At 50.7% G+C, this 56885-nt stretch carries 60 protein-coding genes and 2 pseudogenes (1 of these 62 running past the window's edge); 30 read left to right on the forward strand and 32 right to left on the reverse strand.

Going from position 1 to position 56885, the window contains the following annotated elements; translation table 11 throughout:
* The 11 genes from HZB62_01970 to HZB62_02020 all read left to right on the forward strand — a co-directional run.
* On the forward strand, positions 1 to 848 hold an 848-nt coding region (locus HZB62_01970), incomplete at its 5' end, for a hypothetical protein (GenBank protein MBI5073928.1).
* Between the two features lie 301 nt (positions 849 to 1149).
* Positions 1150 to 1335 carry a Rho termination factor N-terminal domain-containing protein gene (locus HZB62_01975; protein ID MBI5073929.1) on the forward strand — a complete coding sequence of 62 codons (186 nt, stop codon included), beginning with the start codon at positions 1150 to 1152 and terminating at the stop codon, positions 1333 to 1335.
* Positions 1336 to 1639: 304 nt separating this feature from the next.
* Complete coding sequence (gene galT, locus HZB62_01980) at positions 1640 to 2635, forward strand: galactose-1-phosphate uridylyltransferase (protein ID MBI5073930.1); 996 nt, start codon at positions 1640 to 1642, stop codon at positions 2633 to 2635.
* Positions 2632 to 4083: a glycogen synthase GlgA gene (glgA, locus tag HZB62_01985; protein ID MBI5073931.1), complete on the forward strand. Its 1452-nt coding sequence runs from the start codon at positions 2632 to 2634 to the stop codon at positions 4081 to 4083. Before galT ends, glgA begins: the two co-directional genes overlap by 4 nt.
* A complete protein-coding gene (locus HZB62_01990) occupies positions 4080 to 8270 on the forward strand; it encodes a PAS domain S-box protein (protein MBI5073932.1) in 4191 nt (1396 codons plus the stop codon). The genes glgA and HZB62_01990 overlap by 4 nt, the downstream gene beginning before the upstream one ends.
* Positions 8267 to 8617, forward strand: coding sequence for a response regulator (locus HZB62_01995; protein MBI5073933.1), 351 nt, complete (start codon positions 8267 to 8269; stop codon positions 8615 to 8617). The genes HZB62_01990 and HZB62_01995 overlap by 4 nt, the downstream gene beginning before the upstream one ends.
* A 5-nt stretch (positions 8618 to 8622) precedes the next feature.
* Positions 8623 to 9819, forward strand: a complete 1197-nt coding sequence (locus tag HZB62_02000; GenBank protein MBI5073934.1) for a class I SAM-dependent RNA methyltransferase — start codon at positions 8623 to 8625, stop codon at positions 9817 to 9819.
* A gap of 53 nt (positions 9820 to 9872) precedes the next feature.
* A complete protein-coding gene (locus HZB62_02005) occupies positions 9873 to 10355 on the forward strand; it encodes a hypothetical protein (GenBank protein ID MBI5073935.1) in 483 nt (160 codons plus the stop codon).
* A gap of 90 nt (positions 10356 to 10445) precedes the next feature.
* Entirely contained in the window at positions 10446 to 11402 is a 957-nt protein-coding gene (locus HZB62_02010; protein ID MBI5073936.1) for a diguanylate cyclase, read from the forward strand.
* A 240-nt stretch (positions 11403 to 11642) separates the two neighbouring features.
* The gene (locus tag HZB62_02015; protein ID MBI5073937.1) at positions 11643 to 13574 is read left to right on the forward strand and encodes a molybdopterin biosynthesis protein; all 1932 of its coding nucleotides are present in this window, start codon (positions 11643 to 11645) and stop codon (positions 13572 to 13574) included.
* Positions 13564 to 15060 (forward strand): DUF4445 domain-containing protein, encoded by a 1497-nt coding sequence (locus tag HZB62_02020; protein ID MBI5073938.1) that lies wholly within the window; start codon positions 13564 to 13566, stop codon positions 15058 to 15060. The genes HZB62_02015 and HZB62_02020 overlap by 11 nt, the downstream gene beginning before the upstream one ends.
* 4 nt (positions 15061 to 15064) lie before the next feature.
* On the opposite strand, the gene HZB62_02025 is transcribed toward HZB62_02020, so the two are convergent.
* Together HZB62_02025 and HZB62_02030 are read right to left on the reverse strand one after the other, a co-directional pair.
* The gene (locus HZB62_02025; GenBank protein ID MBI5073939.1) at positions 15065 to 15580 is read right to left on the reverse strand and encodes an NUDIX domain-containing protein; all 516 of its coding nucleotides are present in this window, start codon (positions 15578 to 15580) and stop codon (positions 15065 to 15067) included.
* Between the two features lies 1 nt (position 15581).
* Positions 15582 to 16265 (reverse strand): response regulator, encoded by a 684-nt coding sequence (locus HZB62_02030; protein MBI5073940.1) that lies wholly within the window; start codon positions 16263 to 16265, stop codon positions 15582 to 15584.
* Between the two features lie 135 nt (positions 16266 to 16400).
* Between HZB62_02030 and HZB62_02035 the strand changes: the two genes are divergently transcribed.
* The 3 genes from HZB62_02035 to HZB62_02045 all read left to right on the forward strand — a co-directional run bounded on the left by HZB62_02035 (position 16401) and on the right by HZB62_02045 (position 19357).
* A complete protein-coding gene (locus tag HZB62_02035) occupies positions 16401 to 17126 on the forward strand; it encodes a lytic transglycosylase domain-containing protein (protein ID MBI5073941.1) in 726 nt (241 codons plus the stop codon).
* A complete protein-coding gene (nadA, locus tag HZB62_02040; GenBank protein MBI5073942.1) occupies positions 17127 to 18113 on the forward strand; it encodes a quinolinate synthase in 987 nt (328 codons plus the stop codon).
* A gap of 98 nt (positions 18114 to 18211) precedes the next feature.
* Positions 18212 to 19357: an SAM-dependent methyltransferase gene (locus HZB62_02045; protein ID MBI5073943.1), complete on the forward strand. Its 1146-nt coding sequence runs from the start codon at positions 18212 to 18214 to the stop codon at positions 19355 to 19357.
* Here HZB62_02045 and HZB62_02050 read toward each other — a convergent pair.
* Together HZB62_02050 and HZB62_02055 are read right to left on the reverse strand one after the other, a co-directional pair.
* Positions 19329 to 20105, reverse strand: a complete 777-nt coding sequence (locus HZB62_02050) for a sugar phosphate isomerase/epimerase (protein ID MBI5073944.1) — start codon at positions 20103 to 20105, stop codon at positions 19329 to 19331. The two genes, HZB62_02045 and HZB62_02050, sit on opposite strands and share 29 nt — an antisense overlap.
* Positions 20102 to 20443, reverse strand: coding sequence for a zinc ribbon domain-containing protein (locus tag HZB62_02055; protein ID MBI5073945.1), 342 nt, complete (start codon positions 20441 to 20443; stop codon positions 20102 to 20104). Before HZB62_02055 ends, HZB62_02050 begins: the two co-directional genes overlap by 4 nt.
* A gap of 105 nt (positions 20444 to 20548) precedes the next feature.
* On the opposite strand from HZB62_02055, the gene HZB62_02060 reads away from it, so the two are divergent.
* Positions 20549 to 21145 carry a dephospho-CoA kinase gene (locus HZB62_02060; protein MBI5073946.1) on the forward strand — a complete coding sequence of 199 codons (597 nt, stop codon included), beginning with the start codon at positions 20549 to 20551 and terminating at the stop codon, positions 21143 to 21145.
* Positions 21146 to 21203: 58 nt separating this feature from the next.
* On the opposite strand, the gene HZB62_02065 is transcribed toward HZB62_02060, so the two are convergent.
* The 3 genes from HZB62_02065 to HZB62_02075 form a co-directional block, all read right to left on the reverse strand.
* Positions 21204 to 22697: an AAA family ATPase gene (locus tag HZB62_02065; protein ID MBI5073947.1), complete on the reverse strand. Its 1494-nt coding sequence runs from the start codon at positions 22695 to 22697 to the stop codon at positions 21204 to 21206.
* Positions 22698 to 22831: 134 nt separating this feature from the next.
* On the reverse strand, positions 22832 to 24736 hold the full coding sequence (priA, locus tag HZB62_02070; GenBank protein ID MBI5073948.1) for a primosomal protein N': 1905 nt from the start codon (positions 24734 to 24736) through the stop codon (positions 22832 to 22834).
* 36 nt (positions 24737 to 24772) lie between these two features.
* On the reverse strand, positions 24773 to 25090 hold the full coding sequence (locus tag HZB62_02075; protein MBI5073949.1) for a pyrimidine/purine nucleoside phosphorylase: 318 nt from the start codon (positions 25088 to 25090) through the stop codon (positions 24773 to 24775).
* A 361-nt stretch (positions 25091 to 25451) separates the two neighbouring features.
* Here HZB62_02075 and HZB62_02080 point away from each other — a divergent pair, with 361 nt between their 5' ends.
* From HZB62_02080 to HZB62_02095, 4 genes are read left to right on the forward strand one after another with little or no spacing between them, the layout of a single operon-like run.
* Positions 25452 to 25700, forward strand: coding sequence for a hypothetical protein (locus HZB62_02080; GenBank protein MBI5073950.1), 249 nt, complete (start codon positions 25452 to 25454; stop codon positions 25698 to 25700).
* Positions 25701 to 25709: 9 nt separating this feature from the next.
* A complete protein-coding gene (locus HZB62_02085) occupies positions 25710 to 26276 on the forward strand; it encodes a LemA family protein (GenBank protein MBI5073951.1) in 567 nt (188 codons plus the stop codon).
* A gap of 3 nt (positions 26277 to 26279) precedes the next feature.
* Complete coding sequence (locus HZB62_02090) at positions 26280 to 27746, forward strand: M48 family metalloprotease (protein MBI5073952.1); 1467 nt, start codon at positions 26280 to 26282, stop codon at positions 27744 to 27746.
* Positions 27739 to 28050: a GIY-YIG nuclease family protein gene (locus HZB62_02095; protein MBI5073953.1), complete on the forward strand. Its 312-nt coding sequence runs from the start codon at positions 27739 to 27741 to the stop codon at positions 28048 to 28050. The genes HZB62_02090 and HZB62_02095 overlap by 8 nt, the downstream gene beginning before the upstream one ends.
* A 24-nt stretch (positions 28051 to 28074) precedes the next feature.
* On the opposite strand, the gene HZB62_02100 is transcribed toward HZB62_02095, so the two are convergent.
* From HZB62_02100 to scpB, 4 genes are all read right to left on the reverse strand, one after another.
* Complete coding sequence (locus HZB62_02100; GenBank protein MBI5073954.1) at positions 28075 to 28401, reverse strand: DUF190 domain-containing protein; 327 nt, start codon at positions 28399 to 28401, stop codon at positions 28075 to 28077.
* A gap of 10 nt (positions 28402 to 28411) precedes the next feature.
* Complete coding sequence (gene crcB / locus HZB62_02105) at positions 28412 to 28786, reverse strand: fluoride efflux transporter CrcB (protein MBI5073955.1); 375 nt, start codon at positions 28784 to 28786, stop codon at positions 28412 to 28414.
* Between the two features lie 96 nt (positions 28787 to 28882).
* Complete coding sequence (locus HZB62_02110) at positions 28883 to 30073, reverse strand: LysM peptidoglycan-binding domain-containing protein (GenBank protein ID MBI5073956.1); 1191 nt, start codon at positions 30071 to 30073, stop codon at positions 28883 to 28885.
* Positions 30073 to 30603 carry an SMC-Scp complex subunit ScpB gene (gene scpB, locus HZB62_02115; protein ID MBI5073957.1) on the reverse strand — a complete coding sequence of 177 codons (531 nt, stop codon included), beginning with the start codon at positions 30601 to 30603 and terminating at the stop codon, positions 30073 to 30075. The genes HZB62_02110 and scpB overlap by 1 nt, the downstream gene beginning before the upstream one ends.
* 147 nt (positions 30604 to 30750) lie before the next feature.
* Between scpB and HZB62_02120 the strand changes: the two genes are divergently transcribed.
* Complete coding sequence (locus HZB62_02120) at positions 30751 to 30909, forward strand: rubredoxin (protein MBI5073958.1); 159 nt, start codon at positions 30751 to 30753, stop codon at positions 30907 to 30909.
* Positions 30910 to 31024: 115 nt separating this feature from the next.
* On the opposite strand, the gene dapB is transcribed toward HZB62_02120, so the two are convergent.
* The 6 genes from dapB to uvrA are packed head-to-tail and all read right to left on the reverse strand — an operon-like array spanning position 31025 to position 36469.
* Positions 31025 to 31828, reverse strand: a complete 804-nt coding sequence (gene dapB / locus HZB62_02125; protein MBI5073959.1) for a 4-hydroxy-tetrahydrodipicolinate reductase — start codon at positions 31826 to 31828, stop codon at positions 31025 to 31027.
* 12 nt (positions 31829 to 31840) lie between these two features.
* Positions 31841 to 32014 carry a DNA gyrase inhibitor YacG gene (locus HZB62_02130; GenBank protein MBI5073960.1) on the reverse strand — a complete coding sequence of 58 codons (174 nt, stop codon included), beginning with the start codon at positions 32012 to 32014 and terminating at the stop codon, positions 31841 to 31843.
* A gap of 1 nt (position 32015) precedes the next feature.
* Positions 32016 to 32549, reverse strand: a complete 534-nt coding sequence (locus tag HZB62_02135; protein MBI5073961.1) for a Gx transporter family protein — start codon at positions 32547 to 32549, stop codon at positions 32016 to 32018.
* The gene (locus HZB62_02140) at positions 32533 to 32910 is read right to left on the reverse strand and encodes a NusG domain II-containing protein (protein MBI5073962.1); all 378 of its coding nucleotides are present in this window, start codon (positions 32908 to 32910) and stop codon (positions 32533 to 32535) included. Before HZB62_02140 ends, HZB62_02135 begins: the two co-directional genes overlap by 17 nt.
* Entirely contained in the window at positions 32894 to 33916 is a 1023-nt protein-coding gene (locus HZB62_02145) for an FAD:protein FMN transferase (GenBank protein ID MBI5073963.1), read from the reverse strand. Before HZB62_02145 ends, HZB62_02140 begins: the two co-directional genes overlap by 17 nt.
* 42 nt (positions 33917 to 33958) lie before the next feature.
* Positions 33959 to 36469 carry an excinuclease ABC subunit UvrA gene (gene uvrA / locus HZB62_02150; protein MBI5073964.1) on the reverse strand — a complete coding sequence of 837 codons (2511 nt, stop codon included), beginning with the start codon at positions 36467 to 36469 and terminating at the stop codon, positions 33959 to 33961.
* A gap of 243 nt (positions 36470 to 36712) precedes the next feature.
* Between uvrA and HZB62_02155 the strand changes: the two are divergent.
* Positions 36713 to 37472, forward strand: a pseudogene (locus tag HZB62_02155) (UbiA family prenyltransferase).
* On the forward strand, positions 37469 to 38032 hold the full coding sequence (locus HZB62_02160; GenBank protein ID MBI5073965.1) for a UbiX family flavin prenyltransferase: 564 nt from the start codon (positions 37469 to 37471) through the stop codon (positions 38030 to 38032). Before HZB62_02155 ends, HZB62_02160 begins: the two are co-directional and overlap by 4 nt.
* 92 nt (positions 38033 to 38124) lie before the next feature.
* On the opposite strand, the gene rapZ is transcribed toward HZB62_02160, so the two are convergent.
* The 15 genes from rapZ to HZB62_02235 are packed head-to-tail and all read right to left on the reverse strand — an operon-like array spanning position 38125 to position 51080.
* Positions 38125 to 38997, reverse strand: a complete 873-nt coding sequence (gene rapZ / locus HZB62_02165; protein ID MBI5073966.1) for an RNase adapter RapZ — start codon at positions 38995 to 38997, stop codon at positions 38125 to 38127.
* Between the two features lie 34 nt (positions 38998 to 39031).
* Complete coding sequence (gene raiA / locus HZB62_02170; protein ID MBI5073967.1) at positions 39032 to 39553, reverse strand: ribosome-associated translation inhibitor RaiA; 522 nt, start codon at positions 39551 to 39553, stop codon at positions 39032 to 39034.
* A 36-nt stretch (positions 39554 to 39589) separates the two neighbouring features.
* Positions 39590 to 41026 carry an RNA polymerase factor sigma-54 gene (rpoN, locus tag HZB62_02175; protein MBI5073968.1) on the reverse strand — a complete coding sequence of 479 codons (1437 nt, stop codon included), beginning with the start codon at positions 41024 to 41026 and terminating at the stop codon, positions 39590 to 39592.
* The gene (gene lptB / locus HZB62_02180) at positions 41026 to 41748 is read right to left on the reverse strand and encodes an LPS export ABC transporter ATP-binding protein (GenBank protein MBI5073969.1); all 723 of its coding nucleotides are present in this window, start codon (positions 41746 to 41748) and stop codon (positions 41026 to 41028) included. Before lptB ends, rpoN begins: the two co-directional genes overlap by 1 nt.
* Positions 41748 to 42278 (reverse strand): hypothetical protein, encoded by a 531-nt coding sequence (locus HZB62_02185; GenBank protein MBI5073970.1) that lies wholly within the window; start codon positions 42276 to 42278, stop codon positions 41748 to 41750. Before HZB62_02185 ends, lptB begins: the two co-directional genes overlap by 1 nt.
* Positions 42253 to 42765, reverse strand: a complete 513-nt coding sequence (gene lptC / locus HZB62_02190; protein MBI5073971.1) for an LPS export ABC transporter periplasmic protein LptC — start codon at positions 42763 to 42765, stop codon at positions 42253 to 42255. The genes HZB62_02185 and lptC overlap by 26 nt, the downstream gene beginning before the upstream one ends.
* Positions 42766 to 42821: 56 nt before the next feature.
* Entirely contained in the window at positions 42822 to 43652 is an 831-nt protein-coding gene (locus tag HZB62_02195; GenBank protein ID MBI5073972.1) for a shikimate dehydrogenase, read from the reverse strand.
* Positions 43649 to 44947 carry a DUF512 domain-containing protein gene (locus HZB62_02200; protein MBI5073973.1) on the reverse strand — a complete coding sequence of 433 codons (1299 nt, stop codon included), beginning with the start codon at positions 44945 to 44947 and terminating at the stop codon, positions 43649 to 43651. The genes HZB62_02195 and HZB62_02200 overlap by 4 nt, the downstream gene beginning before the upstream one ends.
* A complete protein-coding gene (locus tag HZB62_02205) occupies positions 44937 to 45476 on the reverse strand; it encodes a CDP-alcohol phosphatidyltransferase family protein (protein ID MBI5073974.1) in 540 nt (179 codons plus the stop codon). Before HZB62_02205 ends, HZB62_02200 begins: the two co-directional genes overlap by 11 nt.
* 51 nt (positions 45477 to 45527) lie before the next feature.
* Positions 45528 to 46613, reverse strand: coding sequence for a tetratricopeptide repeat protein (locus HZB62_02210; protein ID MBI5073975.1), 1086 nt, complete (start codon positions 46611 to 46613; stop codon positions 45528 to 45530).
* A complete protein-coding gene (locus tag HZB62_02215) occupies positions 46591 to 47250 on the reverse strand; it encodes a ribulose-phosphate 3-epimerase (protein ID MBI5073976.1) in 660 nt (219 codons plus the stop codon). The genes HZB62_02210 and HZB62_02215 overlap by 23 nt, the downstream gene beginning before the upstream one ends.
* A complete protein-coding gene (locus tag HZB62_02220) occupies positions 47247 to 47942 on the reverse strand; it encodes a PASTA domain-containing protein (protein ID MBI5073977.1) in 696 nt (231 codons plus the stop codon). Before HZB62_02220 ends, HZB62_02215 begins: the two co-directional genes overlap by 4 nt.
* Positions 47939 to 49243: a 16S rRNA (cytosine(967)-C(5))-methyltransferase RsmB gene (rsmB, locus tag HZB62_02225; GenBank protein MBI5073978.1), complete on the reverse strand. Its 1305-nt coding sequence runs from the start codon at positions 49241 to 49243 to the stop codon at positions 47939 to 47941. The genes HZB62_02220 and rsmB overlap by 4 nt, the downstream gene beginning before the upstream one ends.
* A gap of 8 nt (positions 49244 to 49251) precedes the next feature.
* Entirely contained in the window at positions 49252 to 50352 is a 1101-nt protein-coding gene (locus tag HZB62_02230) for a hypothetical protein (GenBank protein ID MBI5073979.1), read from the reverse strand.
* Entirely contained in the window at positions 50349 to 51080 is a 732-nt protein-coding gene (locus tag HZB62_02235) for a hypothetical protein (GenBank protein ID MBI5073980.1), read from the reverse strand. Before HZB62_02235 ends, HZB62_02230 begins: the two co-directional genes overlap by 4 nt.
* Before the next feature lie 109 nt (positions 51081 to 51189).
* Between HZB62_02235 and def the strand changes: the two genes are divergently transcribed.
* From def to HZB62_02275, 8 genes and pseudogenes are all read left to right on the forward strand, one after another.
* Positions 51190 to 51699, forward strand: coding sequence for a peptide deformylase (def, locus tag HZB62_02240; protein ID MBI5073981.1), 510 nt, complete (start codon positions 51190 to 51192; stop codon positions 51697 to 51699).
* Positions 51700 to 51705: 6 nt separating this feature from the next.
* Entirely contained in the window at positions 51706 to 52638 is a 933-nt protein-coding gene (locus HZB62_02245; protein MBI5073982.1) for a methionyl-tRNA formyltransferase, read from the forward strand.
* Positions 52625 to 53152, forward strand: coding sequence for a DUF116 domain-containing protein (locus tag HZB62_02250; GenBank protein ID MBI5073983.1), 528 nt, complete (start codon positions 52625 to 52627; stop codon positions 53150 to 53152). Before HZB62_02245 ends, HZB62_02250 begins: the two co-directional genes overlap by 14 nt.
* Positions 53153 to 53185: 33 nt before the next feature.
* Complete coding sequence (locus tag HZB62_02255) at positions 53186 to 53737, forward strand: nucleotidyltransferase family protein (protein ID MBI5073984.1); 552 nt, start codon at positions 53186 to 53188, stop codon at positions 53735 to 53737.
* Positions 53721 to 53948: a hypothetical protein gene (locus tag HZB62_02260; protein ID MBI5073985.1), complete on the forward strand. Its 228-nt coding sequence runs from the start codon at positions 53721 to 53723 to the stop codon at positions 53946 to 53948. The genes HZB62_02255 and HZB62_02260 overlap by 17 nt, the downstream gene beginning before the upstream one ends.
* 142 nt (positions 53949 to 54090) lie before the next feature.
* Positions 54091 to 55194, forward strand: a complete 1104-nt coding sequence (locus HZB62_02265) for a helix-turn-helix domain-containing protein (GenBank protein ID MBI5073986.1) — start codon at positions 54091 to 54093, stop codon at positions 55192 to 55194.
* Positions 55195 to 55262: 68 nt separating this feature from the next.
* Positions 55263 to 55787 (forward strand): hypothetical protein, encoded by a 525-nt coding sequence (locus HZB62_02270; GenBank protein ID MBI5073987.1) that lies wholly within the window; start codon positions 55263 to 55265, stop codon positions 55785 to 55787.
* A 111-nt stretch (positions 55788 to 55898) separates the two neighbouring features.
* A pseudogene (locus tag HZB62_02275) lies at positions 55899 to 56885 on the forward strand (site-specific DNA-methyltransferase) (it continues 1735 nt past the right edge of the window).

The following is a 56885-nucleotide window of genomic DNA, read 5'->3' on the forward strand; positions in this document are numbered from 1 at the left end:
TGACATCAGTATCCGGGCCAGTCAGTGGAGGTTCAGGCCAGACGATCACGATTAATAGTGTGGTAAAAAACCAGGGGATTGGAATGTCGCAGGGGTTCAGTGGCGGGTATTATTTGTCGACTGACGCAAACATAACGACCAGCGATATATACGTGGGGGGATATTCACGAAGCGGACTGCTTGCCGGTGAGGAGTGGACAGACACGCGCAGTGTACAATTACCGACGAACCTGGCCTCGGGCGTGTATTACATTGGAGCGATAGCAGACTCTGCAGGAGTAGTGCAGGAGTCAAACGAGACGAACAATTCTCTTGCGGGCAACCAGATAACGATTGCAATGCCAGCAACAGCAGGGCCGAACAGTCCGACAGTTGCTGCCAATAATGCAACCTTAGGCACGGTAGCCTGGACCAATCCTGCAAATGTATATACCTCGAATAATGTGTATGCAACAGCCGTCTTGGGCAATAACATAAAATCCCAGTATCTTCTTGTGTCAGGGTTTAATTTTGCGATACCTGCTGGCTCAACCATTAGTGGCATTGTCGTTTCAGTAGAGCGTAAAGAGGGAATGGCAGCATTTATTGGAATAAAGGACAACAGCCTCAGGATCGTGAAGGGCGGGGTAATAACCGGAACAGAGCATGCTGTTACAACACTCTGGGGCAGCACAGAGACTATGGTAATGTATGGTTCATCTACGGATCTTTGGGATACTGCCTGGACAGAGGCAGACATCAACAATCCCAACTTCGGTGTTGCCATATCAGCAAAAGGTAGTGGCACACAGGGAACGGATACAGCATCCATAGACAATGTGATGATCACTGTGTACTATACGCATTGAAAGTGGTAAATGTAACTATACCGGAGGGAACGACGGCGAAGCACAACGCAGCCGGAAGCTATGCGAGTTCCACTGCAGTGTCTTGGAGCGGAACAACCAGTTCCCGGTCCGGTTTGGTGGTCGTTTCCCTGCAGCCGTAGAATCGATAGCCGAGCAGGAAGGTGGCGCAAAGAGGAAAGGGGGGCGATTGGCCCCCCTTCTTTTCTTCAGATTTTTTCTTCTTGCTTTCCTGTTCATTTTGCTCTAAGGTCTAATCATAGATTCCCTTATAAATGTGACTAACAGGAAAGGTGGTAAAAGTATGACACTTAAAGATGTTAAGGAAAAAGCCCAAGATCATGGCATAAAGACCGGCAGGATGAAGAAGGACGAGATCATCCGGGCCATCCAGAGAGCAGAGGGTAACTTCGACTGTTTCGGTTCAGCCGGAGCAGGGCACTGCACTCAGCAGGAATGCCTCTGGCGGAAGGACTGCCTGAACTGCTGAAGGTCTGCAGGCCGCTTTGATTCCAAGTTCCTTCGCACGTTCTTCTATCAGCAGTTGCAGAGTATCCTTGCAGTTCTGGGAGAAATGCATGCCCGCCGGCCCCTTCATTTTTGCAGCTTGCAGCTGTTGATGCTGCAGTGCTTTCCGTCAGCCGAACGAGCCTGTTCCTATGGGGTCATTGAGCAGCCTTTGACGGAATGTCGCTTTCATTTGTTCACGTGATATAATACCCGAAATCAAAAAGCATGAAATGGGGCTGGATTGTCATTTTTCTGCTCCTTTCTTTGCAATATTGGGAGGATATATGCCTGAACTGAGAAAAGATCCCATTGTAGGCAGGTGGGTTATCATATCGATCGAGCGGGGGAAAAGACCGACGGATTTCCTTTCTGCTTCGCAGAGAAAAAAAGGCGGGTTCTGTCCTTTCTGTCCGGGCAATGAATATACGACACCGCCTGAGATCATGGCCTTCAGACCGCCCGGTTCTCCTGCCAATAGTCCTGACTGGACACTGCGGGTAATGCCTAACAAATTTCCTGCGCTCCAGATCTATGGCGACCTGAACAAATCAGGCGAAGGCATATTCGACAAGATGAACGGTGTCGGCGCCCATGAGGTCATTGTTGAATCTCCTGATCACAGCCACTCCCTTGCGACCATGTCGCAGAAGGCCGTGGAGGACGTTCTCTGGGCGGCATTTCTCAGATTATCTGACCTGAAAAAGGACCAACGGTTCAAATACGGACTGGTCTTCAAGAATGAGGGAGAGGTTGCCGGAGCATCGCTTGAACATACCCATACACAGCTCATCGCCCTTCCGATCGTGCCGAAGCTGGTCAAGGAAGAGCTTGACGCTGCACGTCAGCACTACGAGTTCAAGGAGCGTTGCATTTTCTGCGACGTTATCAGTCAGGAGCTGTCAGACGGAAAACGCGTTATCTACGAAAATGCCAAATATGTGGCGCTTGCGCCCTTTGCGCCCAGAGCGCCCTTTGAAACATGGATCCTGCCGAAGCGGCATGAGTCCACATTCAGCCCGGCTGACAAGAACTATGGCGATCTTGCCGAGATCCTCCAGCGGATCCTGCGCCAGATGGACAGGATTCTGGATGCGCCTCCGTACAATTTCGTTATCCACACGTCACCGTTCTATGATGAGGTGAATGACTATTACCACTGGCATATCGAGCTGGTGCCGAAGCTCACCAAAATCGCAGGCTTTGAATGGGGGTCGGGTTTTTATATCAATCCGACACCTCCTGAGGAATCGGCCAAGTTCATGCGTGAGGCCAGGATTTGAATATTCTCATTGCCTGTTCTGAGGCTGTGCCCTATGCAAAGACAGGGGGGCTTGCTGATGTAACAGGTGCCCTTGTCAGGGAGTTTCGCACGAGAAAGCATAAGGCATCGCTTATCCTTCCGCTGTACGCGTCGGTCAGGGAGAAGTTCAGTCTGCAGAAGACCGGGAAAACGATCAGGGTCCCTATGGGCAACTTTAGCCTTGAGGGTGCGATCTACACCACCGGGAAGAGTAAGGTGCCTGAGGCATATTTTATCGAATGCAATCAGCTTTTCGACAGGCCCGAGCTGTATGGGACAGCGTACGGCGAGTATGGGGATAATGCCGTCAGGTTCATCTTCTTCTGCCGCGCAGTATTCGAAACATGCATAGCCCTGGATATTCGTCCTGACATCATTCACTGCAATGACTGGCAGACTGGCCTGATACCGCTGTATCTCAGATCCCTTTACGCTCATCACCGGCAGTTCAGCAGTACCGCAACGCTTTTCACCGTGCATAACCTCGGGTATCAGGGCAATTTTGAGGCTGCCAATCTGGCTTTTACCGGACTGGGCTGGGACTATTTCGTGCCTGAGCGGCTTGAGTTCTACGGTACGCTCAGTCTGATGAAGGCAGGGCTGCTGTATGCTGATCTGCTCAATACGGTCAGCGAGACCTACAGCCGGGAGATCCTTGGTCCTGAACACGGAAGCAGCATGGACGGGCTGCTGCTCAAAAGAAGGCAGGACCTTTTCGGCGTCATCAATGGCATTGACGATCAGGAATGGGATCCGCAGCAGGATGCATTGCTCCCTTCACCATACAGTGTAAAGGACCTGAAGGGCAAGGCAGTATGCAGGGAACGGCTGATCGGGCTGGTCGGCTTTAAGAACCGGAGAGCTCCGATCGTCAGTATCGTGAGCAGGCTTTCATTTCAGAAGGGACTGGATATCGTAATTCAGGCGGTCGACGAACTTGTCAGGCTCGGAGCGAATCTCCTGGTGCTTGGCAGGGGAGAGGAGATCTACCAGTCTGCGCTGGCAGCCAAGGCTGAGGAGCACAGGGGAAAGGTCTATCTGAAGATCGGGTTCGAAGAAGCCTTTGCACATCTTATCTATGCCGGGTCTGATTTTTTTCTAATGCCCTCGCGGTATGAGCCGTGCGGCATTGGTCAGCTTATTGCCATGAAATACGGCACCATTCCGATCGTCAGAAAGACCGGCGGTCTTGCAGACACGGTGGATGACTATGATCATCTTGCCGGCAGAGGAACAGGGTTTCTCTTCGAGGAATACGCGTCACGTGCGTTGCTTGAGGCTTCCAAGAGGGCGTTCTGCGTTTATGCTGACAAAAAGAGGATGCAGGAGCTGATCCGCCGGGCCATGGAAGAGAATTTCTCCTGGGAGAAGGCCGCAGAAGCCTACCTTGACCTGTACCGCAGGGCAGGAGAAAAAAGGCCGGCATGACACTAAGAACCAGAATTACCGTCATGCTCTCAGTTTTCCTTGTCGCGATCGCGATCCTTGGTTTCGGAACGATCCTGATCTTTGAGAGCCTGAGCAGGCATCTGGGTACACTCAGAATGGTGAGCGCGGAAAGCAAAATGATCAGCGATCTTGACCGCAATATCGCTGATTTTGTCGAAGATGTAAGGGACTGGGGCCTTACCGGAGAGGTAAGATTCAAAAGGCAGTTTGCGAACCGTCTTGCTGATGTATACAAGGATTTTGGGACGCTCAGCGTCCAGGCCGAGCATCAGGAAGAGATCCTGAAGCTCTCCGATAAATTCTATGAGGTTCTCAGCCATGCAATAATCATCATTGATAAGCGGGAGCCTGTGGGAGATCCCGAGGTTGCCGTCCTGATCCGCAAAATGGAGACCCTCACCCTCGAAATAGTCTCAGGCATCGATATGATACAGGAAGCCACGGTAAAAGCAGTTGTTGACGTCGCACAGACGGGCGAAAAGACCAAGAGAAGAATGATCATATACCACTTTACTCTTATAGGACTGGTCTCCGTTATCGCATTTATCCTTATTATCAGCATCCGCAAGGCCATAGCATCTCCTTTCAACGAGCTGCTTAAGGCAACGGCCAAGATCAGCGCCGGAGACCTTTCCTACCGGATCAGGATGGACCGCTCTGATGAGTTCGGCGTTGTTGCTGCACGATTTGATGATATGGTGTCTGACCTTGAATCGTCGAGTACCAAACTGGGGCGAAAACTGAACGAGACAGAGCTGCTTCTTGACGTAGCGCGTATCGCCGGCGCTACGCTTGAAAGAAAAACGGTCTTTGCTCAAATGGCACAGATGCTTGCCGTAAAGCTTAACTACGGCACCTGTTCAATTTATATGCTTTCCCCTGAACAGAAGGTCTTTTACCGCGAAGCATCGAATGATCCCGGTGATGGAATTCATGAACTGCGCATCTCGCTGGGCAATCGCCTGGTGCAGCAGATCCTTGCATCTCATGAGCCGTTCACGATCAGATCTCTTTCAGAACTTTTAGCTGATGACAGCCATGCCGGTACAGATGAGAGCGGGCTGGTCATACCCATAACGCGCGATGAGAACTGCATCGGCCTGCTCGTCATCATGAACCGGAAGGAACATGTCTTTTCCGATGACGAGATCAACACCCTCCGGATCGTTTCCCTGAGTATCGGGTCTGTTATGCGGAATGCCGAGCTCTACGATGCGGCAAAGGTCCAGATCCTGAAAATGACCGTTCTCTTTGACATCAGCAGGGCGATAACGTCACTCCTGGATTCGGATCGGCTGTTGAGAAAGATCACCGAAGAGATGTCCCGACTGGTCTCTTCGCGGGGCTGCATCATCCGTCTGCTGGAGGGCGGCAAGCTGAAGATCAGGTCTTCCTATGGTCTGCAGAAGGAGCTTGAGCCGCAGCTCGAATTGGCCCTTGGCGAGGGCATTGCAGGATGGGTCGCAGAACATAATGAAGCGATGCTTGTTGAGGATGCAAAGAATATATCGGTAAATATGAAAATACCGGGTATCGATATCAAGACAGCCATATGCGTTCCTCTGAAAGTGGGCAGTACCGTGATCGGCACCCTCAGTCTTTATGACAAGGTTGACAGCGAGGGAAGGCAGATCCCCTTCACAGCCGATGATCTGAACACGGTAGAAGGCTTTGCCTCCATAGCATCCATCGCCATAGAAAAGGCAAGAATATTTGAGAATGAAATAGAACGGCAGAAGCATGTGCTTGAAGAAAAAAAGCGGCTTAACATACTGTTCGACAGTGTTCAGGGCGGGATCATCACGCTTGACAGGGATTTTACGGTCACCTCGGCAAACAGATTTGTTGAGGAGTGGATAGGTCTTTCGGGTGATGATCTTGTCGGCAAGGACAGTCAGCAGATATTCCACGATAAAATAGGCATCTGTCCTCACTGTGCAGCGAAGGCCACCTTTGAGACGGGCGAGATCAATACCATTACGCAGTCGCGAAATGTCAATTATGCAGAGCTTACGGCATATCCCATACGCAACGAAGCGGGTGAAGTAGGCGAGTGTGTTGTATTTATCATGGATATCACCGAGAGGATCCTGTATCAGGAGGAGACGCTGAGCCTGTACCGTGAGGTGATCCAGACCAAGGAATACCTTGAGAGCATCATTGACAACTCTGCTGATGCTATCGTTACCAGTGATCTTGCAGGACTGGTAACCTCATGGAATGTCGGCGCTGAGAGGACCTTTGGCTTTTCCGGGCAGGAGGTGATGGGCAAGTTTCTGCCTTTCGTGCCTGATTTTATGGTCGAAAAAGAAAAAGACCATATCGAGAAACTGAAGCAGGGAGAAGTGCTCAAGGATATAGAAACACTGAGGAAGAGAAAGGACGGGGCTGTTATCGAGGTCAGCCTGACCCTTTCACCGATCAAGGATGCTGCGGGAGAGGTGATCGGTATCTGCGGCATATCACGGGACATCTCTGAGAAGAAGCGGGTAGAAAAGGAACTGATCAGGAGAAATCAGGAGATGTCGCGGCTCTTCTTCATCTCCACGGCGATGCGCAGCACGCTTGAACTCGACAAGCTTCTTAGGATGGTCCTGACTGCGGTGACCATGAGCGACGGCATGGGATTCAACCGGGCCATTCTGTTCCTTGTCGACGATCAGAAGAACGTGATCAAAGGCGTTATGGGGGTAGGGCCTGCTACGCCGGAGGAGGCCTGGAAGGTCTGGGACGATCTCTCGCTTAAGCACAAGACGCTGGATGAGATCATGCAGGATATTATTGCGAGTCCTGTGCGCAGGGACTCGTTCCTGGAGCGCCTTAGCCTGGGTATTGAATTATCTCTTGAGGAAAACACCATACTGACGCGTTCCGTGAAGGACAAGCTGCCGTTCAATGTGCTTGATGTGAAGCAGGAAGCACTTGCGGATCCTGTTCTTATTCAGCAGTTGGGAACCCAGGCGTATGCTGTGGTCCCGCTCATCTCCCGCGATAAGGTAATCGGCCTGATCTGGGTCGACAACTACTTCAACCGAAAAGCGGTTACCAACGAGGACATGCAGTTCCTTGCGAGTTTTTCGAACCAGATCGCATCCGCCATTGAGAGTGCCCGTCTTTACGAGCAGATGACCCTTGCCGAGCAGCAGCTTGAGAATATCTTTGAATCCATGTCCGACATGGTCTATTTCAACAGCAACGATTATGTGATTAAGAGGGTTAACAAGGCCGTAATGAACAGGCTGGGGCTCCCTGCTGAACAGATCCTCGGCAGGAAGTGTTATGAGCTGTTCCATGGAACGAATGAACCCCTTGGGAAGTGCCCCCATCATAAGACCGTGAACACCATGAAGGCCTATGTAGAGGAACTCGATGAGCCGCACCTTGGCGGAACATTCCTTACCTCAAGTTCTCCTATCTTTGATACGAGCGGCGAGTTCATCGGCTCCGTGCACGTTGTCCGTGATATTTCCGAGCTGAAGCAGCTGCAGAAAAAAGTGGGCATGTCGGAAAAAATGGCAGCGCTGGGCGAGGTTGCTGCCAGGGTTGCTCATGAGATCAGGAACCCTCTGGTCTCTGTCGGAGGGTTTGCGAAGCGGCTGGAGAAAAAGCTTGACGGAAACCTCAAAGAGTATGCCGGGATCATTGTTAAGGAGGTATCACGCCTTGAAGGCATTCTCCGGGAGATCCTCGGTTATGTGAAAGAGGTGAGACTTGCCCGGGAGCAGGTGAACATGAATGATATCGTCGAGGAGATCGTCCGCCTGATGCAGTCAGATATTAATGAGCGCGGGATCGTGCTGCAGAAGGAGTATCAGCCTGTGCCGGATGTCTTCGTTGATCCGGACAGGACCAAGGAAGCGATTGTGAACATTATCAACAATGCAATTCAGGCCCTCCAGGGCACGGGAACGATATCCGTGAAGACCTATGCTGAGGCAGATGATGTTGTCCTTGAGGTGCGCGACACGGGCAGGGGCATACCCGCAGCCGACATGAACTCCATCTTTAACCCTTTCTTTACGACAAAGGCGTCAGGCACCGGTCTCGGACTGGCGATTACGCACAAGATCATCCAGGAACATAATGGACGGATAGAGGTTGAGAGCGAAGTTGATCACGGTACTGTTTTTAGAGTTTATATACCGACAAAGGAGGCAGAAGCATGAAAATTCTTATTGTTGATGATGACCTGAGCATCCTCAGACTCTACCAGGAGGAACTTGAGGAGGAGGGATACCAGATCGTCACTGCCGCAACCGGCAAGGAAGGTCTGGCAAAATTCGAGGCAGAGGAGTTCGATCTGGTGACGCTCGATATTCACCTCCCCGATATTGACGGCATCAAACTGCTCAGGCAGATGAAGGAGAAGAAGCCGAGAATGCCGATCATTATGTCGACGGCCTATGATTACCGCGATGATTTTTCGGTCTGGGCATCAGAGGCATACCTTGTCAAGTCTGCGGACCTTACCGAGATGAAGGCGACGATCAAGAAACTCGCAGGAAAGGAATAACGGCATTGATCCTAAGACCATCACTGCCGGCATACGGCGGCTATAGTTTAGCGCGGGACGAGAAGGTCATTCTGATCAAGGGAGCTGTCCCCGGTGAGCTCGTTGAAGTGAATATTGACGAAAAGAAACGCGACTACATGCTCGCCACGGTCACCCAGGTATTAGAGCCGTCCGAGTTCAGGGTCGAACCGAAATGCCCTGTCTTCGGGATCTGCGGCGGATGTCATCTGCAGTTCATAGCCTATGAAAAGCAGGTGAGCATGAAGGAGGAGGTCCTTGTTGATTCCCTGACAAGACTTGGCGGCATCGATGTTCAGCTTTCTCCTTCCCTGACGGATGCTCAGTGGCATTACCGCCACAGAGCCCAGTTCAAGATCTCAAAGGAGGGAACCATCGGTTTCTTCAGGGAGTCTTCGAGGGATGTGGTGCTCTTTGAGTCCTGCCCGCTTATGATCGACCGTATCAACGAGCTGCTTAAGCGCATCAAGGAAAAAGACCTTGCCTCCGGTCTCAAAGAGATCCACCTGTCGATAGGGGATTCTGCAGCTGCGCTGCTTAAGGGTGATGCCGCAGATTCAGGGCGGAACGAGGCATTCAGGGAAATAGGGATATCGTCCGTTGCGGTGAACGATACTCTCATCGAAGGTTCAGGCACCGTCATGTTCGATCTGAACGGCATGAAATATACGGTCTCTCCGTGGACTTTTTTTCAGGCGCATTGGGGTCTTAACCTGAAGGTCGCGGAGTTTGTTGCCGGACTGGCTGCTCCCCTGGAAGGGAAAAAGGTGCTCGACCTGTATGCCGGTGCAGGGAACTTTTCGCTGCCTGTTGCCCGGTACGCAGCAGAGGTTGTGCTTGTTGAGGAAAATCCCTTTGCTGTTGAGGACGGAACGAGGAACCTGAAACTCAACGGGTTGAAGAACTGCAAGTTTGTCAGATCGACTGCAGAAAAATACCGCATCCAGAAGACCTTTGATACGATAATCCTTGATCCTCCCCGCCCCGGCCTGACATCGGAGGTTGTAAAAAAGGTCCTTGAGATGCCGTCTGATACTATCGTCTATATCTCATGCAATCCCTCGACACTGGCCAGGGACCTGAAGAAGCTGAAAGTCGCCTATGATGTTCAGTCCGTGCAGATGATCGATTTTTTCCCGAACACGTTTCATATAGAGGCTGCTGCACTGCTGAGACGCAAATGAGATAACCCAAGCAGGCGTCATGACGAACTGAAGGAATTCAGCGGAACGAAATAATGACAGAACCATCCGGGATGAATGATATCAGGGAGGTAGTGATCTCCCCTAATGAGCTTTCGGCGAGGGCACATAAGGAGCTCTATGCATTTCAGGACGCACGCTATATCATGAGCGGAGCTGATCTCCTTGCATCGATCCTTTCGACTGCTGAACAGGGTGCTGACCGCCTGCATATTTCGGTTGATTGGGAGAACCTGCTTAAAATAGCGCTCTGGTCTTCTGCACGGCCCCTGCTTTTTGACGTCATACATCTGCTGAAGAAATCCGGTGCAGGAGAGACAGAACTTCAGCCCTTCATGAAGGCAGAGATCAGCGACCTGCTACCCTGGCTCTATTACGGCAGAAAATTCGATATCCTGCGGCGCATCTGCCAAGCGGCCAAGACAAAGGCGGAAGCAAAGGCCAACAGAAAGGGTCTGCACATTTACTGTCATCTTGTTTCGGATGAAAGCCGGAGCATCATTGCCAGCAGCCTTTGAAGGTGCTGATGAGCCCCGTGCGGGCTATAAAAAGGCTTGTATATCTTGTTTTCCAATTGGTATGCTTAACAGACGTAAGGGGAGGATAAAGTGGCAAAAGCGAAGGTTTTGCTCGTTGAAGATGATCCCATCCAGGCCTCAGCCACAAAGGAAATCCTAAGGAAGGTCGGTTATGAGATCCTCTGGGCAGAGGACGGCATTAACGCCATCAAGCTGGTTAAATCGGAAAAACCGGATATCATCGTTCTTGATGTCATTCTGCCCGGCATGGACGGATATGAGGTTTGCCGCTGGCTGAAGCTTGATGAAAGCACCAAAGGTATACCGGTCATCATGCTTACGGTGAAGAAGGAGCTTTCTGACAAGATCTCGGGCCTGCAGATCGGGGCTGACGACTACCTGCCGAAGCCCTACAATGAACTTGAGCTCAATGCACGGATCTATGCCTCGCTCAGGACAAAGGCCCTGCAGGATGAACTGAGACTGAAGAACAGACAGCTTGAGGAATTGCTCGACAAGGTCAATTATATGGCAATCACGGATGCCCTTACCGGCCTGTATAACAGACGACGTTTCCATGACGCTCTTACCAGTGAGTATGAGCGTGCGAAACGGTATGGCACACCATTCTCGGTGGTCATGCTTGATATAGATTATTTCAAGAAGGTCAATGACACCTTCGGCCATGATGCAGGAGACCGGGTATTAAAAGAGGTTTCGGGCATAATCATAAAGAGCATCAGGGATATCGATACTGCTGCCCGTTATGGCGGCGAGGAATTCATGATCATCCTTCCGAACACGGACAAAGTTCATGCCAGGGTCGTTGCCGAACGGATGAGGCAGGCGATAGAGAAGCATGATTTTGCCGAGATCGACCGAAGGATCTCCGTAAGTATCGGTATTTCAGGTATGCCTGATGCCAAGGTCGAAAATGAAGACCGGCTGATCCGCTGCGCTGACTTTGCCATGTACCGCGCAAAGCAGCTTGGCAGGAACCGAACGGTTACCGTAGAGGCGCGTGAGCTTGAGGATGTGAAGGAATAGATCTCCCGTAATTTCTCTGTTTCGCCTTTTGTTGATTTAGTCCCGCCATTGTTTAATAATAACGTTCAGACATGAGGTAATACCACTCTAATATTTTTGAGTTAATTCATAAAATCCCTCCTAACCTCCCTTTGCCAAAGGGAGGAATGATCCTCTTTAGCAAAGAGGGGTAAGGGGAGATTTTGTGAATAATATCTGTTTGGTCATTTTTTGTTGTATCTTGTCATGTAAGGAGATGCTGTGAAAAAGGGAATTTATATTGAGAACACCCCGCTTGAAAAGGCTCTGCAGCTCTGGCAGGAAGGTCTGTCTGAACAGATATCCGTTCCGCTGCCTGCTGAATCGGTCCTTGTGCAGGAGGCTCTCGGTAGGGTGACTGCCGAGGCAGTCTTTGCCCGTGTATCCTCTCCTTTTTATCATTCCGCTGCCATGGATGGATTTGCCGTCAGGTTCAGCGATACGTTCGGAGCATCGGAAACTGGGCCGAAAAGCCTCCTGCTTCCGTTAGATGCCGTTTATGTCGATACCGGAGATCCGATCCCTGATGGCTTTAACGCTGTCATTATGATCGAAGACGTGAACCGCATGGTGAAGGACGGCCAGGATGCGATCGAGATCATCGAGCCGGTGACTCCCTGGCAGCATGTCAGGGTTATAGGTGAGGATATTGTCGTTACAGAACTGATCCTTACCGAGGGCCACAGGATACGGCCTGTAGATATCGGCGCCATGCTGTCTGGAGGGCACACAGAGATACTGGTGAGGAGGCGTCCGAGAGTTGCCGTTATTCCGACCGGCACAGAGCTGGTGGAACCGGGTCAGCCTCTTGTGAAGGGCAGCATCATTGAATTTAATTCGCGCATACTTTCATCTCTGGTCGAACAATGGGGCGGGAGGCCGGTCAGGTTCGGTCCTGTTCCTGACGATAAAGAGCAGATAACGGAAACACTCAGGAAAGCCTGTGAGCTGTATGATGTCATTGTGATCAATGCCGGTTCGTCTGCAGGCTCTGAAGACTATACGGCAAAGGCGATAGCATCTCTGGGCAGGGTCCTCCTCCACGGCGTTAACATAAAACCGGGCAAGCCTGTTATTCTTGGCCTGGTTATGGGCAAACCCGTGCTCGGCATACCCGGATATCCTGTTTCAGCGTATATAACATTCAATCTGTTCGGCAAAGAGCTCATCCATGCCTTGCAGGGGATAGAAGCGCCCCCAGCCGAGGTGATGAAGGCAAAGCTCTCGCGGCAGGTCGCCTCTTCTCTCGGCCAGGAAGAATTTTTGAGAGTAAAACTTGGCAAGGTCGGTCAGAATATCATTGCCACACCGGTAAGCAGGGGCGCCGGCGTTCTTATGTCTTTGGTCAGGGCGGACGGCTTTGTGAGAGTCCCTTCCATGTCCGAAGGGTATGGCGCAGGGACTGAAGTCGATGTTGAGATGCTGCGGGAAAAAAGCGAGATAGAGAATACCATCGTCTGTATCGGGAGCCACGACAATGCCCTTGACCTGCTTGCGAACCGGCTCAGAAAACTATATCCGAAATATTCGCTTTCTTCTGCTCATGTCGGCTCCATGGGCGGCATTATAGCCCTGAAAAAGGGCGAGGCGCATATTGCCGGTACGCACCTGCTGGACGAGACAACCGGAGAATATAATGTTGCTTTTCTCCAGAGGTTTCTTGACGACAGAAACATGCTCCTTATCAATCTGGTCTATCGGGAGCAGGGATTCATGGTCACGAAAGGGAATCCAAAGCATATCAGGGATTTTGAGGACCTGCTGCGGGCTGACGTATGCTTTATTAACAGGCAGGGAGGTTCCGGTACACGACTGCTGACGGACAAACATCTGAAAGAAAGAGGAATATTTCCCGGGCAGATAAAGGGTTATGACCGGGAGGAATATACGCATATGGGAGTGGCGTCTGCAGTCCTGACCGGGATAGCTGACATTGGCATGGGCATTCTTGCTGCAGCGAATGCATTAGGGCTGGACTTCATACCCATTGCAAAGGAGCGCTATGATCTCGCCATTCCGAAGGACTTTGCTCTGATACCTCAGATAGGCGCAATGCTCGATATTATCAGAAATGACAGCGAGTTCAGGTTATCGGTCGAAAAGCTTGGGGGATATGATGTTTCAGATATGGGTGCAATAATGTATGAATCATAGGTCTCTCGCATTTAGTCTTGATGTTAAGCTTTCTCATCCTTCTTCTGAAGACAGGCTTGCTGATGCAGAGCGATTGAAAGATGCGCTGAAGTTGTTCGGGCTCTCTTCTGTTGCCATTCCCCTTAATGTTCTCAGAAGACTTTCTGAGGAATTGAGAAAGAACGACTTTTCTCTGACCGTGGTGATAGGTCATGATGAGCGGGGTTTCAGAGTAATTGAGATCAGCCGCAGCACGGTATACGGCATTGCTCTGGATATCGGAACCACAATGCTCGAATGCGCCCTTTTTGAGCTTGATACCAGGAAAAGAGTTGCCGTATCTGAAGGAGAGAACCCTCAGATACAGTTTGGAACGGACGTTCTTTCCCGCGCGCAGATGGCAATGACAGGCAAGGCTGCTGAGCTTACAACGCTTTTGAGAGACGGTGTGAACAGCCTTGTGCAGGATATCTGCAGCAAGAATGGTGTTCAGAAAAATGATGTTTATGCCATGACCGTTGCCGGCAATACTATTATGTCCCATTTTTTCCTCGGTCTCGATGTCAGGAACATCCCGGTTGCTCCCAACACGCCTGCAATGAGCAGTGCTGTCTTCTGCACAGCTGATGAGATAGGCATATCGATCCATCCGGATGCAACGATCTACGTTCTTCCGAATGCCGGCAGCTATGTGGGCGGGGATATCATCAGCGGCATGATCTGCACGGAGCTTCTGGAGCAGGAAGATCCTGTCCTTTTCATGGATGTCGGCACAAATGTCGAGATTACGCTTGGATGCAGACACTGGATCATGGTAGGAGCCGGGGCTGCCGGCCCTGCTCTTGAAGGGGGCGTCGCTGATATCGGGAAAAAGGCTGAGAAGGGTACGATCAGCCGGGTAGAGATCGACCGCGATAACAAGGAGCCGAGGCTCTCTGTTATCGGCAAGGGAACTCCTGCGGGCATCTGCGGATCGGGACTTATAGACCTTGTCTCTGAGCTCTATGCGAACGGCATTATTGATCAAGCCGGCAGGTTCAACAGGCAGGAAAAGGGTGTTATGATGAAAGATGGGGTCCCTTCCTATCTGCTGTATCGCTCACCTGACAGAGAGCTGCTGTTTACCGAGCACGAACTGCAGAACTTTCTCCGCTCCAAGGCTGCCCTGTTTGCCTTCCTTTATGTGTTCCTGAGGCTGGTCGGCATGCGGATCGCAGATATCGGGAAGATCTACATATCCGGGGCTCTCGGATGCGGCATCAATATCGAAAGCGCAGTGAATATCGGCATGCTCCCTGATATTCAGAGGGACAAGATCGTGCTGTTGGGTAATTCATCCCTGAAAGGCGCTTCCATGATCCTTATCGACAGTTCTCTGGTAAAAGAGGTTGAAGAGCTGCAGTCCCTGATAACCTATAGAGAGATGAGCGAAGATACAGACCTGCTGAACGTGCTCCAGGGCGCGCTCTTCATACCGCATACGAATCCGGAGATGCTCAGGGGATAGCAGCCTATTGTTGAGCTTCGATCTGATGTGAATAGTGACGGAATTCCTGTTCGAAGTGATTGCTGAAGACCCCTTTGCCTATCTGCTCTCTGATGCTCTGCAGTTTCCAGAACCTGACCTCGTCTATTTCCCCGGCATTGAAATGGACCTCTTCTTCACAGACGCAGGTGAATGTGCTTACCAGTTCAGACTCGCGATGATTCCTGTAGAGATAGCTGTACAGGAACGGCAGGCCGGAAGGGGTGATGCCGAGTTCTTCCCTCATTTCTCTAAGAGCGGCATCACGAACATCTTCTCCCGGATTGACATGTCCTCCGACAGAGGTATCCCATCTGCCCGGCGCTATATCTTTGTTCATCGAGCGTTTTTGTAGCAGCAGACTGCCCTGGTTATTAAAGACCAATACATGAACGACGCGGTGGATAAGGGACGGATTGCCATGCAGTTCAGCGCGGGCAGCAAGACCGGTTACGCGGCCTTCGGCATCGACGGTCTCGAAGATTTCCCCGCCTGAAGGCATATCAGATCTTTTGTCCTGTTCGATTGGCAATAAAGGTATCGATGCCGTTCTTGCATGCAGGGTCCAGATAGCGGAAGCGAACACCATACCGTGCGATAGCTCCGCTATTGTCTGTACGCATGATCTCTCCGTCAACATTGATCTTTCCAAAGCCGGGCAGAAAAAAAGAACAGGACAGAAGATCGCCTTTGGCAAGCTGCTTGTCTGTTTCGATCATGATGCCTGTGGCACTGATGTCACGTGATGAGCAGAAGAAGGCCTTATTGTCAAAACTGCCCTTGATCGATATCCTCAGGAGCACACGGTAGCTCTGTCTCTGCGGTATGGAGAGGAGTTTTGTCACTTGTTCTGTAAGCTGACCGGAATGGAACGGTTTTGTTATATGAGCATTGGCACCGCAGCGCGTTGCCCGTTCGATACAGTCCGCATCATTGCTGCAGGTCATAATGACCGACACCTGCCTGAGATCCGCCTCTTTTCGTATAGAGGAACAGAGTTTGTCTCCGCTCATGTCCGGGAGGTCAAGAGATATCACCATGAGATCAACCCGATGCTCTCTATGGACTGACAGGGCCTCGTGACCTGTTGAAGCTGTAAATATCTCGAAGCTTACCCTGTTGAGGATCGTCTTTTCACGTTCGAGCATGTCTTCCAGATTGTCCACAATAAGTATCTTTTTTCGCATGCGGTAATTTTACCATGCACACATTTTAATTTCTCACGCTTTTTTGAAACATGTAAGACTAATAAACAATTTATGGTAACCCCCGAATAAGGCTTAAATATTGACTCGCTGTGCTTTCCGTGGTAACATAATTTCATGCTTAAAGCCGCGATGGTAATCTGTTCTCTTTTTCTGGCAGTTGCTGATGTTTCTGCTGACATCTATAAATATGTGGATGAGAACGGTGTCGTCTGTTTTACTGATGCTCCCTATGGAAAAAAGACTCAGCATGTCAGCAGCGACAGGATAAGTGACGGTATAAGTGACAGGAAAGCAGAAAAGACAGCACAGCCGGCTGCTGTTGTTTTTCCTAAGGATTATTCCCGATATATTCAGAAGGCTGCGTCAAGATATGCGCTTGAGCCTGAACTGATCAAGGCTGTTATAAAGACAGAGTCCAACGGCAATCACAGGGCCGTCTCCCGAAAGGGTGCGAAGGGTCTTATGCAGCTCATGCCGTCTACAGCGAGGGACATGAACGTCTCCAACCCTTTTGACCCCGAGGAGAACATTGAGGGGGGGGCCAGATACCTGAAATATCTTCTGGAGCGGTTCAACGGGAATATGACCCTTGCGCTTGCTGCGTATAATTCGGGCCCCGGAACAGTTGAGAAATATGGCAATGTCCCTCCTATTGACGAGACGCGCCAGTATGTGAAAAGGGTGTTTAACCTGTACAATGGCAGGAAGAGCTATACGTTTGCAGATGCGAGCGCCGCTCCCCGCGAGAAAATTGCCCCTATCTATAAAGTTGTCCTTGAGGATGGAACAATCCTTTTTACGAACGCCACGCTCGAAAAGAACAATAAGACCAGGCTGTAAATGACCGCTGCCCTCTCCGCCCTTCGGAGTCAGATCCTGACGTTCAAGCAGGAAAAGAACGCAATAATTTTGTCGCATAATTATCAGCGCGACGAGGTGCAGGAAATAGCCGATTTTGTCGGCGATTCACTCGAGCTTTCGCGCATTGCAGCAACGCGGGACTGTGAAATGATCGTTTTTTGCGGTGTCCATTTTATGGCTGAGAGTGCTGCGATCCTTTCCCCTGATAAGACCGTCCTTTTACCCGAGATCGATGCAGGCTGCCCTATGGCGGACATGATCAGCGCTGATGCTCCGCGGCCGGTGAGAAAAAGCTTTCCCGGTTTTGATAACCCCCCTGCTTACATCTATCCTCCCGAGTTTACCCTGAAAGATATAAAGAAGCAGTATCCGGGTGTTCCTGTTGTCGCCTATGTGAATACAACTGCAGAGGTCAAGGCGGAGAGCGATATCTGTTGCACCTCAGCCAATGTTGTGAAGATCATCGATTCTCTGCCGGGCGATTCAGTGATCTGTATTCCGGACAAGAACCTGTCGATGTGGGCTGCAAAGAACACCAGAAAAAAGGTCATTGCCTGGGACGGGTACTGCAATGTGCATGAGCGCGTCACGGTAAAGGATATTGAAGAGGCGAGGGAGCAGCATCCGGACGCTGTTATTCTGGCGCATCCTGAGTGTCGTATTGAGGTGCTTGAGATGGCTGATCATGTCACCAGCACTTCCGGCATGCTCAGATTTGTCCAGGCATCTGCAGAGCAAGAGTTCGTTGTGGGTACAGAGATCGGTCTCATGTACCGGCTTCGCAAAGAAAACCCCGGCAAGGTCTTCTATGCTCTCAGGAAAGACATGATATGTCCCAATATGAAGAGGACCACACTCCAGAGTGTGCTGCGGGCTTTTCAGGATACCACGTATGTCGTAACGGTATCTGAAGATGTCCGTATCAGGGCAAAAAGGGCACTCGACAGGATGCTCGAAGTTGTATGAGTTAACAGGCAATCAGGTTGTTTAGACCGTTAGTTAGACTGAAGCCTGATAGACAATGCCTTACAGACTAAATACCTGCAGACTAAATACCTAATACGATGAATCCTCTTGAAAACAAAATACGTGAACGGATAAGAAGAGAAGGGCCGATCACCTTCGAGTCATTCATGGCTATGGCTCTCTATGACGCTGAATTCGGCTATTATGCTAACCGGGGACAGAGGATCGGCAGAGAAGGGGATTTCTATACCAGTTCCCATCTTCACCCGGTGTTTGGCGCCATGGTCGGCAGCCAGATCATGGAGATGTGGGAAGTCATGGGTTCTCCTGAGGAGTTTACGATCATTGAGATGGGCGCAGGAGAAGGGTACGTATGCAAGGATATGTTCGATTATCTCAAGCGGGCCTCTGGCGAAGAGCCTAACGCAAAGAGGTTATTTTATCAGTGCCTGCAGTATGTGATCGTTGAGAGGAATGAATTTCAGCTTCAACGTCAGCAGGAGAGACTGCAGGGATATACGGATAAGATCTCATGGATCTCCGATATCAGGGATGCAGGAACGATCAGGGGCTGCATATTTTCGAACGAACTTCTCGATGCATTTCCCGTTCATCTTATCAGGATGGAAGATGAGCTCAAAGAGATCTATGTCGCCTGTGACAGCACGGGCTTCACTGAGCAGACCGGCGAGCTCTCTTCAGGTGCAATTGCACACTATTTCCGGGATGCAGGGATCGAATTGGCCAGAGGGTTTACAACGGAACTGAACCTTCGTGTCCGCGACTGGCTGCTCGATGTAGGAGCTGTACTGGAAAAAGGATTTGTCTTTACCATTGACTACGGCCACCCGGCAGAAGAATATTACAGCGAGGACAGGAACAGGGGTACGCTCATCTGCTATCACGATCACGAGTTCAACGAAGAACCCTATAAGAATATCGGCGATCAGGATATGACCAGTCATGTGAATTTCTCTTCGGTCAGGCGCTGGGGAGAGGAATCAGGGCTGAGGTCTTTAGGCTACTGCAGTCAGGGTTCATTTCTTCTCGCCATGGGCATCGATCAGGAGATCGCCAGGCTTGCAGAGAGTTCAGATGATTATCTTTTTGAGATCAGCCGCATCAAAAAACTCTTTCTGCCGCAGGGCATGGGCGAGTCGCACAAGGTGCTGATACAGTTTAAGGGCTCTGAACAGCCAAAGCTGCGGGGATTTTCTATGAGGAACCAGCTGCGGTTTCTGTAAAGCGGGCGATATTTTCCATGGACCGCATCACGTTGTCCGCGGAATGGGCCTCAATGGTATGTATGCAGTCCCTGTATTTCAGAAGATGGAAAAACTTGCCGAAATCAAAAGTCCCCTCGCCAACCGGAAGATGCTGGTCTGAAGACCTGTCATTGTCATGGAGATGCAATTCAATGATATGCGGGTTCAATGCCTCCATCCAGTCTTCAAGTCTGACCTTTGAGAAAAGATTGCAATGGCCGGTATCGAAACAGATGCCGAAGTTGTCTGTGTGCATCTGTTCCATCAGCATCTTCAGGTTTGAGGGCTCATCTTCGAAAATATTCTCGATAGCCAGCTTAACGCCCATATCTGAAGCCCTCCTGTTGAGCGGCTGCCAGGTAAGAAGGCTCATTTCGAGCCACCAGTCCGGTTTCAGCGCATACCGCCATTTCTCATATCCTGAATGGCAGACGATAGCCTTTGGCTGCAGCACCTCCGCGACATCGAGTATATGGTTAAATCTCTTCATGGTGGCTTCTCTTACGAGCGAGTCAACCGCGCCCGGCGAAAGGTCCATGAAGGGTGCATGAAAAGAGAGGGAAGGGTTGTGGTCAAGCAGTTCCCGGGTCTTTTGGACATCGCTGAGGGTGATGGCATCAAGCACATCACCGGGAAAATATAACTCAAGGTTCAGAGATCGTTTCCTGATGAGATCAAGATGCTCGGAGAGTTTGCTGAACGGTATATGAACGTGCGGAGAGATCACTCTTTGGACTTTTGCGACGGCTTTGGCTCTGATTTTGATTCTTTCTTTGTCTCTTTTCCCGTTGTGCCGTCTGTCTTTTCCTTTTTGTGTTCCTTCTGCACAGAGCTGTCAGCCTTTTCCTTCTTTTCAGAACCTTCCTTGCCGGCGCTCTTGCGGTTTTTGTTCCCATAGTCAGTCACATACCATCCTGAACCTTTCAGAACAAACGATGTGCTCGAGATCAGCTTTTTCAGATTCCCGCCGCAGCCAGGGCAGATGGTAAGGGATTTTTCTGTGATCTTCTGCATGATCTCATGATGCTTCCTGCATTTGTCGCATTTATACTCATATATCGGCATAACGATAAACCTCCAATATTCAGCTAACTCTTTAATATAACTGAATAATTACGCTCGGGTCAATGAACTGACACACCCCCGCGTATTGTTTGGGTATAATGAATCATGGTTGTCGCGGCGCTTACCGGAAATTACGGCATGGGAAAAAGCTCGGTGGCATCCCTGTTCAGGGCATGCGGGGCTTACACTCTTGACAGCGATGCGGTCGTTGCGACTCTCCTGCGGAAAAAGCCGGTCATTGAAAAGATCAGGTTGTTGCTTGGCCCTGATGTTCTCCGTCCGGACAACAGCCTCGATAAGAGCGTTGTTGCCGATATCATTTTCAGGAATAAGACCGCGCGAAGGAAGATCGAGGCCTTGCTGCACCCGCTTGTCTTTCAGGCAGTGGAAGCCGCAATAAAGAAGATCAGGGCAGTCAATGCCGTGGTGATCGTAGAAGTACCGCTGCTTTTCGAGGGCGGGTTTCAGAAGCGCTTTGACAGGACGATCGTTGTGCACACGACCCGGAAAACTGCACTTGGCCGGCTCAGGATGAAAGAGGTTACCCGAAAAAATGCACTTGCAAGACTTCATGCCCAGATGGATATCCGGAAGAAGAAGCTCCTTGCTGATTATGCAATAGATAACAATGGGACAAGGCAGCAGACCATGGTTCAGGTCAGGAAGGTCTTTAAGGCGTTGACAGAGGATACAGAACGGTAGTCATTGTTCGGCGTGCAGGTTATGTTTCCCGATGCCTTCCTGCTGCGATCGCAGTCATCTATCGGTGATATTTCCCCGAAGCAGGTACTGCGCGTTGATAGGCCCAGGCTTCAATACTCTTGATCTGTTCTGCCATCGTGACCGAAAGAGGTACGGTTCTGCTCAACGCAACCAGAAAATCCTGTTCAACTACAGGACGCTTCTCGGCAAGGGCTTCGAAAACCGCGGATTTGACCACCTGCTCGATCTCTGCCCCTGAAAGATGCTTTGGTGATGATACCATCAGCGAGAGATCAATCCCGGAAATATCGATATTCTGCTTCTTCATATGAATGCGGTATATCTCTTCACGCGCCTTCTCATCCGGAAGTCCGACATAAAATATCTCATCGAAGCGTCCCTTGCGCAGGACTTCTGCAGGCAGCATTTCAATGGCGTTAGCGGTAGCTGCGACAAAAACAGGCGCTTTCTTTTCCTGCATCCAGGTCAGGAACGACCCTAATACGCGGGACGCTGAGCCTCCTTCAGCCTTGAATCCCTGTGATGAAATGCCGGCCTCGATCTCGTCTATCCAGAGGACGCAGGGCGCTATTGCCTCCGCAGTTCTGAATGCCTTGCGCAGGCTGGACTCGGGCGACCCGAATGATCCCCCGTACAAAATTGCCATATCCAGACGGATAAGGGGGAGACGCCAGTGCGCAGCGATAACCTTGACGAAGAGTGACTTGCCGCAGCCCGATATGCCCATGACGAGCACCCCTTTCGGCATCATGGCGCCGGAAGAGAGGTTATCCAGGCCAAACACCTTTTCGCGGCGTTCCAGCCAAAGCTTGAGGTTCTCCATCCCCCCTAACTGGTCCTTGTCCGCATCATTGACGATGAACTCCATGATGCCGCTTTTTCTGATGATCTGCTGCTTGATCTCAAAGAGCATCTGAACAATATCGTTTTGGCTGTTGGTATGAGCGTAATCGTATGTGCGGATGCTGCGCTCGATGTCAGTGAGATAAAGCCCCTGGGAGGCTACTGCCAATCGTTCCTCCAATTCAGGAAATTCGGCACAGGCCTGGGCCAGCAGAGGAATACGTTCTCTCAAGACTGCCAGATGCTCCCTGATCTCCCCAATGCGGGGAAGTCCCTGATACAGAATGACGAGGTCTTCCTGTAATTGTTCAGGAACAGACTCTTCTTCACCCAGGATGATCAGGATGTTTGATCGTCCGCGAGCAACAAATTCCTTCAGTTTTCTGATGATAAACGGATTATTTTTCCAGAAGAAAGAAAGGTCCTTGAAAAGAAAGATGGCCGGCCCCTGCTGCGACAGAGCGAAGTCAATCGCAGCAAGAGGCTCGACGGTCTCTTTATACGGCTCTCCCTTGCGGATGATCCCTTCGGTGCAGGTCCATACAAAAGGACTCCCAACGCCCTCAACATCTGCAGCCGCCTCTAGGATAACTGCCTCTGTGCTCCGCTCGTTGTCGGTAACTACGTAGATCAGGTTATTTTCTGATCTGATTATTCTCAGCAGGTCGCGCGCATTCAGGTTTTCCATTATTCTCCGATGACGTCCCTTACCAGTCTTCAGTTTAAGTATATCACTACGCTAGCGTTTTATATCCCCATGTCCCGGGATCAATGTATTTTTGATACAGGGGTAACCATTGCCCGCAAAGCAATACTGAGCGGTCAGTACGGGTCTGTGTCGATCCTGATCTCGACGTCCTTTGCATTCTTGAAGTGCTTTACCACTGCGCTCGCTGCAGCATGCAGTATCTTTCTTTCACTATGCTTGAGCAGGAAGGAATACTCGATTCCTTTTTTTGTCTTCTTTTCCGTTGGGCCGAGAATTTCGACAGGTCCTGCCGATTCTCCGATTATCTTCATGATCTTCTCTGCAAGGTCCGCTTTGCCATATGCAAGAATATTGAGCAGCTTTGCGTAGGGAGGAAAGCTCAATGCTGCCCGCATTGCAAGTTCCTCTGCGGCGAAGGCATCATAATTGCCATCTCGCAGATGCCGGAACAAAGGATCCTGCGGAAACCGCGTCTGGACGACGACTTCGCCTTTTGGAGCAACAAGATCACGGATCGAGATGATCTCCTGATAGGTCTTTTCACGTGCCCGAAAATCCGGGATATTAAGGCTGCTGTCAGCATTAAGAAGTGCAGCCAGGGAGAAACTGCTGCCCGGAGTCAGGCGTTTCGTCAGCATTTTTGTGCCGACGATGATCCGCGGCTCATCAGTGGCAATGCTTTTCAGGAGTCCCTGTATCTCTGTTTTCCTGCTTGCGCTGTCGCTGTCAAAACGCAGTGGTTCTATATTGAAAAGGTCCCTGATATCTTCCTCGATCCTCTGTGTCCCCGCCCCAAGCTGTTCAATAGTAGGACTGCTGCATTTGGAGCATACATCAGGCACACTAAGAGTTTTGGCGCAGTAGTGACACTCAAGCAGGCCCCTGTCTTTATGGAGCACCAGGGGTATGCCGCAGTCAGGACATGATTCTGTATTGCCGCAGTCAGCGCAATGAAGAAAGGTTGCATGTCCTCTCCTGTTGATAATGAAGAGTATCCTCCCATTCTTCTGCAAAACTCTTCTGGCCTTGTCGATCACCGCGGTTGAGAGATACGAGCGGCCTTTTTTCCCGAATCGCTGATCAGCTATCCTGATCAGCGGTTTCAGGGTATTTTCCTGCAGCCGTATAAGACGGTATTTGCCGGATTGCGCGTTGAACCACGAATCCATTGACGGTGCAGGTGACATCAGGATTACCGGGATCTTTTTCAGAAACCCCCTCATGACCGCGGTATCCCGGACATTAAGCCTGATCCCCTCCTCAAGCTTGTATGAAGACGAATGCTCGTCGATCACCATGATAAGGGAAAGCGTATGCATAGGAGCAAAGAGGGCTAATCTGGTGCCTATGATAATGTCGTGTTTTCCGGAGATAATGCCGTCGATGCTCTCTGAACGTCTGCCCGCAGCCATGTCGCTGTGGAGCATGCAGACGCGCTCTCCGTGTTCGTTCCTGATCGCCCGGTAAAAGAGCTCTGCCTGTGAGATCTCCGGGAAGAGGACCATGACATTGCGGTGCGACCTGAGTATTGAGGCTGCAACAGAGTATTCATGGACAACTGAAGCTGTATGCAGGAGCGAGGTCTGATACCGCTTCTGACTGACAGCAGATTCAAGCTCGGGAAGGTCATTAAGGCGGATGTCTGTCAATGCCGGGATCCCGGCGGAAAAGGTATCTTCGGACCCCCTGCGTTTCGTTCTTGTGAATATCTCTTTCGGCAGGGACTGCTTCAAAACAAGACCCTCTGGCGATAGATAGTATTCGGACGTCCATTTGATCAGCTTCAGGTCAGCGGCGCTGAAAACCGGAGCATGGCCGTGGACCTGGGCGATATCTTTAAGGCGGCCGGCAGGAGGCGATGCGTTCCTTGTATAGATGATCCCCATTGCGATGCTCTTTCTGAGCGGCGCTGAAACGATCATGCCGGGTTCAGCCAGATGTCTCAGACTGTCCGGGCAACGGTAGGTGAGGGGCCCCAGGTTAATAGGGAATATGATATCGAAGCATGTCATAGCCAACGGTCAGCCAGCCTGCATTGTGCAGGCGCCGGTCTGTTACGCCTTAATGAACGAGCAGCAGTAGTCGCTGATGGTCTTCACGTTCATTGAGAACCTGGCGTTTGCCGGAACCTCGAAAGATTCTCCCCCTTTGACCGGCTGCCAGGAGTTCTGACCGGGCAGGAGCAGATCGAGCTCTCCTGAAAAGATCTCCATGATCTCCCTGTCGCCGGTATTGAACTCATACTCTCCGGGCAGCATGACACCCAGAGTCTTCTTCGAGCCGTCCTTGAATATGATTGTCCTGCTTGTTACCTTGCCGTTAAAATAAACGTTTGCTTTTTTGACGACCGTTACATCCCTGAATTCAGACATAGAGTCACCTCACATGGATTTGATATATGTCACCCGAGCTGACAGGACGTATCTTACCAGATGCGGAATGAGCGAGTAAATCAGGGCTGGTGAAAAAAACAGGCTCCCTGCAGAACAGGGAGCCTGTTAACCGCACCTATAGACTAAAGCCTCAGGAAGCGCTTCAAAATAAAAAAGCCACAAAGCAAAGAGTCTTTGTGGCTTCAGTTTACCTACAGAAATTTCTGAAACTTCAGGCGTAATAATCTCATGGGGTGTGCTGAAAAATCAATGCCGGTTTTCTCTTTGCCGCCGCTTCTCCTGACAGTAATTAGTCGCTGTATCATGGTATAATTACCCAATATTTTTGGGGGAGGCCGATATGGCAAAACGTGCAGGCGCATATAAAAGTGAGAAGAGAAAGAAGGAAGTGAAGAGGCAAAAGAAGCAGGAAGAGAAGAGATTGCGGCGAAGCGGCCTACTCAAGCCGGCAGGAGAGGGCGAGAATCCTGATGGGATGGATCCAGAGGCAGCACTGTCCGGTGAGGCTGGTGACGGACATGAGGAAGGGCAGGACGAGGGACAGGCTGAGGAATCTGATGAAGTCAAGGCGGAAGAAAAAAGCGCATAGGCTGCAGGTATGAGCGTTGTCTGGATCCTGGCCGGCTTTTTCCTTTTGCTGGCCCTCTGGGGCATCTGTATTTACAACAGGCTCGTCATGCTGAAAAATGACGTAAGAAATGCCTGGAGTCAGGTAGATGTGCAGCTGAAACGCAGATATGATCTCATCCCGAACCTTGTTGCCGCGGTAAAAGGGTTCATGGAACATGAGAAGACCTTACTTCAGAATGTGGTTGACGCCCGGGCCCGGGCCATGGCAGCAGACCGGATAAGAGACAGATCGTCTGCAGAAGATTCCCTGACGAACTGTCTGAATGGCTTTTTTGCGGTGATGGAAGGCTACCCTGTACTCAAGAGCAATGAAAATGTCATGCACCTTCAGGAAGAACTTGTTTCTACCGAGAACCGCATCGCTTTTTCCCGCCAGCTTTATAATGATCTCGTTGCCAACTACAGGACAAGGCTTGAGGTCTTTCCTGACATGATCATCTCCTCGCTTTTTTCGTTCAGGCCGGCAGAATACTTCAGCGCCGGCAGAGATGATCTGCAGCTGCCTAAAGCCGCGCTTTCTTCTTCTGCACAATAATTCATGCCGATCACCTTTATAGACATCGAGAGGCAGAAGAGCTGGCGGATAGGGCTTCTCCTATTCTTCCTTGTGGCGCTCTATTTTCTTTTCGCTTTCATCATTGCCCAGGCCGTTGTCCTCTTCTTGTTAGGGACACGTTCTTTTTTTGTTATTGGTTCCGCGAACTATGCGGTCATTATCGCTGTCTCTGTCCTGACCCTTGCCCTTGTCCACTTTGGCATCTCCGGCTATACAGCGGTGCAGCGAGTAATAGAGCAGGTTCGCGCCGAAACTCCTGATCCCGAAGACGGCATTCACCGGCAGCTTGTAAATATCATCGCTGAGATCCACATTGCATCCGGCAATACACGAAAGATCAGATGCATGGTCATCCCCACGCTCTCAATGAATGCCCTGGCAGTGACTGATCTTAAGGGTGAAGCGGTGATTGCCATAACCGAAGGTCTGCTTTCGCGCCTGTCCCGTGACCAGCTTGAGGCTGTTGTCGCGCATGAAGCGTATCACATCCTCTCGGGTGACTGCCTCGAAACCTCTCTTGCTGCAAGCCTTTTCGGCATATACGCCTCTGCGGTGGACGGGCTGAAGGGCGCGAGCACGGAAGATGTCAGAGCGGTCCCCTTCCTGCTGCTCTTCTGGATGCTGTCTACGTTAGCTTCGATGGTAAATATGTTCATTTCCCGCGAACGGGAATATCGTGCGGATGCCGGTGCCGTACGAATGACGCGTAATCCTCTCGCACTTGCTGAAGCCCTTCATCGCATTTCTGCCCGCTGGAGCGGCGCCGGGTTCATCAGTGATGGACTTGAAATGCTCTGCATCAGCAGTCCCACGGTCGATTCTCATGATGAGGCTGAAGGCTGGCTTGATGATCTTCTCTCGACGCATCCTCCTGTCAGGAAGCGTATTGCTGTCCTTCTCGGCATGGCCCATCTCAGTCCTTCGGCCCTCGACAAGCAGGACCGGTCCCGAACGCCGGTGCAGATGCCGCCCTTGCCGGCTGGTTCTTTTGAGGGCGGGTCTGTTCAGGAACCGCTAATGTTCTGTCCTTCATGCCGAGGGCCGCTCGTTCGGGAACCGGCTGAAAGCACTACCGTATTCAGATGCCACGCCTGCAGGGGACTGCTTGTTGATAATGATAAGATCCCCCGCATTCTTGCGAGAAAGCAGGTGGAGTGCACGGACAGGCTCCTGGCTCTGGTGCGGGCCGTGACGGCTGACAATCAGCGCAGTCTGGCAATAAGACAGAAAAGATTGAAGGAGAGAAAGAACGCGGAGACCATTCCCTGTCCGAAGTGCGGAAGGGTCATGTTCAGGACTTTTTACAGTTACGCCTATCTCATAGAGATCGACCGCTGCAACGCCTGCTGTCTTACCTGGTTTGATGCTGATGAACTGGAGATGCTTCAGTACATCATCGAGAACAAGATCACCGGGGCGATCGAAAACCTGCAGGAGTTCCATGGCTGAACCGGCAGAGGCGGAAGAGACACCTGCCGGCAGCGGGCATGATGAGCATTGGTGCGTCTATGTTCTCAGATGCCGGAATAATTCCCTGTATACCGGCATGACGAATAATCTCGAGAGAAGGCTTGTGTTACACGATCAGGGCAGGGGCAGTAAATATGTCAGAGCATGGAGACCGTTTGAGCTGGTTAAAACCATACCGTGCAGGAATGCAGGAGAAGCGGGAAGGCTTGAGCGCGAACTGAAAAAACTTTCACGCAAAGAAAAGATCGATGTCCTTGAACTCTTCATTGAACCGTTACGATAAGAATGTTGTCGTTGTCCGGTCTCCTTAGATGCTTTTTTCCACGATCGTCGTATCAGCGACCTCCACAAGGCCTTTGGTGATGAGAGCGGTTATTTCGGGCAGGACCCTGTTGATCGTTTCTTCTCTGTCCACGATCTCGATCTTGACCGGCAGGCTGGTTGAAAGTTCCAGTATCTTTGCCGTATGGAAAACCCTCTGTCCGCCATACCCTGCAACGCCGCGGAATACGCTCACGCCGGATACCTTGTTGCGATAGCATAACTCCATAACGACCTCGTAAGCCGGTTTTCCATGCACTTTGTCCGTCTCGTCCAGATAGATCGTTAGCTTCCTGGCAGGCCTGATATTCATGGGATATCTCCTATAGCACCCGTGCTGCGCCTTCGCCGACCTTCAGGGCAGCGAAGCCGATTATAACGCTGAGAGCAACATTGAGCGATGCGATGAACCACTCACCGTCCCTGAGGAGTGCTCCTGTCTCATATTCGAAGGTAGAAAAGGTTGTGTAGGCTCCAAGGAAGCCGATAACAAAGAACATCCTCCATTGAGGATTGAGCATAAGCCTTTCCGTGAAAAGTGCCATAAGAAAGCCGATAAGAAAACTGCCGCTTACATTAATGACAAAGGTGCCGAGAGGGAATGTCCTGCCCCATCTCTGGCCGATCCAGAGGCCTATGGCGTAGCGGGCAACTGCGCCCAGGAAACCACCTAACCCGATGATAAGAACGTTCTGCATGGCGATGGAATATATTACTATAGTTGCAGAGTAAAAACGAAGAGACCCGCGGACATTGCCGCAGGTCTCTTCGTTCTCAGGCTGAGGATGAACTGCTTAGCTTGCCGGATCAGATGCTGCTTTTTCCTGCTCCTCAGATGCCGAAATGAGCCTCTTTGCGCCGATGAAACGCTTCACGTAATAGGGCGTTTCAAGGTTATCGATGGTGACCTTCTTGCCTCTGGACGAGGCATGGATGAAAAGGTTGTTCCCGAGATAGATGCCCACATGGGACGGGAAAGATGCATACGTCCTGAAGAAAACAAGGTCCCCTACCGAAAGTTCTTCCTTTTCGATCTCTTCACCTTCCTTGAACTGTTCACGGGCAGTTCGCGGAAGGTTGACGCCCATCAGGCCATAGACCTTCTTCACATAGCTTGAGCAATCAATGCCAAGAATGGTGTTGCCGCCGAACTTGTACGGGATGTTCAGCAGTTTCTTTGCAAAGGTGACCAGCTTGTCAGGAGAGGTCTTTTCAGCAAATTCCGGAGATTCCGGGACCCTTTTCAGTTCCTCTTCGATATTCCTGGCCATGACAATATACTTCTGATCCACATTGACAACTTCCGGCTTTTCCTCCAGAAACAGTTTCTGTCCGACCTTGAGATCAGGGGAGGACATCTCGTTAATCTCCATGAGGTCATCAGAATCCATATCGAACTTCTTTGCTATCTGCCAGAGGTTGTCGCCCTTCCTGACCGTATAGGTCTTTGGGCCGGAGAGCGCTACGAGGAGCTTCTGTCCGGCCTTTAGTTTTGCTGAATGCAGGTCATTCAGACCCTTTACATCTGATACGGATACACTGTACTTCCTGGCGATAGCCCTAAGGGTATCGCCTTTTTTCACAACATGATACTTACTGCTGTCAGCGGCTGTTTTTACAGGCTGAATGGTTTCCCTTTCTGTTTTTTCACGGTTTGATGGCTTCGACGGTGAGGCTGTTTCGGCCTTTACATACTTCGCTGATGATCTGGCAGATGTTATGGCTGTTGTTTTGTCCTTTCTTGATCCTTTCTTTGCTGATTTTTGAGACTTATTCTCCACAGGGATCGTGATCTTTGTCCCCGGTTTCAGATTTGCAGCATTGACCTTGTTCACGCTCTGGATGTCACTGACCGCAATATGATATTTCCTTGCAATGTCGTGAAGGTTATCACCTTTTTTTATCGTATAGGTGGTCCTTGCCGATGCCCCGGTGACAAAAAGAAGCAGGATAAATAATGCCAAAACGAGCGATACTTTTTTCATCACGCCGCCTCCTCCCGTGTTAGCTCCCTCAGAGTAGGGAGCTCGGTCAGATCCTTCAGTCCGAAATACTGAAGAAACTCCTTGGTCGTGCCGTACAGCATAGGTTTTCCCGGTGCTTCCTTCTGGCCGACGATCCTGATGAGCCTCTTGTCAAGCAGGCTCTTCATAACACCGTCCGAGTTAACGCCTCGTATCTGCTCAACCTCTGCCTTTATGAGCGGCTGTTTGTATGCAACGATGGCAAGGGTCTCAAGTGCAGGCATCGAGAGCTTGTTCGATGCAGCGGTATTGGTAAACTTGCGCAGAAGCTTTGCATACAGCGGATTGGTCACCATCTGATAGCCGTCAGCTATCTCCATGATGAGTATCCCGCGGTCGCGCTCCTTATACTCGGCAATGAGCTCGTCTACTGTCTGTTTGATATCAGCCTCAGGCATATCCATGGCGCTTTTCAATGAAGCAAGCGTTACCGGCTCTCCTGAGACAAAAAACATTGCCTCGATAAGAGATATCTTTTCCTTGTCCGCCATAAAAGTGGATTAATTATAGCAAAAAGTGAAATAAAATTCATCAAAACTGACAGCCAATGTAGTATGCTGTTCTGAATCTTGTAAATTATCTCAAAACAGGTTACTATTTTTCTATCGGTATCATATTTCTTATGGATGAGGTGAATAATGGGAAAGTGGAGATGTACTATTTGCGGTTATGTCTATGATCCGGAGTTTGGCGACAGTGATGGCGGTATTGCTCCTGGTACGAAGTTCGAAGATATTCCTGATGGCTGGACCTGTCCTGTCTGCGGCGCCACAAAAGACTCATTCGAGCAGGTGTGATCTCTCATTGCAGTCTTGGCTTAGAAGTCTTGCGTTTAACTAAATAAAATAAAACTCTGCTATAGTTGGCAGAGTTTTATTTTATTTCTCATAGTTACATTATATTTTCTGGAATCTACTTTAGGCCTAAAACGTCCTGCATATCATAAAGGCCTGCAGGTTTTCCTGCCAGCCAAAGGGCTGCTTTGAGCGCTCCCCGTGCAAAGGTGTCTCTGCTTGAAGCCTTGTGCGTTATTTCTATCCTTTCGCCAAGCCCGCCGAACAGTACCGTATGTTCTCCTACAATATCACCAGCCCTGACGGTCTGAATGCCTATTTCTTTTTTTGTTCTCTGTCCGATAATGCCGTGCCTCGCATAGATGCCCACCTCGTCAAGGTTCCTGTTTACGGCATCTGCAATGACCTGGGCCATCTTCAGCGCGGTGCCGCTAGGGGCATCCTTTTTCAGCCTGTGGTGTGCTTCAACGATCTCGATATCATAATCGTCTCCGAGTACCCGGGCAACATCCTGCAGAACTTTAAGCAGCAGGTTCACGCCCAGGCTCATATTCGATGCCATTACGCAGGGGATCTTCCTGAGCAACGGTTCGATCCGTTTTATGTCATCACGGGAAAGGCCGGTTGTGCCGATGACCATTGCCTTGCCTTTTTGGGCTGCGATCTCCAGGTTCTTTACCGTTGACTCAATTGAGGTGAAATCAATAATAATATCGACTGCATCCATGACTTTTTCCATACTGTCCTGCAGAGTGACGCCTGTCCCGCCAATACCGGCAACAAAGCCGATGTCCTTGCCGATCTCTGTATGCCCTGTCCTTTCGCACGCCCCTGCGAGCTCCAGTCCTTCATATTCCCTGCAAAGGGCGGTGATCCTGCTCCCCATCTTTCCTGCTGCTCCTGCTACGCCGATCTTTATCATGCTTCCTCCTGTCTAATCATCCAGTTCCTGTTCATCTTCCTCTTCTTCTTTTCTGCCTTCCACGCGATACTCCTCAGCTGCCCAGGCGCCCAGGTCGATCGTTTTGCAACGCGCAGAACAGAACGGCCTGTAGGGGTTCTCCTCCCAGGTTGTTATATTCTTGCATATGCGGCAGGTGATCTGCATATCAGGCCCGGGCTACATTTTGTATTGAGTCCTGTCCTTTTTTCAACAGGTTTTTTATCAGGATGTCCGCAACAAGACCGTTTGCAAAACCGGTCAGTGTGCCTATGAGCAGAATCACAGGGCTGATCAGCAACACTGCCTCGATCCTCCGGATAAAGAGGAGATATGCGAAAAAAAGCTGGGCCGCATTATGAAAAAGCGCCCCAATGAGGCTGAGGCCGACCGGACCGAAGATATTCCTGCTGACACTGAACACTGCGCCCATCGCAATAGTTCCCGCCAGACCGCCTCCCAGGCTGAGGATGAATGCGGGCCCCAGGAACGTGCCGGCGAAGATGGAGCCAAGCATGACCCTGATGAGCGTGATCATCATCGCAGTCCTGAACCCGAACAATACGAGCGCGGTAAGGGTTATTATGTTCGAAATCCCGAATCTGAGCCATGGCAGCGGACTCGGCAGCATTGCTTCAAATCCGTGCAGGGCCAGGGCATAGGCAGACAGGATGGCTATGCGGTATTTATCCTGTAATTGCATCAATATCTTTTTTCGTACCGCTGCCGACGATCACAACAATATTGTTCGGCAGGCAGACGATCGTTCCCCTGGATATCCAGCCCTGCTTTTTGCATGTCTGGTTGCTGCAATCCGCCTCTTTCATGCGCACTTTGCTGGCCCTGATCTCGAGAACGGTCCGGCCGTGTGTTCCCTCTATCGGGACCTCAGTATCGGCATCAAGAGAAAGGGTATAAACAGGCCTGCCGTTCACTTCGACCACAACATCAGAGCCCAGAGATAACGCTTCCCGCGTGTACACAAGTCCTGCAGCCGAGGCGACGATCAGGAACAGGAACAGGAGCCTGTCCGCTATCGTTGTGTTTTTAATGGCCTTTTTCATGTGTAATCTTTTCCTTTATGGCATCGGTTATATGGATCGTACCGCTGCCGTCGATGACCATGGCATCCATACCCATTTCTCTCATAAGCTTCATGCCTTTCTCAGGGCCAAGGATAAAAACTGCCGTGGAAAAAGCGTCTGTGTTGACCGCCTTGTCGGTGACGATACTGACACTCCTGCACCCGAAGGCCGGCATGCCGGTCTTCGGATCGAGAAGGTGATGGTACCGTTTATCATCAGAAATAAAATACCGCTCATAATCACCGGATGTGGAGATCGCCTCGTCGTCGAGCCGTATCTTTGCGATGATCTCATCCTTCTCACCCGTCTGACGGGGGTTCTTAATGCCTATGGTCCATGGGCTTTTATCCGGCTTCCTGCCAAAGGTCCTGATGTCGCCGGCGATCGAAACAAGGCCTGACAGGATACCCGTCTTCTTTAGCGATTCCACCGCAAGGTCAGCGGCATATCCCTTTGCAATGCCTCCGAGGTCTATCATCATGCCTTTTCGTTTGAGAAAGACGGTGGCTGCCGGGCTGTCAATAAGTATATCCTTGTAGTTCACCAGAGGTAAAGCCTCTGCGATCGCGGCCCCGGTCGGTTTCTTCTTATTCAGAAAATCCCAAAGCTTGACGATCGGACCGATCGTGGGATCGAATGCACCTCCTGATCTTTCCGCAGCAAAGACCGCTTTTTCTATGACATCAAGAGTTTCAGGGGAGACCTTTACGCTACGAAGGCCTGCATTTCTGTTGATGCCTGCAAGTTCGCTCTTCTCAGAATAAAAATCTATCAGATCGCCGAACCTGCTGATCTCTGCAAATGCGTTTTCTATGGCCTTTTCTGCTCGGTCTTTTGAGTCGGTAACGACCGTGATACTGACCATGGTGTCCATGAGCGGCCTGGTCTTCTTAAAGACAGAGTCTTTTCCGGATGAACAGGAAACGGCAGTTGTCACGAGCATGAGAACGATCACCGCTCTATATCGAAATGTATTCGTCAGCATGATATTGTCTATTTTAGATCAAAGCGGTGTGCCAGGAAAAGACTAACGGGCCGCAAGGCGTTCTTTCAGAAATCTGCCTGTATAGGATGCCGGGGTTCTGCTTACTTCTTCAGGTGTTCCGGCCGCAAGGACCTCTCCTCCCTGGTCACCGCCTTCAGGCCCGAGATCGATGATGAAGTCAGCTGATTTGATGATGTCAAGATTGTGCTCTATCACCACGACCGTGTTGCCCCGGTCAACGAGCATGGTGATAACATCAAGCAGCCTCTGGATGTCAACAAAATGCAGGCCTGTGGTCGGTTCGTCGAGGATATACAGGGTATTGCCTGTTGTCCTCTTGCCGAGTTCTTTTGACAGCCGTATTCTCTGCGACTCGCCGCCTGACAGTGTGGTGGCAGACTGGCCCAACTGGATGTACCCAAGCCCGATCTCTTCGAGCATTTCGAGTTTTCTGCGCAGCAGCGGGATATTCTCAAAAAAGATCAGGGCGTCAGATACGGTCATGTCGAGCAGTTCTGCGATATTTTTGTCCCGGTATCTGATCTCGAGAGTTTCGTCATTGTAGCGTTCACCCTTGCACTTCTCACAGTGCACATATACATCGGGAAGGAAGTGCATCTCGACCTTGATGAGGCCGTTGCCGCGGCATGATTCGCATCTGCCGCCCTCAACATTGAAGCTGAAGCGCGAAGCCGAATACCCGCGCTTTTTCGCCTCAGGCACCAGAGCAAAGATATCTCTCATCAGGCCAAAGAAGCCTGTATATGTTGCCGGATTCGAACGCGGCGTCCTGCCGATGGGCGACTGATCAACGCTTATTACCTTATCTATCTTTTCAAGGCCAACGATCTTTTTGTGCGCTCCCGCTGCACGGACTCCGGACAAGCCTTTGGAAAATACTTTTTCTGCAGCTCGCTGGAGGATATCAAATACCAGTGTGCTCTTGCCAGAGCCTGACACGCCGGTAACGCAAGTGAATGTCTTAAGTGGTATGCTGATATCAATATGCTTCAGGTTATGCTCCGAGGCCCCATGAATGACGATGAACTCTGCTGCCTTTCTTCTCTGTGCCGGTGTCTCGATCCTGATATGCCCGCTCAGATAGTTGCCGGTGAGGGATTCGCTGTTCTTCTCTATCTCTGCAGGTGTCCCGGCAGCAACGACCGATCCGCCGTGAGTTCCCGCGCCGGGTCCCATGTCAACGATATAGTCTGCCCATCTGATCGTCTCCTCGTCATGTTCGACGACAATCACCGTGTTGCCGGCATTCCTGACCGCGGTGAGGCTTTCAAGGAGTTTTCCGCAGTCCCGGGGATGGAGTCCTATGCTCGGTTCATCGAGGACATACAGCACGCCGGTAAGGGACGAGCCCATCTGTGTGGCGAGACGCACTCGTTGAGATTCTCCTCCTGACAAAGTTAGGGAAGGTCTGTCGAGGGTGAGATAGCCGATGCCGACCTTTGAGAGGAAGAAGAGTCTGTCATTAATCTCTTTCATGATCCTTGCAGCAATGGTCTTTTCCCTTTCGGTGAACTTTACGTTCCTCAGAAATGCCAGGGCCTGATCTACAGACATCCTGCTGAGCTCAGCGATATTGAGGCCATGGAATCTGACGCTCAGCGATTCCTTCTTCAGCCTCAGGCCATGGCACTCCCTGCAGAGCTTCTGCTCGTCCAGGTCGACAGCCTCCTCCAGGATATGTTCAAAGCCGAGGCCGTTGCAGACCGGACAGGCACCTGCCGTGCTGTTGAAGGAGAAGAAACGCGGCACGATATCCGGATAGCTGACGCCGCATTTCGGGCAGGCAGCTGTCTTCGAGAAGAGGATATCCTTATTTTCATTGATCAGGTTAACGACAAGAGAGTCGGTGTATTTGAAGGCGGTCTCGACAGAATCATTGATCTGACGCTCAATGCCTCTTTTGACGATCAGCCTGTCAATAACGATCTCGATGGTGTGGCGCTTCTGTTTTGCGAGGATAATGTTCTGCGTGAGGTCTTTCATCTCACCGTCAATGCGTGCCCTCACGAACCCCTCGCTTCTCATCTCCTGAAGTTCTTTGCGGTAATTCCCTTTCCTGTCCCTGATGATCGGTGAAAGGACCTGTATCCTGGTCCCTTCCGGCAGAGAGAGCACTGCATGGATGATATTTTTTGACTCCTGCGTGGATATTTCGACATTGCATCGGTAGCAGAAGGCTGTACCAAGCCGGGTGTACAATACGCGGAGATAGTCATAGATCTCGGTTATGGTGCCGAGCGTTGACCGGGGGCTTCTGCTTACGGTCTTCTGGTCGATGGCAACAGACGGAGAAAGGCCCTCAATGGAATCGACATCAGGCTTCTGCATCTGTTCAAGGAACTGACGGGAATAGGGCGAGAGACTTTCTACATATCTTCTCTGACCTTCTGCATAAATGGTATCAATGGCAAGCGAGGATTTGCCTGACCCTGACGGCCCGGTGATGACTGTTATAGCATCCCTTGGGATCGAGAGTTCAAGATTCTTGAGGTTATGCTCTCTGGCGCCCTTGATATGTATTGCTGTCTGCATAGATTTTTAGTATAACTGAAATGGCTGCAAGGAAAGCGATACTGCCTATGAACAACTATGTCGTTGCGAATATCCCTTTAGTTGCAGGTGCAATAATTCTCCCCTTTCCAAGGGGAGGCATGGAGGGGTATAGATATAATTACCAAAACCTCCCCACCCCCTCTTTTGTAAGGAGGGGATTCAGCCCGTAACGGTTCTGCCTCTGTTTTTGATAGTTCCTTCAGGTATTGTTTATAATGAGTTATGAGCGCGGCTCTTCAGAAAGTTTCCCTCTACCTGAAAATGATCAAATTCTCTCATTCGATCTTTGCCCTCCCGTTTGCCTTTACCGCTGCACTGATAGCCGCTTCAGGAATACCCGCTCTGGACCGGGTTCTCTGGATCACCGTGGCCATGATTGGAGCGCGTTCCGGTGCCATGGGACTGAACAGGATCATTGACCGGAAGATAGACAGGGGTAATCCGCGTACCGCCGGGAGAGAGATTCCACAAGGCCTCATAAGGGTCTCTGAGGCTGTCGGTTTCGTCGTCTTGTCTTTTGGCTGTATGCTGTTTGCCGCGTACATGCTGAATCCTCTCTGCCTGCTGCTTTCACCCATAGCCATCGCTGTTCTTGTCCTCTACTCCTATACAAAAAGATTTACCTGGACAGCGCACTTTGTCCTTGGGCTGGCGATCTCTGCGGCGCCGCTTGGCTCCTGGATAGCTGTTACAGGGACCTTTGATCCTGCGGTCATTCCTCTTGCCGCTGCAGTGATATTCTGGCTTGCGGGGTTTGATGTACTCTATGCGCTTCAGGACATTGAATTTGACAGACAGAGCTCTCTTCCGGTTGGGCGTGGCGTACTGGGCAGGCATGATCATCATAGCAGGACTTTTTCTCTATGAGCATTCACTCGTTAAAAAAGATGATCTCAGCAGGCTCGATATGGCATTCTTTAATATGAATGGATATATCAGTATGACCGTTTTTCTGTTCACGCTTGCGGATTTCCTGCTATGAAGAGATTCGTCTTTGCCATAAGCGGCGCCTCGGGCTCCATCATAGGCATCAGGGTTCTTCGTGAACTTGTCAGGACGTCCGAGATCTATCTGATCATTTCTGCTCCGTCTTTCCCGATGATCAGGGAAGAGACCGGCATTGATTGGCATGCCGCGTCAGACGCTGCCATCGAAAAGAAGATCCGTTCATCCCTGAGATCGACGAAGATCCGCTACTGCAATGAACAGAATATGGCTGCGCCCATATCAAGCGGTTCGTTCAAACATGACGGCATGTTCATTGTCCCCTGCTCCATGAAGACTCTCTCCGGGGTTGCACAGGGCTATACAGAGAACCTGATCCAGCGTGCGGCTGATGTGACGATAAAGGAGGGCAGGCCTCTGTTGCTTTCACCCCGGGAGATGCCGTTCAGTGCCATACATCTCGAAAATATGCTTAACGCAACAAATCTCCCCACACCCCTCTTTGGCAAGGGGAGGAGACAGGTGAGGTCGATGATGATAGCAGGCCTGTTGGCGCCCCGTTCATGGCAAGGAGAATCGGTGATGCGTGACGTGTAATTGAGGATGCGATGGCCTGTAATGTCAGGTGTGCTGTAGGGGGCCTGGTTCCAGCTCCCATCAGACCTGTAGTCGCAGGAATAGAGAGACAGTCATATATCCCGGTGGATGATATGACTGTCAAGGTTATTCTTTGCCATGAATTTCGAGATATCCTCGGCAATGGCCGGTGAGCGGTGCCTTCCGCCTGTGCAGCCAAAGGCGATCGAGATGTATGACTTGCCTTCCCGAATATAATGAGGGATGAGAAAGTCCAGAAGATCTTTTACTTTTTTCATGAACTGTTTGGTTACAGGCTGTGAAAAGACAAAGTCAGAGACCTTTTTATCCCGGCCGGTAAGCTCTTTGAGCACAGGGACGAAATGCGGATTGGGCAGGAACCTTACATCAAAAAGCAGGTCAATGTTCTGCGGGATCCCGTATTTGAACCCAAAGGATATAACGCTGACCGCAAGATCTTTATGTCCTGTCCTGGGGGCATAGAGCGACGTTACCAGTTTTCGCAGTTCATGGGGAGAAAGCGCGGTTGTGTCGATCACCCGGTCTGCGTTCGCCTTGAGCCCGGAAAGGACCTTCTTCTCGGCCTTGATCGCGTCTTCAATACTCCCGCCAAGCGGATGGGGTCTTCTCGTCTCCTTGAATCTCCTGACAAGCACCTCAGGTTCTGCCTCAAGATACAGGATCTGGAACGGGAATTTCTTCCTGAGCAAGGCCACTGCTGCATCAATATCTCCAAGAAATTCCTTTTCGCGGATATCGATCCCGATAGCAATATGTTTTGAGCCGCTCTGCCGGGAGATCTTATCGATCAGCGAACTGATGAGCGATACCGGAATGTTGTCAACACAATAGAAGCCTGCATCTTCAACCGCACGCAGGGCAACAGTCTTGCCGGACCCGGAAAGACCGCTTACAATAAGAATTCTGGATCCCCTGCTGCCTTTTTTTGCTGCCGGGGATTTCAAAACCTTATTTCTCCCACTCGGTGCCATCGGCCGGCTACTGCGGCTCGATCAGACCGAAATTTCCGTCTTTCCTGCGGTAAATGACATTGATCAGATTGCTCTTGTCATTCATAAAGACGAAAAAGTCCTTATCCAGAAGCTCCATCTGCATGGCTGCCTCGTCCGGGTTCATGGGCTTAAGATCGAAACGCTTATTTTTTATGATCTTGCCGCCATCAGGTGCTGCCGCTTCTTTTTCTGTTGTCTCGGTCTGCTTTGCAGCACCTTTTCGGTATGAACTGTGTTTTTCCTTGTACTTTTTGACCTGACGGTCGAGCTTTTCCGAGACCTCGTCAATGGATGAATAGATCTCTCCGGTCACGCTTTCGGCCTGAATAAGCACGCCGTTCGTTTTGAGCAGGACCTCTGCCTTATGGCGGTATTTTTCAACGCTGAGGGTTACGATGGCGTCTGACCCATCCGGAAGAAACTTCTCGAATTTCCTGATCTTCTCCTCCGAATAGCTTTTGAGTGCCGGTGTTACTTCAAGGTGTCTGCCGTTTACAATGATGTTCATGTTGATCTCCTTTCTGTAGAATAGGAGCTCAGGCTCCTATCTTCTCCTCTGGCTCTGCGGGGGAATCTTCAGTTCCTCCCGGTATTTTGCTATGGTCCTTCGTGCGATGGTTATGTTCTGGCTCTTGAAGATATCCACGATCTTCATATCGCTGAGCGGGTTGGCGACTGCTTCTTCCTGAATGATCTTCCTGATCATATCCTTTACCGAGGTAGAGGAAAGCTCTCCGCCTTCACTGGGAATGGCATTGCTGAAGAAATACTTGAAGCCGTAAATGCCGCGCGGGCAGGCAAGATGTTTGGTCGAGGTGACCCTGCTGACCGTGCTTTCGTGCAGACCCAGTTCTGTTGCGATATCCTTGAGGTTAAGCGGCCTCAGATGGCTGACGCCTGCTTCGAAGAAATCCTTCTGATAGTTCAGTATGCATTCTGTAACACGATAGATCGTCTTGTTCCTGTGGTCAAGGCTCTTGATCAGGTCTTTTGCAGCGCGGAGCTTTTCCTCCAAAAAATTGCGTTCCTCTTTAGGGATAAGATTTTTCTGCTGCAGCAGCCGCATATAGTAGCTGTTTATCCTGAGTTTTGGCATGCCTTCGTCGTTCAGCACGATCTGATACCCTTCCTCTGTCTTGAAGATGTACACATCCGGCGTGATGTAGTTGGTAGTATCTGTCGAGAAGTGCCGGGCAGGCTTCGGGTCAAGCCCTTCAATGATCCTGACTGCTGCCATGACCTCTTCGAGCGGTACATTGCAGGTCTTTGCGACCTGCTGATACTTCTTTTTACCGATCAGCTCCAGATGGCACAGTATCAGCGTGTCGACAAGCGTACCCAACAGATTGAGCGGTCTGAGCTGAAGCTGAAGGCATTCCCTGAGGTCACGGGCGGCAATACCGGGAGGGTCAAAGCTCTGAACAAGCATGAGCGCCTCTTCCACGATCTCAGGCGTTGCCAGCGATGTCTGCTGGAGTTCCTCGACCGACACCATGAGATAGCCCTTCTCATCTATATTGCCGATAATGAGTTCAGCGACCGTTCTTATCTCATCAGCATCCCTGCTGTGGCGAAGCTGGGTGATAAGGTGATCATAAAGGTCAGGGGCAGTGCTCAGAAAGTATTCGAAGGACGGCTGGGTTACGGTGCCGGGAGTGAAATACCCGAGGTCTCTGCCGTCAGAACGGCGTTCGTCAAAATAATCGTCAGTGGTAAAGCTGGCAAGACCTTCAAGGGGCAGCTCAGAATCATCCCGCTCGTCATCGATCTGCTCAAAAGATTCCTTTTCCTCCGCAGAAAGTTCGTCGATCGAGACATTGTCAACGGATTCCTCGAGAAAAGGGTTCTCAGTCAGTTCCACCGTAAGGGTCTGTGAAAGTTCAAGCTGGGGCATCTGAAGGAGCTTGATCGCCATCTGAAGCTGGGGGGTAAGCACCAGCTTCTGGCTGAGCTTGAGCTCAAGCCGGTTTTGAAGGGCCATTAGAGCCTGAATTCCTCGCCGAGATACGCTTCTTTCACCTTGGGGGTTGCCACCAGTTTTTCCGGCGTGCCTTCTTCCAGGATCTCGCCGTCGCTGATGATATAAGCCCTGTCTGTGATCGAGAGGGTATCCCTGACATTATGATCTGTGATGATGATGCCGAGGCCTTTGGACCTGAGATAGATCATCATCTTCTTGAGTTCTATGATCGCAAGCGGGTCAATGCCGGCGAATGGTTCATCAAAAAGGATAAAGGTCGGCTTTGTCGCAAGCGCGCGCGCGATCTCGGTCCGTCTTCTCTCGCCGCCTGACAATTTGTAGCCGTCTCTCTTCGAGAATTCGGTCAGATTGAATTCACGGAGAAGATCTTTGAGCTCTGTTTCGATCTCGTCCCTGTTCAGGCCTTTTATCTCGAGTACTGCCCTGAGGTTGTCCTCGACCGAAAGTTTCCTGAAGATCGAGGGCTCCTGAGGCAGATAACTGATGCCCCGCCTGGCCCGCTGATACATGGGGAGAGCGCTGATGTCCTGATTGTCGAGCAGTATTCTGCCTCCCTCAGGCCTGATAAGCCCGAGAATGCTGTAGAAGGTGGTTGTCTTTCCAGCGCCGTTGGGCCCGAGGAGTCCGACGATCTCCGAGGTCGAAACATAAAGATCGATATTCTTTATGACGACCTTCCTGCCGTATCTCTTTTGAAGTCCTTTAACCTCGAGAAGGTGCATTACCTGTCCTGCGTGCTCTTCATGATGACCTTGCTGCTGCCCTCAACAAAGGACCGGTCGCCGTCAATATAGTATGTTATCTTTGTTCCGGAAACGATATTCTGTCCGTCAAAGGCCCGCGGACCTCCGGTAAATACGATCCTCTCCGGAGACTCTGCGAAGTAAGTCGCTTCCTGTGATGTTATCACCTTGTCTTCTTTTTGAACCTTCACATTACCCTTTGATTCGATCCTGGTTATATCGCCGCCCGGGTCTGTGTAGTGTACCAGCATCCAGTCTGCTGACATGGTCATGTCAGTGGTCTTTGCGATCACATTTTTTTCAAAAAGGGCTGTGTGGGCCAGATTGTCAGCGGTCAGCGTCTCGGATGTAACAGTCACCGGACCCTTTACTTTCGGCTTTGAACTCCCTGATGATTTGGCACTCTCCTGCGTCCTGGATTTTTGAGCCGGCACCGGCATCTCTGCAGATGAGATCCCCAGACAGAATACAAAAAATGAAAGACTAACGATTAAAGGTAGCTTTGACATCCTTCAGTATCCTCACTTTGTGATCGTTATTTTCTGCCTGCATGCCTTTACCTTCGAGCTCGAACTTTTTGCCGTCGATCTTTACATCTCCCGCAGTATCAAGATGTCCCTTCCTGCCGTCAAATAAAACCTTGCTCGTTGTAAGGGTGAAATTCCTGCTGCTGGCCTGCAGAAATCCCTCAACGGATATCTGCCCTGTCTCCATATCGTACACACCTCTGTCAGCCGAGACGGTCAGCCCCTGTCTCTCGAGTTTCATCTCGACGCCGCTCAATAAGGCCTGTTTCCCGTCGCTGGTCATGTCTGCTCTTTTTGCCAGTAATATCCAGTCTGCCGCGCCATCTTTCCTGTTTATGATCTTCAGACCCTCAAAAAAGGAGTCCCCCTTTAACTGGGCATCAAGCCTGGCCCCTTTTTCACCCCCAATAAGATAAAAAAAGGAAAATGCGGTAATAATTATGATGGCGAAAATGACCTTTTTTGTCATGAAAAAAGTTTATCACAAGGCCGGGTATTAGTAAAGGCAAAAAGTATGCCAAAACGTCAGGCTGAATGGCTCAGGAGTGCGCTTCTCATGATCTCTACAGGGGGGATCTTGCCTGTCCAGAGCTCAAAGGCAAGGGCTCCCTGCCAGAGCAGCATTCCGATTCCCCCTACGGTCTTGCAGCCCTTTGCCTCTGCCCGGCTGAGCAGAGGTGTCTTGTGGTAGATAAGGTCGCATACGACAATGGTCGGCTCCAATGCATCAGGATCAAGCGGCATGGCATCGCATTCCTGAAGGCCCAGAGAAGTCGCATTGACAATGATGTCAAACCCTCCGAGGTCCCTGAGGTCTGCTGCTACGGTAACCTTTCCACCGGCTGACGCCAGATCGGCTGCAAGCGCCTCTGCCTTGTCTCTGCTCCTGTTATAGAGCGTAAGGCCGCCCGTTCCTCTGCTCAGGTAATAGCCGATCGCGCGCGACGAACCGCCTGCGCCGATGATCAGGACTTTCCTGTCGGCCGGGTCGACACCCAGCTCTTTGAGGGAGCGCATAAACCCCTTGCCGTCAGTATTAAATCCGGTCAGTTTCCCGTCATGATTCACGATCGTATTTACGGCGCTGATAGCGGCTGCTTCTGCATCCAGAGCATCAAGGAAGGGAATGACCGTTTCCTTGTGGGGGGTGGTCAGGTTTGCGCCGAGCAGGGAGAGTGCCCGGATCGACTCCACTGCCTGTTTCAGTGAATCAGGATGCACCGGGAAGGGGAGGTAGCAGCAGTCCAGCCCCAAATGGTCAAATGCCGCATTCTGCATCACCGGAGAGAGCGTATGCTCGACCGGGTATCCGAAAAGGGCCGCGACCTTTGTCCTGCCGGTAATGCGCATGGTCATTCGATCCCTGACAGGGTGTCTATAAATCCCTGGGGGGTGCCGTCCGTAGTGACTACCCTTAAACCGGTTGCCTCTTCCAGGTCCTGAAGCGAGACATTGTCGAGGAAGAGGGTATCGCCCTCCCGCAGTACCACATCAGGGACCGCAAGGATCTCGTAGCCGTCGATATTGTCATGAAGCGCCGAGATCACGTCCCTGCCGGTGAGCAGGCCGGTGACAGTCACTGTTTCTCCGAAGAAGCTGTTCTTGACCGGGATCACATCCACCGGCAGATGTTCCTTCTCTGCCAACCGCCCTATGAATTTTTTCAGGTACGGATAAAAGGACGTTCCGGTAAAGGTCAGAACTTTGTGCTTGTTGCCGAGCGTTTTCGGGATTTTCAGTCTGCGCGACTGACTGATGAACAGCGGCACCATACCGACTCCGTTCTCAAGCTGCGGCAGTTCGCCATATTCCTGCACGGACGGAAAGGGTGCTTCCGCCTTGATATACATCTCATCTGCGCAGTACACGATAGCCTCGCCGTGTTTTTTTCTGAAGCGTTTCTGAAAGGCATTCACAATATCAAGAGAGCTCTGGGCTGCCTCTTTGGTCATCGGCGCAAGCTGCACTCTTCTGTGCTTTGTGAGCCCTACAGGGACAACAGCTATGGACGACACATACGGATGGAACCGGTAGATGTCCTGGATCGTGGACTGCAGCTCCCTGCCGTCATTCAGGCCGGGGCAGACAACGATCTGGATATGCATCCTGATCTTGTGGTCGGCAAAATACTTCAGTTCCTTGAGTATGTCCGAAGCCTTGGGGTTGCCTAACATCTTATTTCTGAGCGCCCGGTTTGTCGTATGCACGGAGATATACATGGGGCTCAGTCTCTGCTGGACGATCCTTTTTTTCTCCTCAGCCGTGATATTCGAGAGCGTTGTGTAATTGCCATACAGGAAGGACAGCCGATAATCCTCATCCTTGATATAGAGCGGCTTCCTGAGACCCTTGGGAAGCTGTTTGACAAAACAGAAAAGACAGTTGTTCTTGCATATTTTGACCTTCAGCGGCTTGAATATTATGCCCAGGTCAGCACCGCTGTCGGACAAAATGCTGATCTTCTTTCTTGAGCCGTCCCGCCGGAATCCGACGTTCAGTTCATCCTCATCCTTATGGAACATGAAATCAATGACATCTCTCATGGGTGAGGAATTGACATCGCATACAATGTCTCCCGCACAAAGTCCGGCAGCCTCGGCAATGCTGCCCGGCGTTACGCGCTCGATCGTTATGCCTCTGTTAGATCGCATCGGCAAGCCTCAGCCCTTTATAGATATACTGGATCCCCGAGATGCCGGTCACCGCTGCCGTGGCTGCAAAGAGCAGTTCCTGCTGCGGGATCGTTGAGGACAGGTTAATGTCCAGAAGGACGATGGCAAGCGTTATCAGCTGCAGGGCAATCGCTGTCTTGCCGAGCAGCACGGGTTCTATGGTGACCCTATGGGTGAGCAGGTAAAGAAGGAACCAGCCGATGACAACAATGAGGTCTCTGCTGATGACCGTGATCGTGAGCCAGAGGGGGATCCACCCCTGGACCGAAAAAAGAATGAATGATGAGACCAGCAGAAACTTGTCGGCAAGAGGGTCGAGGAACTGTCCCAGGGCAGTCTTCTGATTGGTCAGCCGCGCGATAAACCCGTCCAGAAGGTCAGTGAGCGCAGCAATAACGAACAGCGCGAGAGCGTGGCGATGCTTCTGGTAAATGACCGCTGTGATGAACACGGGGATAATGACAATGCGCGCAACGGTCAGCGTGTTCGGCAGATTCAATATTCTCAAGAAACAGTTCTCCTAAGAGTGTTTATATGCGGAAAGAGATACAGGAAAAACTCAGGGAATATTAAACGGCGCCTCGTTGAAGTCCATTTTTATCCCCAAGCTATTATAACAGACCATATTCTTTTTTCCATATGCATAAGACAGCAGCATGGCAGCATGGCAGCTTTCAACCTTGAACCCGTATTTCTTTGCCTGGCTCAGGGAGGTCTTGAAATGGCGCAGGGCGCTGGCAGTCTTGCCCCTGAGCAGTGCGATCTCGCCAAAGCCGAGCTGACAGTATATGAGACCGCGGGGATCCTTTGTCTTTTTAAAGAGCCCCTGCGCTTCTTTGAACAATTCTTCTGCTGAGGCATGATCGTGGAGCATCTTATGCGTTGTCCCCATGCTCCAGAGCGTGTACGAGTAGCTGACCCGGTCGCCGATCTTCTTATACAGGGCTGAAGCCTTTGCAAAGGATGCCAGGGCCTTCCGGTAATTTCCCGTCATCCGGTGCGCATTGCCGATGCCGCAGTGGGAATAGGCAGTGCCGAAGGTATCGCATAATTCCCGGAACAGCTCGTTTGCCGCAAGGTAATAGGCAAGAGATTCTTTGAACATGCCTGCTATGCGTGAACTGCCGCCAAGACCGCAGAGGCAGTAACCGATCCCTGAATGTGAGCGCAGCGACTGAAATGCCTTGAACGCTTCTTTGTATGTCTTGAGCGCGCCGGGGACGTCTCCTTTTATGCGCAATGAACCTGCAAGAGACCAGAGTGTGAAGGCAATGCCTTCCCTGTCCCGTTTTTTTCGGTAAAAGGCCAGTGCCTTATTGAGCATGGTCAGTGCATACTTCCAGTCTCCTCTGCCCCGGCGTGAAAGTCCAATGCCTGCACTGGCGTCTGCTACAGCCTCATCGTCTTTGATCTTTTTTGCCTCTATGACCGCGCGGGCATACGCCTTTTCTGACTGCTCAAAATCCCCGATCATCCGATTTACGTCGCCGATAGACAAAAGGCATGCAATGGCGCTGCTCTGATTTTTTTCTTTTATGCTTTTTTTCAGCGCCAGCGTATACGAAAGCAGTGCCTGGGCATATTGGCTTTTTTGTCTGAGCAGTTCAGCCTTTTCTATGAGCTTATCGATTTCTGAGGGTGTCATTCAGTTTCTCCATGGTTTTTTTGTAATCGCCTGACTCAAAGAACGCGGAACCCATTACAAGGATTTGAGCTCCTGCGTCAGCTATCTCTTTTGCGTTGTCCTGTTTAACTCCTCCGTCGATCTCGATAACGGCACGGGAACCTGATACCCTGATCATTTCCCCGGCCTTCCGGATCTTCTCCATGGTAGCAGGGATGAATTTCTGCCCTCCAAAACCCGGATTCACCGACATCAGAAGCACGAGGTCGATATCGTCAATGATGCATTCGAGCACTGATACGGGTGTTGCCGGATTGATCGAGACCCCAGCCTTGATACCTGTTTCCCTGATCCCCTGCACGGTCCTGTGCAGGTGCACTGCCGCCTCAGCATGCACAGTCAGGTAGTCGGCTCCGGCCCTTACAAAATCCGAAAGATACTTGTCAGGATCCTCGATCATGAGATGCACATCGAGCGGCAGCTTCGTGATCTTTCTGATGGCTGTCACAACGGCAGGTCCGATCGTGATGTTCGGCACAAAGTGACCGTCCATAATGTCGATATGGAGAAGGTCTGCTCCTGCTTCTTCTGCTGCGCGGATCTCCTCTCCCAGGCGCATGAAATCTGCCGAGAGGATGGACGGGGCGATCTGGATCATGGTGTTGTAACCTCTTTTATTTCAAGATAAAGCTTTTCGCCGCTTTTTATAACCGTACCCGGCTTCGGTCTCTGTATTGTAACGATGCTGCCGGTTCCCTGTATCTCGATCTCAAGTCCCATCTTTTGTGCCACTTCCCGGACGTCCTCCACCTGTTTGCCCTGAAAATCAGGGCAATAAAATGCCTGATCATGGGGCCCTGCGCTTACCAGGACGGTGATGACATCAGTAAGCTTGTCGTCCGGTTCCGGTCTCTGGGCCACAATGATGCCTTTTTGCACTGCGTCTGAGCGGACCGTGATAACCTTGCCGATCCTGAGACCCTTTTGCAGCAGTATGGCCTCGGCGTTCTGCAGGGTTTCGTTCACCAGAAGCGGGATCGAAAGGACCTTTGGTCCTTTGCTGATAACTACCCTGATCGCCCTTTTTTCCTTTACGGTCTTTCCGGGCGGAACATCCTGTCTGACAATTTTACCTGAAGGGACCATGGAATCAAAGTCCTCTCCCTCGATCTTCAGATCAAGTCCTGCCTTTCCAAGCACCTTGTCCGCCTCGATTACGGTCATATTCGTTATAGGGGGCACTTCGACCGTCCGGCTGAAGCTCAGGATTTTAAAGGTAAGGAACCCGAAGGTCAGGCCGAGGACAACAAAGAGCGCAAAAAAGAGGGCTGCCCTCAGAAAACTGTTCATGCCTTTCTGCACAGTATTGCTCCAAAAAAGCCGTCCATGTTGTCTTTATGGGGGAACGTCCTGAAAAAGCCGTTTTTCGAAAATGGTTTCATGAATTCCTGATCAGCCTCTATAATACGGAATTCGTCTGTTGTCTTCAAGAAATCCATGATGACCTGTTCCCCCTCCTCAGGTTCGATCGAACAGACCGAATAGACAAGCCGTCCTTCCCTTCGAAGCAGAGGAGAAACTGCCTTCAGAAGATCTGTCTGCTTTTTCCCGAAATCAAGAATATCCTTCAGGGTGTGACGATATTTCACATCAGGGTTTCTCCTGATAACGCCCGTGGAAGAGCAGGGAGCATCGAGGAGTATCCGGTCAAAAGTCCCTATGCCCGTCAGTTCGCTGATATCTGCCCTGACAGCTTTTGCTGACCGGACGCCGAGGCTTGATATGCTTTCCTCAAGCTTTAGTATCCTCTGCGGGTCCTTCTCGACCGCAGTGATCTCACCCGTATTCCCCATGATCTGCGCGATATGGGTTGTCTTGCCGCCCGGAGCTGCGCAGGCGTCGAGGACCCTTTCCCCTCTTTTGGGATCAAGCAGGTAGCTGACCAGCTGAGACGCCTCATCCTGAACGGCAAAAAGTCCGAGAAAGGGGGAAAGGTCCTGATATGAGCTTTCCACTCCCAGGACGATACCGTCTGGAGAGAACCGTGCAGTCTCGGCCGGTATATCTGCTTTTTCAAGACCGCTGAGCAGTTCATCGCGGGAGGTCCTGAGCGTATTGGTCCTCAGAACAAGCGGCGGCATACAATTATTTGCTTCTCCAAGCAGCCGGGCCTCATCCCTGCCAAAGCGGGCTATCCAGCGCCTGACCATCCATTCCTGATGCGAAGTATTGATCGAAATGTCTTTTACGCTGTCTTTATAAATAAGGGGAAGTGCCGTCTTTTCTTTGCGACGAATCAAATTTCTGAGCACGGCATTGAGCAGGGACGGCTTGCCGCCTGTTTTTTCCATTTCGACCGATTCGTTTACCACGGCATAGCCAGGCACCCTCATGAACAGGATCTGGTACAGGGCTATGCGGAGGTTGTTGATCGTTTCGTCGCTGAGGGTCTTCCTGTTTCGGATAAATGTGCCGATGATCTCATCCAGTGCATAGAGGTTCCGCATGACGCCGTACACGATCTCCATCAGGAAAGCCCTGTCTCTCCGGTCAAGGTCCTCCGAGAACTGTTCGAGGGCTTTTTTTGATCTGGCTCCGTGCTTCAGGATATCGATAAGACAGGCAACAGCAGCGGTCCGGGTTCTTGTCATAAGACAGTCTACTGACCTGCTTTTCTGACCGAAGCTATCTTGAGCTTATGGTCTTCGACGACGAATGCCGAGAGGAGCGTCTGAACGGTTCGGGTCACCCTGCCGGATTCTTTTGATCTCAGTTCCATATCCCATGAGATCACAGCGGTTATCTCTCCTGGGAGCATCCGGATATCAGTTACCCTGTATTGCAGGGAGAGAAAATCGAATTTCTTCCAGTTCTCCGCGGTATCATACTTCTTTCTGCCGGCCTCAAGATATTGCCTGCTATAGCGGGATTCCCACAGGGTGAGATCTTTTTTTATGTTCGCCTGCCTGATGTCCTCAAGAAGATCGTAAATATCCTTTGCCTGGCCGGATGCCTTTGCTGACGCTTTGTCGGATGTTGCTGAAGATGACAGAACGCCGCCTTTTCGGGAAAACATGGTCAGGGCACCTGCAATGATCAGGAGCAGAACAATAAAAAATGCGTATTTCAGCAGGGGATTTTTTTTGCTATAGGTCCTTGTCTCTATTGCGGCGAGAAGCTCTTTCTTGGTCCGCGCCTCAGCGGAAAGCATCCTGAAATACCGGCCTGCAGCAGAAAGAACGGCGAACCATCCCGGCCTTTCTGCGTCAGTGATCTGCGCATGCAGTCTGTCTATATCTGCCTCCAGCTTCTTCCTGAGGTTGTCAAGGATCGCCTCGATCTTCGCGGTTCTTTTTAATGCTTCATTAACTTCAGCCTCTGCCCTGCCTATCTTTTGGACAAGATCAGGGCTGCTGAACTCCTCCCGCTGTTTCTGCAGGTCGGAAAGTGCGGTCTCCTTTTTTTCCCTGCGATCTCTCAACCGCTTCAGCTCATAGAGCAGGGCGGAGACAAAGCTCTCCTCGATATCGGTCTTCAGACTGTCTATCCTGACATCCTCTATCTGCTCATCGCTTGCCTCAGCAGCCTCAACAGGGGATGTTGACGGCAGTGGTTCCATCGGTCGAATCGGTGCTTCCTGTGCCTTTTCGGTCGGCTCGAGCATGGCTGTGCAGTCCTCGCAGTAATTCGTGTCCAAAGGGAATTCCTTCCTGCACTTCGGGCACTGCATGACAATGATCGGCGTCTCTTCCATAGTCACATCGGACTGACGTCTTCTGCCGCCTGGGGCGGCCTTACGTCTTTTTCAGGCTTTTTCGATGGTTTGGCTTTCTTTTCGGATCTGGGCATCTGATCCGGTTTCTGCGGCTGCTCAGATCTCTGATCAGGTTCAGTTTTTTGCTGCAACTCCTGTTTAGGCTGTGCCTGTGGAACAGGCCTATCTTTTTTCCCGAGCACCGGCATAAGCGATGAAAGCATCCTGCTGAGCAGTTCCTTCTGGTCGTTCTTCGTGATCTGATCGCCCTGAAAAGAAAAATCAGCTGCCTGAAACCAGAGAACGCGGGAATCCCTTGATGCCACGAGTTGGAGAATGAGTTCGTAGCGGTCGTCCCGGCTCAAGATCATACCGTTCAGCACCGCGTCAGCCTGGACAGACCTTCCGAGCCTGCCGGTATACTCGATCCTTTCCTCCGGCAAAAGGTGAGCCGGTTCCTTCTTTGCTGCCTTTATTGCAGAATCAAGTTTCTTTTGAGGTATCAGGGCTGATTTTGGCGACTGCGCCATAACTTCCAGCGCCGCTTCATGCCAGGCATGTGAGTCTCCCGAGAAGGGCGGCACTGCAATGTTCTGCACTTCCTCTGCACGGTCTTTTGCCAGCAAGGGAAGTCTATTTTTTGGTTCACCAGCAGAAAACTTCTGGCCAATCGAGGCGCAGCCGGCAAGCAGGAGCAGAAGTGCCGCGATAATAATGATGTGGTTTCTGATCATATGATTTTTCACGAAGGATTGCTTACATAATGCCACGCCTACGTTGAAAATTCAATGCAATAGGGGGATTCGTATCGACCCTCATGAAAGAAATGTTTTATAATTAACCATGGCAATTCGCGAAATAAAAAAATTCCCTGAACCGGTGCTGAAGAAGAAGGCTGCGCCTGTCACAGCCTTTGATGAGGATCTTCAGAAGCTGATCGACGACATGGTCGAGACGATGTACGCAGCTCCGGGTGTCGGGCTTGCAGCTCCGCAGGTCGGCGTCTCGAAAAGACTTGCGGTGATAGATATCAGTTCTCGTGAGGAGCAGTACCCGCTTATCGTGCTTGTCAATCCTTCGATCCTGAAGAGCGAGGGAGAGGTGGAGTTCGAAGAAGGCTGTCTCAGTATTCCCGAATATACTGCTAAAGTAAAACGTGCAGAGCAGCTCATCGTGGGCTGCTGTGACAGAGAAGGCAATCAGATCGAGATCGACGCGGGCGGGCTTCTTGCCATAGCCATTCAGCATGAGATAGACCATCTCGACGGTCTTCTTTTTATTGACAGGATCAGTCCGATCAAACGGGAATTTTTCAAGAAGCGCTACAAGAAGAGCGTCAAGGCCGAGAAGTAATCGATCATGAGGATCGTATTCTTCGGCACCCCGGATTTTGCCGTGCCTTCCCTCAAAAAACTGGCGGCATCAGGTGAAGAAGTTATTGCAGTTGTTACGCAGCCGGACAGGGTAAAGGGAAGGGGGCATAAGCTTTCAGCTCCGCCAGTGAAAGAATACGCTGTCTCTCAGGGCATTCCAGTGTTTCAGCCCGCAGGCATACGTTCAGAGGAATTCTTTAAGACCGTTGCAGAGATGAGGCCCGATATGATCGTTGTGGTCGCGTATGGCAGGATCTTGCCGCCGGACATGCTGGCCTTGCCGCCCAAGGGCTGTATCAATCTGCATGCCTCGCTCCTTCCCAAATACCGGGGAGCCGCACCCATTCAGTGGGCGATTGTGCGCGGAGAGAAAAAAACAGGTGTTACAACCATGCTTATGGATGAAGGACTTGACACCGGCGATATGCTGCTTAGAGAAGAGACAGAGATACTGTCTGAGGACAATGCAGAGACCCTGGGAAACAGGCTTTCTGAAATGGGCGCTGATCTCCTGATAACGACCATCAGCGGCATTGCCGGGGGAACAGTCAGACCGGTTCCCCAGACAGGCGAATCAACCTATGCTCCGATCATAAGAAAAGAGAACGGCAAGATAGACTGGAACGCATCTGCGCAGGAGATATTCAACCTGACAAGAGGCATGTACCCCTGGCCGGGCGGCCAGTGCGTATTTGAGGGGGAGAAGATCACGATCGTCAGGTCGGTGGTCGCTGATACTGAGGCCGGAGTAACGGCCGGCAGTATTGTGAAGATCCAAGGGGACGAACTCCATGTTGGTGCCGGGATCGGCATTCTTGCCCTGCTGGAACTGAAACCTGAAGGAAAGAAGACAATGACAGGGGCTGCCTTTGCCCGCGGCCGTCATATCAGGGAAGGGATGAAATTTGAAGATCAGTAAATTATCACGGGGGATTGTCCTTAAGATATTTTATCCCGTACTCATGCTTATTGCTGCGTTCATGAAGGGCAGGAAAGAGGCCTTCCAGTACGCGATCATTCGCATGAATAATAGGCTGGTAAGGGCCGAGAAGACCCGGACAAAGAAGATACTTATCCTGTTGCCCCACTGTCTGCAGATCAGCGACTGCGAGATCCGGCTTACCCATAATATCTATAACTGCAAACGGTGCGGCAGGTGCGGGATCAAGGGCCTGATAGAGATCACTGATGCCTTCAAGCTCAACCTTTCTGTTGCGACCGGCGGCACTCTTGCGAGGAAGATTGTTCAGGAGGTCAGGCCTGAGGCGATCATAGCGGTTGCCTGCGAGCGCGACCTTTCGAGCGGGCTTGTGGATACATACCCGCTTCCTGTGCTGGGCATCCCCAATGAACGGCCTTTTGGCCCCTGTTTCAATACAAGGGTTGACCTCGACAGGGTGAAAGAGGCGATAACCTTCTTCGGCAGGGATTAGGCTGTTTCAGAAGTAGGAGTGATATAATTGCTTATGGACTTCAAACTCGTTCTTGAGCGTCTTTTGTCCGGTTTTCAGGACAAGGATATCCGCTATGCACTGCTGGGAGGAATGGCACTCGGTGCCTGGGGGGCGCCACGGGGCACAGTCGATATAGATTTCCTCGTTCATCTTGATGATATGCCAAAGGTTGCCGCTCTCATGCAGGGTCTCGGTTACGAGTGCAGATACCAGACGGAGAACGTCTCACAATACGTGTCGCCGCTTCAGGTTTTCGGAGAGGTTGATTTCCTCCATGCTTTCAGGACGCCGTCTCTCAGCATGATTCAGAGGGCAGAAGACAGGAAGATATTCGACGGAACAGTATCGGTAAAGGTGCTGAAAATCGAAGATCTGATAGGCTTTAAGGTACAGGCTATGGCAAACAATGAAAGTAGAAAGGCTTTGGATATGACTGATATAGAATCATTGCTTTCCCTCCATGCCTCTACTGTTGACTGGACTCTGATCGAGGAATACTTTGGGCTGTTCGGTCTCAATGACCTTTGCACGGAATTGAGGAGAAAATATGCCGGGCATCAGTGAGCAGGAGCGGCAAGAGATGCAGCGATTGGTTGAATCATCATCCATGAGAAAGGATATGGAATACCTTTCTTCACATCGTCATAATCCGGTGCTCGTGAACGGAGCTTTTGATATGGATAGACTGATAGAATTCCTTTTGCAGTTCAACGAGTTCATCAACCATCAGCCGAAGCCTTTTCGGCCTATGATCGAGAAGAATATGAAACTGTGAGAGGGAACCCAATGAACAGCCCTTTGCCTACTGTTTCAACGACCTCGTTGACATAAGAAGTCTTTTGTCAATAAAACTTTACATTATTCCCCATTTAATGATATTTTATAAAAAATAAAGTAAACTTCTGTCAGGGGGAAGAATGAGCTGGAATGGAGCAAAAATAAGGGAGCGGGCCGGGGAGATGAGCAAAACGCTCACTGAGCTATCACATGCCATTGGTGTTTCAAGGCAAACAGTTGATGCCTGGATTAAGGGCCAAATCCCGCGCGGTCAGCATTTGATCAGATTGTGCAAGGAACTGGGGGCAACCCCTGGCTATTTCTTCACCGCAGAGAGAGAAACCCTTATCTCAGTGCCCCAGCATAGAACGATCAGGAAAAGACCTGTGACTGATGAGATGAGAGACGCAACACTTGAGATGGCCGGACAGTATCTCAACCTCTTCAGATCTGCTCCTGCGTCAAGCATTGTGAGAGTTATTAGGGCAAGCCGAAGAGACAGTGAAAATGCAAAGAAGATAGGGGCACAGTTAAGAACGTTATCCGGTATCGCTAACGATTGGCCCATGGATTTCGATCATGCATTAGCAATGCTGAACGAATTAGATGTTTATGTTGTTTTCAGGCCCTTCCCCGAAGATATCCAAAAGAAAATCTATGCTTTTTACTCTAAGATTTGTGACCAGAGGGTTATCTTTGTAAATACTGATACGAACATCATCGATTTGATATTCCAGTTGCTCCATGAAACGGTCCACGCTGTCCGTGATGAAGAGCCGGAGATGTTCAATGAGCAGGAGGAAGAGGATTTCTGTGATGTGGTAGCGACTTATATACAGTTTCCAGAAGGATATGTAGAGACTGTGGCACAGGCTATCAAAGGCTGTCCTCATGGAGTAGCTGTAAATAAACTCAAGGACTTTGCCAAAAAATATAAGCATTCTATTTTCGGCATTAGTAAGCGACTTGAGCAGTCAGGCGTATCACTAAACATCAAACTTGCCGGTGCAGATGTTAACCTCAAAAAAACAGTTCATTCTGTTAATGAAGTCCTTTTTACCGACGGTGACGCACGAAGCTATATTGAGAAACTTCACATCCTGTCACCTAAATTCACAAGTCTGGTTGCAGCTCAAGCGCCCGAGGCTTCATTACGGAAATTAGGTGAGTGGCTCGGCCTTGACAGTAGTATCGATGCTCAGTCAGTCTTGAGCGAATTACGCCGCATTGGTGAAGGCAAGTAAGGATCTGGCTGGTGATCATACTATGTGATACTTCCAGTATCCTGATGCTGCTGCGTATAGTCCCCCAAATGTTCGAAGATGAACGGTTCGAGTGCATAACGATTCGGGAAGTCTACGACGAACTGACGCAAACGACCAAATTCAAAACCAAATATCCCTGGGCTGGTTCGATGAGGAATAAGTTGAAATCTCTTCCGACAGGGAAAACAGGGATATCTGAGGTAAAGGACTATCATGAGGCAATTAAGGCCCTCAGCGAGAATGGGACTATAGATCAGAAAACAGACAGGTTATTCGATCTAAGCAGGGTGGATATGAGGGTAATGGCCTGTGCCTTGGCATTAGGCCACCGTGTCACTTCCGGGGACGGAGGGTTGGTGAGATTTCTGGAACAGGAATTCCCTGATGAATTCAAGGGGAATATCACCCCATTAGGGCTTATCAATAACTGGCTTGAAAAAAAGCTCATCACGTGGGACGACGAAAAGCAGAAACAGATGGCTGAATGGAATGACAACGAGGAACACGCTCAACCGAAGAGCGAAATAAGCAGGTTCAACAAATTGACTGGACGGCGCTATCCGGGGCCATGAGTAAGCAGTTTTACAAGCCAAATGCCCATTCCTAAAAGCATTGACATTCCTGAGAATATGCACTTAGGCTATATCCCATAGAACCTACATACTGCGACAAATAAACGGGGGATGATTCATGGCCAAAAAGGTGCAAAAAAAACAGTAGCGGAGGGCGGCAAGACTGGGGCCTATGATCACAAAGCCGAAGAAGGTCTTTTAAGGCCGGACATCGGGCTTCAGGCGCAGTTCAAGAAGCAGAAGCCGCCGAAGACTTACAAATACGACTCAAGCCTTGATCCTGCAATGGCTTGGGATGAGGGGAATCCGGCAAGGGAGCGCGCGGAAGCCCTGATTAAGCAGATTCAGGAAGCCAAGACTGTTGAAGAAGCAAAGGCCGCCGCTGATATGCTGGCGAGGATGTCGAAGCCCTTCCTGAACTGGTCAGGCAAGGCGGAGCGGACTGAGTTCAATGTGCCTACCCTTCCTCTTTTCACACATGAGCGACTTTCCACTCAGGCAATCCTCGCAACCCTCAAGTCCAAAAAGAGAGACAAACAAGAGGCCTTCGATTTTTACGGCGATGCGGACATTGATATTGCAGACCGCGCCCTCCAAGCCTATGAGCACAAAGCCCCGTGGGTGAACAGGATGATTCTTGGGGACTCGCTTGTGGTGATGAACAGCCTGCAACAATACGAGAGCCTCGGCGGACAGGTGCAGATGATTTATTTTGACCCGCCTTATGGCGTAAAGTTCGGCTCCAACTTCCAGCCCTTCGTTCGTAAGCGCGACGTGAAACACGGGGATGATGAGAGCATGACACGTGAGCCGGAGGTTGTTCAGGCTTACCGGGATACATGGGAGCTTGGTCTGCACTCACACCTTACTTATCTTCGGGACAGGTTCAAGTTGGCGCATGACTTACTGCATCCTTCTGGGTCAATTTTTGTGCAGATAAGTGATGAGAACATTCATCACGTTAGGGAAGTCTTGGATGAAATATTCGGGCCTGAAAACTCTATGTGCATTATTTCTTTTGCAAAAACAACTAACTTGGGCGGCCAATTTTTGGATGAGAGTTCGGACTACCTGCTTTGGTATGCCAAGGATAGGAAT

The organism is Nitrospirota bacterium, assembly GCA_016214855.1.
Lineage (GTDB): Bacteria > Nitrospirota > Thermodesulfovibrionia > Thermodesulfovibrionales > UBA6898 > UBA6898.

Bases quoted from the DNA above. Each gene is read 5' to 3' on its own strand.
- HZB62_02195 (MBI5073972.1), bottom strand. From the start codon at position 43,652: ATGACCATGCGCATTACCGGCAGGACAAAGGTCGCGGCCCTTTTCGGA.
- HZB62_01990 (MBI5073932.1), top strand. From the start codon at position 4,080: ATGACACTAAGAACCAGAATTACCGTCATGCTCTCAGTTTTCCTTGTC.
- HZB62_02120 (MBI5073958.1), top strand. From the start codon at position 30,751: ATGGGAAAGTGGAGATGTACTATTTGCGGTTATGTCTATGATCCGGAG.
- HZB62_02005 (MBI5073935.1), top strand. From the start codon at position 9,873: ATGACAGAACCATCCGGGATGAATGATATCAGGGAGGTAGTGATCTCC.
- HZB62_02020 (MBI5073938.1), top strand. From the start codon at position 13,564: ATGAATCATAGGTCTCTCGCATTTAGTCTTGATGTTAAGCTTTCTCAT.
- uvrA (MBI5073964.1), bottom strand. From the start codon at position 36,469: ATGCAGACAGCAATACATATCAAGGGCGCCAGAGAGCATAACCTCAAG.
- HZB62_02270 (MBI5073987.1), top strand. From the start codon at position 55,263: ATGTTCGAAGATGAACGGTTCGAGTGCATAACGATTCGGGAAGTCTAC.
- HZB62_02265 (MBI5073986.1), top strand. From the start codon at position 54,091: ATGAGCTGGAATGGAGCAAAAATAAGGGAGCGGGCCGGGGAGATGAGC.
- HZB62_02220 (MBI5073977.1), bottom strand. From the start codon at position 47,942: ATGAACAGTTTTCTGAGGGCAGCCCTCTTTTTTGCGCTCTTTGTTGTC.
- crcB (MBI5073955.1), bottom strand. From the start codon at position 28,786: ATGCAGAACGTTCTTATCATCGGGTTAGGTGGTTTCCTGGGCGCAGTT.
- HZB62_02185 (MBI5073970.1), bottom strand. From the start codon at position 42,278: ATGTCAAAGCTACCTTTAATCGTTAGTCTTTCATTTTTTGTATTCTGT.
- HZB62_02075 (MBI5073949.1), bottom strand. From the start codon at position 25,090: ATGTCTGAATTCAGGGATGTAACGGTCGTCAAAAAAGCAAACGTTTAT.
- HZB62_02135 (MBI5073961.1), bottom strand. From the start codon at position 32,549: ATGCAATTACAGGATAAATACCGCATAGCCATCCTGTCTGCCTATGCC.
- lptC (MBI5073971.1), bottom strand. From the start codon at position 42,765: ATGACAAAAAAGGTCATTTTCGCCATCATAATTATTACCGCATTTTCC.
- HZB62_02130 (MBI5073960.1), bottom strand. From the start codon at position 32,014: ATGCAGATCACCTGCCGCATATGCAAGAATATAACAACCTGGGAGGAG.
- HZB62_02145 (MBI5073963.1), bottom strand. From the start codon at position 33,916: ATGCTGACGAATACATTTCGATATAGAGCGGTGATCGTTCTCATGCTC.
- HZB62_02200 (MBI5073973.1), bottom strand. From the start codon at position 44,947: ATGCGATCTAACAGAGGCATAACGATCGAGCGCGTAACGCCGGGCAGC.
- rpoN (MBI5073968.1), bottom strand. From the start codon at position 41,026: ATGGCCCTTCAAAACCGGCTTGAGCTCAAGCTCAGCCAGAAGCTGGTG.
- HZB62_02045 (MBI5073943.1), top strand. From the start codon at position 18,212: ATGAATCCTCTTGAAAACAAAATACGTGAACGGATAAGAAGAGAAGGG.
- HZB62_02055 (MBI5073945.1), bottom strand. From the start codon at position 20,443: ATGCCGATATATGAGTATAAATGCGACAAATGCAGGAAGCATCATGAG.
- HZB62_02260 (MBI5073985.1), top strand. From the start codon at position 53,721: ATGCCGGGCATCAGTGAGCAGGAGCGGCAAGAGATGCAGCGATTGGTT.
- HZB62_02060 (MBI5073946.1), top strand. From the start codon at position 20,549: ATGGTTGTCGCGGCGCTTACCGGAAATTACGGCATGGGAAAAAGCTCG.
- def (MBI5073981.1), top strand. From the start codon at position 51,190: ATGGCAATTCGCGAAATAAAAAAATTCCCTGAACCGGTGCTGAAGAAG.
- HZB62_02080 (MBI5073950.1), top strand. From the start codon at position 25,452: ATGGCAAAACGTGCAGGCGCATATAAAAGTGAGAAGAGAAAGAAGGAA.
- HZB62_02030 (MBI5073940.1), bottom strand. From the start codon at position 16,265: ATGCGAAAAAAGATACTTATTGTGGACAATCTGGAAGACATGCTCGAA.
- HZB62_02100 (MBI5073954.1), bottom strand. From the start codon at position 28,401: ATGAATATCAGGCCTGCCAGGAAGCTAACGATCTATCTGGACGAGACG.
- HZB62_02065 (MBI5073947.1), bottom strand. From the start codon at position 22,697: ATGGAAAACCTGAATGCGCGCGACCTGCTGAGAATAATCAGATCAGAA.
- HZB62_02210 (MBI5073975.1), bottom strand. From the start codon at position 46,613: ATGACACCCTCAGAAATCGATAAGCTCATAGAAAAGGCTGAACTGCTC.
- HZB62_02090 (MBI5073952.1), top strand. From the start codon at position 26,280: ATGCCGATCACCTTTATAGACATCGAGAGGCAGAAGAGCTGGCGGATA.
- galT (MBI5073930.1), top strand. From the start codon at position 1,640: ATGCCTGAACTGAGAAAAGATCCCATTGTAGGCAGGTGGGTTATCATA.
- dapB (MBI5073959.1), bottom strand. From the start codon at position 31,828: ATGATAAAGATCGGCGTAGCAGGAGCAGCAGGAAAGATGGGGAGCAGG.
- HZB62_01995 (MBI5073933.1), top strand. From the start codon at position 8,267: ATGAAAATTCTTATTGTTGATGATGACCTGAGCATCCTCAGACTCTAC.
- HZB62_02110 (MBI5073956.1), bottom strand. From the start codon at position 30,073: ATGAAAAAAGTATCGCTCGTTTTGGCATTATTTATCCTGCTTCTTTTT.
- HZB62_02035 (MBI5073941.1), top strand. From the start codon at position 16,401: ATGCTTAAAGCCGCGATGGTAATCTGTTCTCTTTTTCTGGCAGTTGCT.
- raiA (MBI5073967.1), bottom strand. From the start codon at position 39,553: ATGAACATCATTGTAAACGGCAGACACCTTGAAGTAACACCGGCACTC.
- nadA (MBI5073942.1), top strand. From the start codon at position 17,127: ATGACCGCTGCCCTCTCCGCCCTTCGGAGTCAGATCCTGACGTTCAAG.
- HZB62_01975 (MBI5073929.1), top strand. From the start codon at position 1,150: ATGACACTTAAAGATGTTAAGGAAAAAGCCCAAGATCATGGCATAAAG.
- lptB (MBI5073969.1), bottom strand. From the start codon at position 41,748: ATGCACCTTCTCGAGGTTAAAGGACTTCAAAAGAGATACGGCAGGAAG.
- HZB62_02095 (MBI5073953.1), top strand. From the start codon at position 27,739: ATGGCTGAACCGGCAGAGGCGGAAGAGACACCTGCCGGCAGCGGGCAT.
- HZB62_02255 (MBI5073984.1), top strand. From the start codon at position 53,186: ATGGACTTCAAACTCGTTCTTGAGCGTCTTTTGTCCGGTTTTCAGGAC.
- HZB62_02140 (MBI5073962.1), bottom strand. From the start codon at position 32,910: ATGAAAAAGGCCATTAAAAACACAACGATAGCGGACAGGCTCCTGTTC.
- HZB62_02085 (MBI5073951.1), top strand. From the start codon at position 25,710: ATGAGCGTTGTCTGGATCCTGGCCGGCTTTTTCCTTTTGCTGGCCCTC.
- scpB (MBI5073957.1), bottom strand. From the start codon at position 30,603: ATGGCGGACAAGGAAAAGATATCTCTTATCGAGGCAATGTTTTTTGTC.
- rsmB (MBI5073978.1), bottom strand. From the start codon at position 49,243: ATGACAAGAACCCGGACCGCTGCTGTTGCCTGTCTTATCGATATCCTG.
- HZB62_02215 (MBI5073976.1), bottom strand. From the start codon at position 47,250: ATGATCCAGATCGCCCCGTCCATCCTCTCGGCAGATTTCATGCGCCTG.
- HZB62_02235 (MBI5073980.1), bottom strand. From the start codon at position 51,080: ATGATCAGAAACCACATCATTATTATCGCGGCACTTCTGCTCCTGCTT.
- HZB62_02025 (MBI5073939.1), bottom strand. From the start codon at position 15,580: ATGCCTTCAGGCGGGGAAATCTTCGAGACCGTCGATGCCGAAGGCCGC.
- HZB62_02160 (MBI5073965.1), top strand. From the start codon at position 37,469: ATGAAGAGATTCGTCTTTGCCATAAGCGGCGCCTCGGGCTCCATCATA.
- HZB62_02245 (MBI5073982.1), top strand. From the start codon at position 51,706: ATGAGGATCGTATTCTTCGGCACCCCGGATTTTGCCGTGCCTTCCCTC.